Origin of the sequence: Ornithinimicrobium sp. F0845, from assembly GCF_023015765.1 — a bacterium.
GTDB lineage: Bacteria > Actinomycetota > Actinomycetes > Actinomycetales > Dermatophilaceae > Ornithinicoccus.
In genome coordinates this window covers 243,351-301,021 of sequence record NZ_JALKAL010000003.1, presented here as the reverse complement: position 1 = coordinate 301,021, position 57,671 = coordinate 243,351, and the positions used below count along the sequence as shown (strand labels likewise).

Here is a 57,671-nt window from a genome sequence, read left to right as displayed (position 1 = left end):
AACCGGGGCCACGACGGTCGACTTCGGCGCACCCACACTCTCGATGCACTCCACCCGGGAGGCGTGCGGGGTCGCCGACCAGGCGATGTATGCCGGCGCCCTGGCCGCCTTCCTGTCGCCCGCCTGAGGGGAGTACCAAACCTCCCCAAGAATGGTCAGGCTGTGCGGTGCCGGCGGTGCGGGTCGGTCTGTGACGTCCCGGTGATGCGGTAGGCGTCCAGCACGGCGCTGACCCTGCGCACGGACCGGATCACGGACTCCAGGTGGCTGGGGTCGGCCATCTCGAAGGTGAACCGGGACAGCGCCACCCGGTCGCGACCGGTCTGCACGGAGGCCGACAGGATGTTGACGTGCTGCTCGGTGAGCGCCCGGGTGATCTCCGCGAGCAGGCCGGGCCGGTCCAGCGCCTCAACCTGCAGCTGCACCAGGAAGACACTGGTCTCGGTGGGCGACCAGGCGACGTTGATGAGCCGCTCGGGATGCTGCTTGAGGGACTCGGCGTTGGTGCAGTCGGTCCGGTGGACCGAGACGCCCTTGCCGGTCGTCACGAAGCCCATGATCGGGTCGCCCGGCACCGGGGTGCAGCAGCGGGCGAGCTTCACCCAGACGTCGTCGGTGCCGACCACCGTGACGCCCGAGTCCAGGCTGCGCGGCCGACCCTTGGTGGGGACGGTGGCCTCGGCCAGGTCCTCGGTGGCGCTGTCCTCCCCGCCCAGCGTGGCGACCAGCTGCTTCACGACGTGGTCGGCGGAGACGTGACCCTCCCCGACCGCAGCGTACACGCCGTCCACGGTGTTGTAGCGCAGGTCGTTGGCGACGGCGGTGAGGGTGTCGTGCGACATGAGCCTCTGCAGCGGCTGGTTCTGCTTGCGCAGCACCTTGGCGATCTGGTCCTTGCCGGACTCGATCATCTCCTCGCGGCGTTCCTTGGAGAACCACTGGCGGATCTTGTTGCGCGCGCGAGGGCTCTTGACGAAGTTGAGCCAGTCGCGGCTCGGTGCAGCGTCGGCAGCCTTGCTGGTCAGGATCTCGACGACGTCACCGTTGGCGAGGGAGCTGTCCAGCGGCACCAGCTTGCCGTTCACCCGGCCACCCACGCAGTGGTGCCCGACCTCCGTGTGCACCGCGTAGGCGAAGTCGACCGGGGTAGCTCCCGAGGGCAGGGCCATGACGTCGCCGCCCGGGGTGAAGACGTAGACCTCCGCGCCGCTGATCTCAAAGCGCAGCGACTCCAGGAACTCTCCTGGGTCGGCGGTCTCCTTCTGCCAGTCGAGGAGCTGGCGCAGCCACTGCATCCCCTCCATCTGACCGGGGCCGCCATCCGCCCCGACGGTGCCCTTGGTGCCGTCCTCCTTGTACTTCCAGTGCGCGGCCACGCCGTACTCGGCACGGCGGTGCATCTGGTGGGTGCGGATCTGCACCTCCACCGGCTTGCCGTCCGGACCGATCACCGTGGTGTGCAGCGACTGGTACATGTTGAACTTCGGCATCGCGATGTAGTCCTTGAACCGGCCGGGGACCGGGTTCCACCGCGCGTGCAGCGCGCCGAGCACCGCGTAGCAGTCCTGCACCGTCTCCACCAGGACCCGCACCGCCACCAGGTCATAGATCTGCTCGAAGTCGCGCCCGCGCACGATCATCTTCTGGTAGACCGAGTAGTAGTGCTTGGGCCGCCCGGTGACCACGGCCTTGATCTTGGCCTCCTTCAGGTCCTTGCCGATGTCGGCCCGCACCGTGGCGAGGTACTCCTCGCGCGCGGGGGCCCGCTGCGCCACCATCCGCACGATCTCGTCGTAGATCTTCGGGTAGAGCTGGGCGAAGGACAGGTCCTCCAGCTCCCACTTGATGGTGTTCATGCCCAGCCGGTGCGCGAGCGGGGCGTAGATCTCCAGGGTCTCGTTGGCCTTGCGGGCGGCGGACGCGGCCGACACGTAGCGCCAGGTGCGCGCGTTGTGCAGCCGGTCGGCGAGCTTGATGACCAGCACCCGGATGTCGCGCGCCATGGCGACCACCATCTTGCGCACGGTCTCCGCCTGGGCGGCCTCGCCATACTGCACCTTGTCCAGCTTGGTGACGCCGTCGACCATCATCGCGATCTCGTCGCCGAAGTCCTTGCGGAGCTGGTCCAGGGAGTATGTCGTGTCCTCGACCGTGTCGTGCAGCAGCGCCGCCGCGAGGGTCGAGGGGGTCATGCCCAGCTCAGCCAGGATGGTGGCGACCGCGAGCGGGTGGGTGATGTAGGCGTCACCGCTCTTGCGGACCTGGCCCCGGTGGGCCCTGTCGGCAACGTCATAGGCCCGCTCGATCAGCTCGAGGTCTGCCTTGGGGTGGGTGGCCTTGACGGCGCGCAGCAACGGCTCCAGGACCGGGTTCGACCCGGACCTGGTGCCTCCCAGGCGGGCCAGCCGGGCTCGGACGCCGTGGCTGGCGTGGGAGGAGGCCGCAGCGACGTCCTCACTCATGGCCCGATTGTAGGCCGCTCACCCCCGTGGTCGTGCCTCGGCGCCCGCCACGGGGTCAGGTCGTCAGGAGCGCGTGGACCTTCGTCCCGTCCAGGCGGGTGCGCCCCGCCAGGAAGCCCAGCTCCAGGACGACCTCCACGGCGACGACCTCACCGCCGCACCGCCGCACGAGCTCCACCGCGGCCGCAGCCGTCCCGCCCGTGGCCAGCACGTCGTCCACGACCAGCACGCGCTGCCCGGGACGGACGGCATCGGTGTGGATCTCGACGGTGGCCGTGCCGTACTCCAGGGAGTAGGACACCGCGTGAGTCGCCGCCGGCAGCTTGCCCTGCTTGCGCACCGGGATGAACCCGACGCCCAGCTCCTGCGCGATCGCCGCACCCAGGATGAATCCCCGGGCCTCGATGCCCAGCACGGCCTCGACGGCGCCAGCGTGACGGTCGACCACGTCCCGCACCACCCGGTCCCGCAGCGGCACGTCCAGCAGCAACGGGGTGAAGTCCTTGAACAGGACCCCCGCCTCCGGGAAGTCGGGGACGTCACGCAGGCTGGCCGCGACGTCCCCGGCCAGGGCCGGGTCGCGGACGTCAGGCGGCTCCTGGGCGCGCGGCATGTCGTCGGTCATGACCCGAGTATGCCGATCGCCCGGTCAGCGCTTCGACTTCGGGGGCCGCTTGGGCTGGTTGCGCGGGCCACGTGCCCTCGGGTGCACCTCGCGTGCCCGTGGGTGCACCGTCCGCGCCGTCTCGTCCGCGTCGCCGGCACCAGCCCCGTTGGTCCCGCCAAGGTGCTCGGGGTCGGGCAGCTGGTCGGGCTCGGACCCGTCGGCGTCCTCGGTCAGCAGGGCCACCCCGCTGCCGTCGGCACCGATGGTCTTTATCCCGGGAGGCGCGGCGTGGTCGATGGTCTCCATCCCCGGGGGTGCCGACGCGTCCAGCTTGCCGCTGGCCCGACCCGCCCGCTTGGCCACCTTCTTCTCCAGCGCCTTGATCTCCGGCTCGTTCTCCCGCAGGTGCACCAGCAGCGGCGTCGCGATGAAGATCGAGGAGTAGGTGCCGACCGCCATACCGATGAACAGCGCGACGGACAGGTCGAGGAGGGTGCCCGGCCCGATGAACGCGATCCCGAAGAACAGGATCGAGGCGACGGGCAGCAGGGCCACCACGGAGGTGTTGATCGACCTGACCAGCGTCTGGTTCACCGCCAGGTTTGCCGCGTGGGCGTAGGTGGTGCGCTTGGACTCCAGGGCGTACTCGGTGTTCTCGCGCACCTTGTCGAAGACGACGATGGTGTCGTAGATCGAGTAGCCGAGGATGGTCAGGAAGCCGATCATCGAGGCCGGGGAGATCTCGATGCCCAGCAGGCCGTAGATGCCGACGGTGAAGACCACGTCGTGCAGCAGGGCGACGATGGCTGCCAGGGCCATCTTCCAGGTGCGGAAGTAGAGGGCCAGCACCACGCTGACCAGCACCAGGAAGGCGACCAGCGCCTGGATGGCCTTGTTGGTGACGGTCTCCCCCCACGACGGGCCGACGAAGGAGCTGGTGACGTCCTGGTCCGCGACGTCGAACTCCTCGGCCAGCGCGGCGATCGCGCCGTTCGACTCCTCGACGCTCAGCTCACCGGTCTGGATCCGGATCGTGTTGGTGCCGATCTGGGTGACCGAGACCTCCGCCGCTTCCGGTGCCTCGGCGCGGAGCGTGTCCGCGGCGCGGCTCTCATAGCTGTCCATGTTGGACACACCGGGGACGCGCAGCTCGGTCCCGCCCCGGAACTCGATGCCGAAGTTGAGTCCCTTGACGAAGATCCCGAGCAGCGACACGACGATGAACACGGCCGCGATTGCGTACCAGAGCCTGCGCCGGCCGACGATGTTAAAGGACCGCTTGCCGGTGAACAGGTCGTTGCCGAACTGGGCGAAACTGGCCATCAGACGATGCCTCCCTCGAGCTGCTCCCGGGTGGGTCCGGTCTTCTTCACCGCTGGTCGGGCGAACTGGCCCCGTCCCAGGTAGGTGGACCGGCGCGCGCCCAGTCGTTCTGGGTCCATACCGGACCACTTGTGGCCCTCACCGAAGAACTTGGTGTTGGCCAGGATGCTCACGACGGGGTGGGTGAACATGACCACGACGAGCAGGTCGATGACCGTGCTCAGACCGAGCGCGAAGGCGAAGGCCTTGACGCCGGACTCGGAGAGGAAGTACAGCACTCCCGCGGCGATCAGGTTCACGACGTCGGAGATGATGATCGTCCGGCGCGCCCGCGTCCAGCCGGTGTCCACGGCATACCGCAGCGGCCGACCGGTCCGGACCTCGTCGCGGATGCGTTCGAAGTAGACGATGAAGCTGTCCGCCGTGACACCGATCGCGACGATCAGACCGGTGACGCCGGCCATGGTGAGCCGGAAGTTGTTCGTCCAGCCCAGTAACGTCACCGACAGGTAGGCCAGGATCCCGGCGATGAGCAACGACGCGACCGTGACCAGACCCAGGGCGCGGTACTGGATGAGCGAGTAGATGAACACCAGGATCATGCCGACCAGGCCGGCGATGATGCCCAGCCGCAGCTGCTCCCCGCCGAGCTGCGGGCTCAGCTGCTCGGAGGTCTGCACCTCGAAGCTCATCGGGAGAGCACCGAACTTCAGCTGGTTGGCCAGCTCCTTGGCGCTCTCGTTGGTGAAGCCGCCGGAGATGGTCGCCGTGCCGGTGGTGATGGGGTCACGCACACCCGGGGCGGAGATGACCTGACCGTCCAGGACGATCGCGAAGCGGTTCTGGTTGGAGTTCTGGCCGAAGCCGAACAGTCGCGTGGTGATCGCGCTGAACGCGTCGGTGCCCTCCTGGTTGAACTGGAGACGGACCTCGACGACACCGGTCGTCTGACCGCCGGCCCCGACCTGGAGACCGGAGCTGGCGTCGGTCAGCTCGGCGCCGCTGAGCTCGGAGGGCCCGAGGATGTACTTCTCGGTGCCGCCCACCGAGCAGGCGATGATCGGCTCGTCGGCCGGAGCCTGGGACGCGGCCCGCTGCTGCGTCTCGTCCCCGCAGTCGTAGGCGAGGAACTCCTCCTGCAGCTCCGGCGTGATCCAGGCGAGGTCGCTGGCGCTGGTGGGCTCCGGGCTGTCGGTGGTCGTGCTGTCGTCGGGTGCCTCGGTCTCCTGGTCGTCACCGGGAGCCTCGGTCTCCTGGGCGTCGCCGGGAGCCTCCGTGCTCTGCGCACCGTCCGCCCCGTTGGACGCCGGGAGCGGTCCGGCCGCCTGCAGGACCGGCTGGGCGTCCGCGAGCAGACCCTCGGGATAGGCCGCGCTGGTGGTCTCGGCCTGGTCGGCGTCGGGGTCGGTCGGCTCCTCGGCCGGGTCGGTCGGTTCGACGGCCGGCTCCTCGGACGGGCCGACGGGCATCGGCAGCTCGCGCGGCGGCTCGGTCGGCTGGTCCGGCACGACCGGCGCGGACACCAGCACGGCACGGAACTGCAGCTGCGAGGACTGGCTGAGCGCCTCCAGCTGCTCCGGCGTCGGGGTTCCGGGGATGGCGACCTGCACGTTCGAGCCCAGTCGCGAGACCTCCGCCTCGGCGACGCCCTGCCCGTCGACCCGGCGGCGGATGATGTCGATGGCCTGGTTGAGCTGCTCTGGCTGCACGGACTGCTCGCCGTCGACGATCGGCGCCAGGACCACCTGGCGGCCACCGGCCAGGTCAAGGCCCAGCAACGGCGTCAGCTGGGCCTTGGGATTGCCCCACAGGTGGGCCGCCCCCAGCGTGCCGCCCAGCACGACGATCACGGCCAGCAGCGCCAACAGGGTGTTGCGCGCACTCCTGTTGCGAGCCTTCCCCGCCATCACTGCTCCCCTACAGTGTCGTCGGGTGCCTCGTCCGTGCCGGGCCGGGTGTCCTGGGCGGGCACGACGGCGCGCCGGTCCCACTGCAGCACGACGCCCGGTGCGGCCTCGATGTAGACCGTCGACTCGTCCAGGTGCGAGACGGTGCCGTAGAGCCCGGTCGTGGTCATCACGCGGGCACCGATCTGGAGCCCGGCCTGCATCTCCTTGAGCTTCTTCTGCCGGCGACGCTGGGAGAAGAGAAGGTAGGCGATCAGGAGGAGCGGGAGCAACAACAGCAGAGTGCTGAACCCGTCACCCCCACCGGAGGTGGCCGAGGCCATTGGCGACATGAAGAATCCTTACAACGTCAGTCTGAGAGTGTCCCGGCCTCCTGGCCGCTGGCGAGTCCCGCTAGCGCGTCCCACAGCCGGTGGACACTCGCGGCAGTCTAGGTGACGCGACTGTGTCCACCCAACACCCCATCCCGTGCACAAGGTAAAGATCGGGTACAGATACCGGGCCGCAGGTCACAGATGGATCACGACGAGAGGGTTTTGTATGTCGTGTTGTTCAGTGGTCGAGGCGGCCGGGCTGGTCGATCGGGAGCTGGTCCTGGGCGCCGGTCGTCCTCGGGGGCACCAGGCCGAGGTGCTGCCAGGCGGTCCGTGAGGCGGCACGACCGCGCGGCGTGCGCACGATGTAGCCCTCCCGGACCAGGTAGGGCTCGGCGACCGTCTCGACGGTGTCCGGCTCCTCCCCCACGGCGACGGCGAGCGTGCTCAGCCCGACCGGCCCGCCGCCGAACCGCTTGCAGAGTGCCTCCAGCACAGCGCGGTCGAGGCGGTCCAGGCCCTGCTTGTCGACGTCGAAGAGGTCGAGCGCCGCCAGCGCGGCCTCCTCGTCCACCAGATGCTGACCGTGGACCTGGGCCCAGTCCCGCACCCGGCGCAGGAGACGGTTGGCGATCCGCGGCGTCCCACGGGACCGGGAGGCGATCTCGTGGATCCCCTCACGGGTCGACTCGATCTCCAGCAGGCCTGCGCTGCGGGTGAGGATCCGCTGCAGGTCCTCGGTCGTGTAGTAGTCGAGGTGTCCGGTGAAGCCGAACCGGTCCCGCAGGGGGGCCGGGAGCAGACCGGAGCGGGTGGTGGCACCCACCACCGTGAACGGCGGGAGCTCGAGGGGGATGGCCGTCGCTCCCGGGCCCTTGCCCACGATCACGTCGACCCGGAAGTCCTCCATGGCCAGGTAGAGCATCTCCTCGGCGGGTCGGGCCATCCGGTGGATCTCGTCCAGGAACAGGACCTCGCCCTCGGCCAGGGACGACAGGACGGCCGCCAGGTCACCCGCGTGCTGGATCGCGGGACCACTCGTGATGCGCATGGGTTGCTCGAGCTCGTGGGCGATGATCATCGCGAGTGTGGTCTTGCCCAGCCCCGGCGGGCCGGACAGCAGCACGTGATCGGGTGGGCTCTGACGGCGCCGGGCAGCCTCCAGCACCAGGGCAAGCTGTTCGCGGACCCGCTGCTGACCGGGGAAGTCCGCCAGGCGGCGCGGTCGCAGCGCCGCCTCGATGCGTCGTTCCTCGTCGGTGGACCCGACGTCGACCACCCGGGACGTGGCGTCGATCGAGCCGTCGTCCGCGCGCCCCTGGTCGAGCTCGTCGGGCAGGCTCACCGGCCGAGCTCCCGGAGTGCTGCGCGCAGGAACTCCGCGACGCTGGTGGGCGCACTGCCGGCGGACCGCACCCGGTCGATCGCCTGCTCAGCCTGCTTGGCGTTCCAGCCCAGTCCCACCAGGGCCTCGTGGACCTGGCGTCCGGTCCCGTCACCCCCGGCTGCGGTCTCAGCGGGACCCGCCAGGGACGGCTCGACACCGCTGGCCAGGATCTTGTCCTTGAGCTCGAGCACGATCCGCTCGGCGCCCTTCTTGCCGATGCCGGGGACCTTGGTGAGGGCGACGAGGTCGCCGCCGGCGATCGCCTGCCGCACGCCGTCCGGGCTGTGCACCGACAGCATGGCCAGCGCGAGGCGGGGCCCCACGCCGGAGACCGTCTGGACCTGCTCGAACAGGGCGCGGGCCTCGGTCCCGTCAAACCCGTACAGGGTCAGCGACTCCTCCCGGACGACCAGCGTCGTGGCCAGGGTCACCTCCCGGCCGGTGCTGCTCGCGGCGGCCGTGGACGGCGTGGTGTGCACGTGCAGCCCGACGCCACCCACCTCGACCACGACGTGGTCCAGGCCGACGTGGAGCACGGTGCCCCGGACTGACGCGATCACCGGGCGCTCCCTCTGACGATCACTGGGCGCTCCTTCTGACGGTGGCGATCTGTGGGCGCGGGCTCCCGCCGGCCGCGGCCCCCCGGGATGCGTGCGCGGCATGCAGCTCCTCGAGCCTGTTGCGCGGGCCGCCGGCTCGCGTGGCCGCCGCGGTCGCGCGCTGCAGGGCGTTGCCGTGCGCAGCGTCCGTCAGGCGCGCATCGGCCAGCCCGCGCCACAGGTGGCACACGGCCAGGGCGAGAGCATCCGCCGCGTCGGCGGGTCGGGGCGCGGCGTCCAGCCCCAGGATGCGGGTGATCATCGAGGTGACCTGGGCCTTGTCGGCGCGCCCGTTGCCGGTGACGGCAGCCTTCACCTCGGTAGGCGTGTGTAGGGCCAGCGGCAGCCCGAGCCGGGCTGCGGCCAGCATGGGCACCGCCGAGGCCTGGGCGGTGCCCATGATCCCCTTGATGTTGGCCTTGGCGAAGACCCGCTCGACGGCCACGGCGTCCGGGCGGTGCTCGGCCAGCCACTGGTCGATCTCGGTCTGCAGCGTCAGCAGCCGCTCCTGCGGGTCGTCGCCCGGCGGGGTGCGCACGACCCCGACGGCGACCATGCGCACTGTGCGTCCGGCGCCGGACTCCACGACACCCAGCCCGCACCGGGTGAGGCCGGGGTCCACTCCGAGGACACGCACGCGGGCCACCTCCTCCGGGCTGATCGCGCGGCACGATGATGCACCGCTGGGTCCGAACACCTGTTCGCGAACCACGCTACGTCACGGCACCGTCAGCACGGCGGAGGACTCGCCGGACGTGCCGCGCCGCGTCAGTCGTCGGCGTCGAGCTCGGCCCCGCGTCAGTCGTCGGCGTCGAGCTCGGCCCCGCGTCAGTCGTCGGCGTCGAGCTCGGCCAGGACCTCGTCGGAGACGTCGGCGTTGGAGTAGACGTTCTGCACGTCGTCGCAGTCCTCGAGCGCGTCCACGACCCGCATGACCTTGCGTGCGCCGTCGGCATCGAGTTCCACCTCCATGCTGGGCACGAAGGTCACCTCGGCGGAGTCGTAGTCCAGACCTGCCTCCTGCAGCGCGGTGCGCACCGCCACCACGTCGGTGGCCTCGGAGATGATCTCGAAGGACTCACCGAGGTCCTCGACCTCCTCCGCGCCGGCCTCGAGCACGATCTCCAGCAGGTCGTCCTCCCCCGTCTCCCCGGACTCCTGCTCCTTGGGCACCACGACCTGACCCTTGCGGTTGAACAGGTAGGCGACCGAGCCGCTGTCGGCCATGGTCCCGCCGTTGCGGGTCAGCGCGGTGCGGACCTCCATGACGGCACGGTTCTTGTTGTCGGTGAGGCACTCGATGTAGAGCGCGACGCCACCGGGGGCATAGCCCTCGTAGACCAACGCCTCGTAGGCCGCGCCGCCGGCCTCCGCGCCGGAGCCACGCTTGACCGCACGGTCGATGTTGTCGTTGGGGACCGAGGTCTTCTTGGCCTTCTGGATGGCGTCGTAGAGCGTCGGGTTGCCGGCCGGGTCACCGCCGCCGGTGCGCGCCGCGACCTCGATGTTCTTGATCAGCTTGGCGAAGAGCTTGCCCCGCTTGGCGTCGATCACCGCCTTCTTGTGCTTGGTCGTCGCCCACTTGGAGTGCCCACTCATCAGTCATCCCTGTTCGTTGTGCTGGAGTTTCCGTCGGCTGCTGCCCGGCCCTCGATGCTACCTGGCGGGGAGAGTATGCCGGGTGGCCCGCTCAGGCGTGCTCCTTCACCATCCGCACGAACAGGTCGTGGATCCGGTGGTCACCGGTGACCTCGGGGTGGAAGGAGGTCGCCAGCAGGGCGCCCTGCCGCACCGCGACCGGGTGGCCCTCCACGCGGGCGAGCACCTCGACATCGTCACCGAGCCGTTCGACCCACGGCGCGCGGATGAAGACCGTGCGGAAGGGCTCCTCGGGCCGGACGATCCCCTCCACACGCAGATCGGCCTCGAAGGAGTCGACCTGCCGCCCGAAGGCGTTGCGCCGCACGGTCATGTCGATGCCGCCGAAGGTCTGCTGGTCCTGGTGGCCGTCGAGGATCTCGTCGGCGAGCTGGATCATGCCGGCGCAGGAGCCGTACACCGGCAGCCCGGAGGCGATGAGGTCCCGGACCGGGTCGTGCAGCCCGAAGATGCGGCTCAACCGGTCGATCGTGGTCGACTCACCACCCGGGATCACGAGGCCGCCGATCCCCACCAGCTCGCTGTCGCGCCGGACCGGGTGTGGGTCGGCGCCGGAGGCCTCCAGGGCCCGCAGGTGCTCCACGACATCGCCCTGGACCGCCAGGACGCCGATGCGGGGGGCAGACGTGTGCCCGGTGGTCACCAGCCGCGCTCGGCCAGCCGGTGCGGCTGCGGGATGTCGTCCACGTTGATCCCGACCATCGCCTCACCCAGACCCCGCGACACCTTGGCGATGACATCGGGGTCGTCGTGGAAGGTCGTGGCCTTCACGATCGCCTCGGCACGCGCCGAGGGGTTGCCGGACTTGAAGATGCCCGAGCCCACGAACACCCCCTCGGCGCCGAGCTGCATCATCATCGCGGCATCGGCCGGGGTCGCGATGCCGCCCGCGGTGAAGAGGACGACGGGCAGCTTGCCGTTGCGCGCCACCTCGGCCACCAGGTCGTAGGGGGCCTGCAGCTCCTTGGCCGCCACGAAGAGCTCGTCCTCGGGCAGGTTCTGCAGGCGTCGGATCTCCTGCCGGATCTGACGCATGTGGGTGGTCGCGTTGGACACGTCACCGGTGCCGGCCTCGCCCTTGGAGCGGATCATCGCCGCGCCCTCGGTGATGCGGCGCAGCGCCTCGCCGAGGTTGGTCGCCCCGCAGACGAAGGGGACGGTGAAGGCCCACTTGTCAATGTGGTTGGCGTAGTCGGCGGGCGTCAGCACCTCGGACTCGTCGATGTAGTCCACGCCCAGGCTCTGCAGCACCTGCGCCTCGACGAAGTGCCCGATGCGGGCCTTGGCCATCACCGGGATCGAGACGGCCTCGATGATGCCGTCGATCATGTCCGGGTCGCTCATCCGGGAGACCCCACCCTGGGCCCTGATGTCTGCGGGCACCCGCTCGAGAGCCATGACGGCCACCGCGCCGGCGTCCTCGGCGATCTTGGCCTGGTCGGGGGTGACGACGTCCATGATCACGCCGCCCTTGAGCATGTCGGCCATGCCGCGCTTGACGCGCGTGGTGCCGGCCTGCTGGGCCGGTGCGGCGGTCGTCGCTGCGGCGGTCACGTCAGGGGTGCTCATCTGGGCTGCCTCCGGTGCTGTGGTGCTCGGCATACTGCCTGGTCACGGTTGGTGGGCGGGTCGCGTCGTCGCAGACGTCCCGTCCTCGGGTCTGATCGGCTCTCCAGTCTACGGCCCGCCGCGTCCACCTCGTGCAGCGGCAGGCACCGGGACGGGTGCTACCCCGCGTTAGGCCAGTCGTCGTCGAAGTTGATGGGCAGCGGCACCTTGGCGCGCCCCGCCAGGTGCAGGAAGCGCACGAGCCGCTGACCCCGGACGTCACGGGCCTCGTGGACCGACTCGTTGTGGAAGCGCCGCGCGAGCTGCACCCGCTCCCCCGTCCCCCGGAGCCGCTCGATCAGCTCCTCGACCTCCGCGGACTGCGCCGCCTCCGGCTCCTGCGTGGCACGCAGCACCTCGGTGAGCTCGCTCTCGGCGTCCAGGCGCTCCTGAGACCATGCTTCCTCATGGTCCAGCACCCGCCCGGCGGAGGTGGCCAGCAGGGTCGCCGACGCGGGGTCGATGCCGGCCAGGTAGGCCACCTCCAGGGCAGCCTCGGCCCGGCGCACGAGCTGGGCGTCGAGCGCCGCCGCGGTGCCCTTGACCCGGTGGTGCAGCCGGTCCAGCCGGACTGCCGTGTAGGAGAGGTACCAGCCCAGGGCGAGGAGCACTGCCAGGATGACCGCGATCACGACGACGATCTCGCCGACGCGCCAGGTGCCGTTCATCGGGAGAACCACCTCCTCAGCCTGCCCCTGACACGCTCGGCGCCGCTGGAGGCGACCGGCACGACGCTTGCCGCCACCGACGACGCGGCCCAGGTCGCCCGGTCCTCCTCGGTCCGGTGCCGTCCGGATCCCCCTGCGCGCCTGCCGTGCCGACCTCGACCGGAGGACTGGGCCGCAGCCTCCGTCTTACGGGAGGGACGCGACCCGGCGCGGGCGCCCTCCGGGCCGGCGACCGGGGAGCCGGTCCCCCGCGGCCCGGGTCCGCCCCGGGTGATCGCGACCGAGTCGTAGACCGCCTCGATCCGGGCACCGACCCGGGACCAGTCGAACTGTCGGGCGCGCTCCTGCCCCGCGCTGCGGAGCCGCTGCTGCTCGGCCGGATCCTCCAGCAGCCGGACGATCTCCGCGGCCAGTGCCCGGTGGTCGCCGACGGGGAACAGCACACCGGCCCCGGAGGTGCCGATCACCGCCTCGAAGGCGTCCAGGGAGCTGGCCACCACCGGTGCCCCGGCACTCATCGCCTCGACCAGGATGATCCCGAAGCTCTCACCGCCGGTGTTCGGCGCGACGTAGGCGTTGGCGCCGGCCAGCAGGGCGACCTTCTCCTCCTCCCCCACGGTGCCGATGAACCGGACGGCTCCGGCGACCTGGTCCGAGAGCGTGCCCTTGACCTCGGCGCGGTCACCGGGACCGGCCACGACCAGCTCGGCGTCCGGGACCTGCGCCAGCACCAGGGGCAGCGCTGCCAGCAGCACCGGCAGGCCCTTGCGCGGCTCGGCGAACCGGCCCAGGAACACGATGCGGGGTGGTGGTGTGGCCGGGTCCGGCCCACGGTCTGCAGCGGCACAGAACCGGTCGACATACACCCCGTTGGGGATGACCAGCGTGGTGCCGCCCACCGACGAGGCCATGGTCCGGTGGGCAGCCTCGGACACCGCGATCCTCGCGGAGATCTTGTCCAGACCGGGCTGGAGCAGCGGTTGGGCCGCCCGCAGCGCCCCCAGCTTGGCCTGGGAGCTGTGGAAGGTGGCCACCACCGGCACCTCGGCGGCCCACAGCGTGAGCAGCGACAGGCTGGGAGCGGCGGGCTCGTGCAGGTGGAGCACGTCGAAGTCACCCTGGTCCAGCCACGCCTGCACCCGGTTGGCCACGATCGGCCCGAACGAGAGGCGGGCGACCGACCCGTTGAAGCGGATGGGGACCGCCCGACCGGCGCTCACGACATACTCCGGCAGCTCGGTGTCCTCGTCCGCGGGGGCGAGGACGGAGACGTGGTGGCCCCGGCCGATGAGGAACTCGGCCAGGTCACGGATGTGCAGCTGCACCCCGCCGGGCACGTCGAAGGAGTAGGGGCAGACCAGGCCGATGCGCATCAACGGATCCCGTCCGCGACGAACACCTTCTGCATCATGTGCCAGTCCTCGGTGTGCGTGCGCAGGGTCTCCCCCAGCACGTCTGCGCACGCCTGGGTCATGGCCTGGATCCTCTCGGCCCGGGTCCCCGCCTCCGGCACGGTGACGGCGGGGGCGAAGGTCAGCACGACCCGGTATGCCGCCGGGTCGGGCCGGGTGGAGCGGTCCGGCTCCGACGTCGGGCCGGGCTCGTAGGTGACCGTGACCGGGTGGAGCGGGGCGCCGGTGGCCAGGGCCAGGGCCGCCGGTCCGCCCGCCATCCGTGCCGCGTGACCGCACAGTGTCACCTCCACCCCGGAGTCGGTGAGGTCACGGTCCGCCAGCAGCGGGACCAGGCCTCCCTCGTGTACGGTGCGGACCAGGGTCGGGAAGGGGGGTTGACCGCCGGTGAGCGGCAGGATCGTCATCCCCAGGGACTGACGATAGGCGAGGAAGCGGTTGAACAGCTGCTCGGGCTTGAGCCGCTCGGCCACCGTGGTCACCGGCGCCAGGTGGTGGGTGGCCCAGGCGCCCACCGTGTCCCAGTTGCCGAGGTGGCCCAGGAAGCAGACCACGCCACGGCCGCCCTCCAGCTCGGCCCGCGGTGCCCCGTCCCCCACGACCCGCACCGTGGCGGAGAGCTCCTCGGCCGTGCGGTCGGGCAGGCGGAAGGAGTCGCACCAGTAGCGCAGGTAGGAGCGTAGGCCGACCCGCACCAAGTCCTCGAGCTCGTCGGCCGACAGTTCTGGCCGGATGCGGGCGTAATTGGCGCGCAGCCGGTCCACCCCGTGACCACCGCGTCGGTGCATGCCGTCGGCGACCCGGTCGAACAACCGGTAGGCGGCCGCCGCCGGCAGCGTGCGGGTCGCGCGCCATCCCAACCGGTAGGCCAGGAGCGAGATGTTCTCCGAGAACGCCAGCTGCGTGTCGGCCATGCTCACGACCCCACCGGACGGGCCAGCGCCTGGGACCGGACCGTCAGGATGCGCTGCAGCACCGTGATGAGGCTCGCCACGGCCAGCAGGGCGAGCACCGTGGTGAGCACCCACATCGGCAGGAACAACCCGACGAAGCCGGTGGTGACCAGGGTGGCGACGAGACGGTCGGCCCGCTCGGCGATGCCGACGTTGCAGGTGAAGCCCAGGGACTCCGCGCGCGCCTTGGCATAGCTGACGACGAAGCCGAGGATGAGGCAGGTCAGCGCCAGGGCGGCGTTGAGGTCGTGGTCCCCCAGCCCGGTGAAGTAGAGGATGAGCCCGCCGAACACGGCGGCGTCACCGACGCGGTCCAGGGTCGAGTCCAGGAAAGCACCCCAGGAGCTGGTGCGGCCGGACATCCGGGCCATGGTCCCGTCCAGCAGGTCGGTGAAGACGAACGCCGTGATGAAGAGCGTGCCCCACCAGAGCTCCCCGCGCGGGTAGAAGTAGAGCGCTCCGAAGGCCACGCCTGCCGTCCCGACGACCGTGACGGCATCGGGACTCACCCGAAGGCGCAGCAGGAGCCGAGCGATCGGGGTGAAGATGGCGGTGAAGAACGCCCGGGCGTACTTGTTGAGCATCGTGGGACAGGGTACTTAGTGCCGCGCGGGTCGGGCAGACCGGCGTGCCGCGGCGTGCCTCTTCCCCCCGATCCCGGACCGCGCTGCTAGGGCGTCCACGCGGCGAGGAGTGCCTGACGGGTGTCCTCCAGGAGCGTCGGCAGGGCCTTGGTCTGGCCGATCACGGGGAGGAAGTTCATGTCGCCGGCCCACCGGGGCACCACGTGCTGGTGCAGGTGCGCGGCCACCCCGGCTCCGGCGACCTCGCCCTGGTTCATCCCGATGTTGAAGCCGCCCGGCTCCGTCGCGCGCCGGAGCGCCCCGATCGCGTGCTGCGTCAGCTCGGCGAACTCGGCGGTCTCCTCGGGCGTGAGGTCGGTGTAGAGGGGGACGTGGCGGTAGGGGCAGACCAGCAGGTGCCCCGGGTTGTAGGGGAACAGGTTGAGCACCACGTAGCAGGTGGTCCCGCGGTGGACGATGAGGCCCTCGCCGTCGTCCTTGTCCGGCGCCGCACAGAACGGACAGTCCGTCCCCGCGCCGGCGTCCTCCGACGGCCGGTCTCCGAGGATGTAGGCCATGCGGTGTGGCGTCCACAGCCGTTGGAACCCATCCGGCACGCCCGCAAAGTCCCCCGCGTCCTCGACCTCGGCCATGACCGCGATCCTCCCACACAAAAGTTCAGGGGTTTTGCTGGTCCACCCCGCATTTTCGTAGTGGTTTTGCTGATCCGCCCCGCATTCTCGTAGTGGTCTTGCTGATGCGCCTCATCCGGCGACTGACCGCCTTGACCTTGTGTCGGGCTTACCGCCGCGCGGAAAGCGGAACAGACCCGCGGCCGCGGCGGTTGCCGCTTCCATGACCGAGGCCACAGACCGACCGACCGACTACATCCCGCCTGCCGTGGACTGGGTCCGCAAGCAGCTGGACGCGATCGACGCCGCCGGGGGTGACACGTCGGTGGCCACGGTCCAGGGCCGCCCGGTCGTGGTGGTGACGATGCTCGGCGCGAAGTCGGGACGGCCACGTCGCGTCCCCCTGATGCGCGTGGAGCACGAGGGGTCCTATCTGGCCGTGGCCAGCAAGGGCGGTGCCCCGGAGCATCCGCAGTGGGTGGCGAACCTCCGCAAGCACCCGGACGCCGTCAGTGTCCTGGACGGCACCACCGAGACTCCCATGACCAGCCGGGAGCTGACCGGCGCGGAGCGGGCGACCTGGTGGGACCGGGGCGTCGAGGCGTTCCCGTCCTACGCCGACTACCAGACCAAGACGGACCGCCTCATCCCGGTCTTCCTCCTCGAACCCCGTTGAGCCGTATGCCGTCACGCACCGGCCGCTAGCGACCTCGCCCCGGTCTGTGGTCCGATCAGCGGGTGATGTTCTCCAACTCCGACCTTGAGCGCATCGTCGCCGGTGAGATCGACCTGGCCTTCCGGGTGTGGCGACGGCCCATGCACACCGTCGGCGGACGGCAGCGCACCCGGGCCGGCGTGGTGGGGTTCACCTCTGTTGAACCGGTCGAGGCCGCTGACCTCAGCGAGGTGGACGCGGCCCGCGCGGGTTGCACCCTGGACGAGCTGGAGCAGTTCCTCGCCCGCAAGGAGGGCACGATCTACCGGATCGGCCTGCAGTTCCTCGGAGCCGACGAACGTGTCGCCCTCCGGGAGCAGGACCGGCTGGCCCCGGATGAGCTGGACGAGATCGCCGGACGACTGGCGGGGATGGATGCCCGCAGCTCCCGCGGCCCGTGGACCCGACAGTTTCTGGAGCTCATCGAGGCGCGGCCCGCGGAACTCGCCGAGACGATCGGCGCCTCGATCGGGTGGGACCGGGCACCGTTCAAGGTGCCCGTTCGCAGGCTCAAGGAGCTGGGCCTCACCGAGAGCCTGCCGACGGGCTACCGGCTCTCGCCGCGTGGACGGGCTGTGCTTGCCCACCTACGTCGCCAGACCTGACGTGTCGCCAGACCTGACGTCTCGAGTGGCATGCTGCTCTTTGGCTAGCGAGTCCGAGATCGCTGCTCCGGCCAGACAGACCAGCAAAACCCCTGCGAAAATCCGGGCCGGCCCAGCAAAACCCCTGCAAAAAGACGGGGGAGACCAGCAAAACCCCTGAACTCTTGGGGTCAGACCTGGGCGCGGCTGCGGACGGCCGCCACGATCTCCTCGACGGCCTCGGCGATCGGGACGCCGTTCTTCTGGGAGCCGTCGCGGTAGCGGAACGACACCGCACCGGCGTCACGGTCCTCACCGCCGGCGATGAGGATGAACGGCACCTTCGACTTGCTGGCGTTGCGGATCTTCTTCGGGAACCTGTCATCGGACAGGTCGAGCTCGACCCGCACCCCGGCCGCGAGCAGCTGCGCCTCGACCTCGCGCAGGTAGTCGTCGAACTCCTCGGCGACCGGCACGCCCAGCACCTGCACGGGCGCCAGCCACGGCGGGAACATCCCCGCATAGTGCTCCACGAGCACCCCGATGAAGCGCTCGATCGAGCCGAACTTGGCCGAGTGGATCATCACCGGCTGCTGGCGGGTGCCGTCGGCGGCCGAGAACTCCAGCTCGAAGCGCTCGGGCTGGTTGAAGTCGTACTGGATCGTCGACATCTGCCAGGTCCGTCCGATGGCATCTCGGGCCTGGACCGAGATCTTCGGGCCGTAGTAGGCCGCACCGCCGGGGTCGGGCACCAGGTCGAGCCCGGACTCCCGGCCAACCTGCTCCAGGATCGCGGTCGCCTCGGCCCACTGCTCGTCCGAGCCGATGAACTTGTCCTTCTTGTCACCGTCGTCGTCGCGCGTGGACAGCTCCAGGTAGTAGTCGTCCAGGCCGAAGTCGCTCAGCAGCTTGGTCACGAAGTCCAGCAGGTGCTTGATCTCCCCCGGCGCCTGCTCCCGGGTGACGTAGGAGTGGCTGTCGTCCTGGGTGATCATCCGCACGCGGGTCAGCCCCTGCAGGACGCCGGACTTCTCGTTGCGATAGACCGTGCCGAACTCGAAGAAGCGCAGCGGCAGCTCACGGTAGGACCGCCCCCGGCTGCGGAAGATCAGGTTGTGCATCGGGCAGTTCATCGCCTTGAGGCGGTAGGGCTGCCCGTCGTCGTCGATCGGCGGGAACATCCCCTCGGCGTAGTACGGCAGGTGGCCGGAAGTGTGGAACAGCCCCTCCTTGGAGATGTGGGGCGTGCCGACATACTGGAAACCGGCGTCGATGTGCGCCTGCCGGACGTAGTCCTCCATGACCCGCTTGAGCACGCCGCCGCGCGGGTGGAAGACCGGCAGGCCCGGGCCGATCTCCTCGGGGAAGGAGTAGAGGTCCATCTCCGCCCCCAGCTTGCGGTGGTCCCGCCGCTCGGCCTCGGCGAGCCGGTCCAGGTAGGCCTTCAGCTCGTCCTTGGACGGCCAGGCGGTGCCGTAGATCCGCTGCAGCTGCGGGTTCTTCTCCGATCCACGCCAGTATGCCGCGGCGCTGCGGCTGAGCTTGAAGGCGTTGCCGATGATCTTGGTGCTGGGCAGGTGCGGGCCCCGGCACAGGTCGCCCCAGACGACCTGACCGGTGCGGTCGCAGTTGTCGTAGATGGTCAGCTGGGAGCCACCGACCTCGACGGACGCGCCCTCGGCAGCGTCCTCGGCGGAGCCGCCCTTGAGCCCGATCAGCTCCAGCTTGTAGGGCTCCTGGGAGAGCTCCCGGCGCGCCTCGTCGTCGGACACCGCGCGGCGACGGAAGGTCTGGCCCTGGTTGATGATGCGCTGCATCACCTTCTCGAGCTTCTTGAGGTCCTCGGGGGTGAACGGCTCCGCGACGTCGAAGTCGTAGTAGAAGCCGTCCCGGACCGGCGGACCGATGCCGAGCCTGGCGTCGGGGTTCACCTCCTGCACGGCCTGGGCCAGCACGTGGGCGCAGGAGTGGCGTAGCACGTCCAGGCCGTCCGGCTCGCTGATCAGCACCGGCTCGACGACGTCACCGTCGACCAGCTCGTGCGCCAGGTCCCGCAGCTCGCCACCGACCCGCGCCACGACGACCGCCCGGTCGTCGCCGAACAGGTCGGCCCCGGTCGTGCCCTGATCGACCGATCGCTCGCTCCCGGCGATGGTGATGGTGATCTGGGCGGACACGTGGGCTCCTCGGGGTGGGACGGCGTCATTTCTCCGCAGGTCGCGGCTATGAAAGCCTAACTGTGTGAGCAACCCCAACAGACCACCGCGGCCCCAGGCCGTCCTGACGGTCCAGTCCAGCGAGTGGATCTCCCCCAGCACAGTCCGCCTGGTCGCCGGCGGCGAGGGCTTCTCGGTCCTGAATCTCAACGAGTTCACCGACGCCTACGTCAAGCTGGTCTTCGTCAAGCCTGAGCTGGGGCTGACCCCGCCGTATGACGAGGCAGCCCTCCGCGAGCAGCTCGCCCCCGAGGACTGGCCGGTGCGGCGCACCTACACCCTGCGCTGGGTGAACCGGGAGAAGGAGCAGGTGGCGATCGACTTCGTGGTGCACGGCGACGAGGGGCTCGCCGCACCGTGGGCACGCTCGGCGCAGCCGGGCGACCGGTTCGTGGCCTCCGGCGCCGGGGGCGCCTTCGCCCCCGACCTCACCGCCGACTGGCACGTCTTCATCGGCGACGAGTCCGCCCTGCCCGCGATCGCCGCGGCACTGGAGGCGCTTCCCGCCGACGCCCGGGGGCTGGCCTACCTGCAGGTCGCCGAGGAGTCCGGACGCTACGAGATCACCGGGCCTCACGGCATACTGCAGCACTGGGTGACCGGTGGCGGTGAGCAGTCCTCCCTGCTGGCCGACGCCGTCGCCGCCGCGCCCTGGCCGGACGGCCGGGTGCAGGTCTTCGCCCACGGCGAGCGGGAGGCCATGAAGGCCGTGCGCGCGGTGGTCAAGGAGCGCGACGTGGCGCGTGAGGACCTCTCCCTGTCCGGCTACTGGGCCTACGGCCGCACGGAGGACAGGTTCCAGGCCGAGAAGCGCGAGCCGATCGGCCAGATCCTGGTCTGATCAGCACCTCTCAGGAGGGCACTAGCACGACGCGCGAACGATCCCTCGGCGCGAGCCACGAGGGGATGGCCGCGTCGAATGTGGCGAGCACTCCACCGTGCCGCGCCACCAGGTTGACCAGGTGCAGGTCCGTGACCTGGCGATGCCCCATGAGGACGGCGGTGTCAACCAAGGGATCGGCCAAGGAGGTCGAGTCATCAAGGAAGGTCCACCGCGGATCCGCGCGCATGCCACGCAGGATCTCGGTCACTTCGGCCGCCAACCGCTGGGAGCCGGTGATTCGTGGGTTCAGCAGCAGCTTGAAGAGGCCAGCCTCGGTGAGACCCGTCGTAGCCCAGGAACCATCCAAACCTGCCAGGAATCGATGTGCAGCGTGGTGGTGCTGGTGGGTGGTCAGGGCCAGCGCCACAAGGGCGTTGACGTCGAACAGAGTCGTCGAGGCCTCAGTCGTCGCGCAGTTCCGCGACGAGTTCGTCGGTGACCAGGATCTCCTCGTCACCGACCATCAGAGGGAATGGGCTGTAGTGAGCATTGACCCGAGGCGTTGTCGGCGGCATCAGCCCACGACGGGCGAGTTCCGAGACAGCAGCCCCGACAGAAATCCCGCGACTGCGCGCCAGGGACCGGGCCGCGGCCAGGACCTGGTCGTCGATCTCCAACGTGGTTCGCATGCACGCATCATTAGCATCATGATGCGCTGATGCGGCGCATCATCCTGTGTCGCCGTGGGACCATCGTGTGTCATGAAGCCAGCGCCCGTCCGCGGACACGTGGAGGTCATCTGTGGGCCCATGTTCGCCGGGAAGACCGAGGAGCTCCTGCGCCGCGTGCGCCGGGCTCGGCTGGCCGGACTCGACGTCGAGGTCGTCAACCACGCGCTGGACGACCGCCGCGGCCCGGGGATGGTGTCCTCGCACGACGGGATCAGCGAGGCGTCCCGCACCGCTCCTGACGCCACCGGGATCGGGCGACTGCTCGAAGGCCGCTCCCCCGACATCGTGGCCATCGACGAGGCGCAGTTCTTCGGGCCCGACCTGGTGCCGGTGGTGGACGCGCTGGCCGGCAACGGCATGACCGTCGTGGTGGCGGGGCTGTCGGTGACCTTCGACGGGCGGCCGTTCGAGCCGCTGCCGTCACTCATGGCGACCGCGGAGAAGGTCACCCGGCTCACGGCCGTGTGCGCTGTGTGCGGCGGCGAGGCGGCCTTCCACCAGCGCGTGGACCCAGGGGCACCAGCCGACGCACTCACCCCCGTGGCCGAGCACGTCGGGGGCGTCGAGACCTACCAGGCACGCTGCCGTCACCACCGCGGATAATCCGCGATCCCTTCCGCGGACGAACTCCCCCTGCCCTTTCAAAGGTATACCCCACAGGGGGCCTTGCCGCAAGCCCTTTTCGCGCTTCACAATGATGGTCTCCCTTCGCCAAACCGGCAGGTCAAAGGGGGTCTCCGACCTGCCGGCGGATTCCGGACAACCCGACGCCACCCCCTTCCCGAAGTCACCGCCTCTGGAGTTGATGCCTGGTATGACCGACCTGACCACCTCCCCGTTCGCCCTCCCCGACAGCCGTGCCGCCAAGGCCGACCCTGCCCTCATCGCCGACGACGAGCGCCACCTCGCGGCGATCGCCGCCGCCCTCGAGCACCAGATCCGCGTGACCACCGAGCGCCTGGCGGAGCAGCGCAGGGCGCCGGGCAGCACGGGACAGGCCGCCCTTGACCGTGACCTGGAGATCCACCGGCTCACCGCCCAGCTGCGCGTCCTACAGCGTTACGGACTCGACCTGTGCCTGGGGCGGGTCGTGCGCGCTGATGACCCTGAGCCGGTCTACATCGGCCGGACCGGGCTCACGGACTCCGACGGTGACCGCCTGCTGATCGACTGGCGCGCACCCGCGGCCGAGCCCTACTTTGCGGCCACCCACGCCGACCCGATGGGCCTGGTGAGCCGACGTCGCTACCGCTGGACCCGCGACGGACAGGTCAGTGACTACTGGGACGAGGTCTTCGACACCCGCGGACTCCCCGACCACGTGGCGCTGGACGACCAGTCGGCCTTCATCGCGAGCCTGGGCAGCAGCCGCTCGCCCCGCATGCAGGACGTGCTGAGCACGATCCAGGCCGACCAGGACGCCATCATCCGGACCGGGTCCCGCGGTGCGCTCGTCGTCGACGGTGGGCCGGGCACCGGCAAGACGGTCGTTGCATTGCACCGCACCGCCTACCTGCTGTATGCCGATCCTCGCCTCGGCCACAAGCGCGGCGGAGTGCTCTTCGTGGGTCCGCACGAGCCCTACCTCGACTACGTCGGTGACGTGCTGCCCAGCCTGGGCGAGGAGGGCGTGCAGACGGTGACCTTGCGCGACCTGCTGCCCGAGGGCGCGGATGCGCTGCCCGAGCCCGACCCAGTCGTCGCGCAGCTGAAGTCCTCGGTGGACATGGTGCAGGCCATCGAGCCGGCTGTCCGCTTCTCTGAGGAGCCGCCCGCCAGCCCGCTGCGGTTCGAGGTCGACGGCGTGGACCTGCGGTTGTCCGCCAGGGACTGGACCGAGGCCTTTGCCGCACCGGAGGCGGGCACCACGCACAACGACGCCCGCGAGCAGGTGTGGGAAGCGCTCGTCCAGATCCTGCTCGACCAGGTCGAGGTCGGGGATGACGAGGACTTCTCGGAGTCGGACCTGCGCCGGGCCCTGGCCGCGCACGATGAGCTCACCGAGACCTTCAACCGCGCGTGGCCCCTGCTGGAGCCCGATGAGGTCGTGGCCGACCTGTGGTCCGTGCCGGCCTTCCTCAGGCTGGCCGCGCCGTGGCTCTCCACCGACGACGTCCGCCGCCTGCAGCGGGAGGACCCCACCGCGTGGACCGTCCCGGACCTCCCCCTGCTCGACGCCGCGCGACAGCGCGTCGGCGACCCGCGTGGGGCTCACCTGCGGCGGCGACGTCAGTCGGCGGTGGCCGTCGAGCGAGAGCGCCTGGCCGAGGTGATCGACCGGATGATCGAGGCCGACGACGGCGAGGGGCTGGCGCAGCAGCTGCGGCACGAGGATCTGCAGGAGGCGCTCGTCGACGACAGCGCGCTGCCCATGGCCACCCGGGACCAGCTGGCCGGACCCTTCGCGCACATCATCGTGGACGAGGCGCAGGAGCTCACCGACGCCGAGTGGCAGATGCTCCTGGTGCGCTGCCCCTCGCGCAGCCTCACGATCGTCGGCGACCGCGCCCAGGCCCGCCACGGCTTCACCGAGTCCTGGCAGGAGCGCCTCGAGCGGATCGGCGTGGACCGGGTGGAGATCGCCTCCCTCACCATCAACTACCGCACGCCCCAGGAGGTGATGGCTGAGGCCGAGCCGGTCATCAAGGCGGCCATCCCGGACGCCAACGTGCCCACCTCCGTCCGGGAGAGCGGCCTGCCAGTGCGCCACGCCTCCGCCGCCGAACTCGACGGGATCCTGCAGACATGGCTGGCCGAGCACGACGAAGGCACGGCCTGCGTCATTGCCACCACACCGGTCGAGGTGCCCGCCCGCGTGCGGTGCCTGACGCCGGTGCTGGCCAAGGGGCTGGAGTTCGACCTGGTGATCCTCGTTGATCCGGAGAGCTTCGGGGCAGGCGTCGAGGGTGCCGTCGACCGCTACGTGGCCATGACCCGCGCGACCCAGCAACTCGTCATACTCACGAGCTGACCGGGGCGACAACCGCTGCACCCGGTGGATCCCGCGATGACGGAGCGGCCGGCGGGCTGGGCCACTAACCTGGAATTGTCCCGCCGCAGAGGAGCACTCCATGGGCACAGTGGTCATGTACAGCGCGGTGTCCGTCGACGGCTTCATCGCCGATCTGAACGACCAGCCCGGACCGCTGTTCGACTGGTTGTCAGGCGGTGACGTCCCACTGGACGAGAGCGGCCAGCTGAGAGTCTCGCAACCGTCGTATGACTACACCCGGGACTACTGGGACCAGATCGGGGTGACCGTTGTGGGCCGCCACGTCTTCGACATGACGGACGGCTGGGGTGGGACGCCTCCGAGCGGGGTCGGCCACGTGGTCGTCGTGACGCACCGGCCGGCGCCCGAGCCCTGGCCCGCCGACGCGCCCTTCCACTTCGTCGAGGGCGTCGAGGCGGCCGTGACGAGGGCGCAAGAGCTGGCGGGCGACCGTCTGGTCGAGGTCGCCGCCGGCGAGGTCGGTGGTCAGGTGCTAGCCGCAGGTCTGGTCGACGTGGTGCGCATGGACGTCGTGCCCGTCGTGTTCGGGTCCGGCAAGCGCTACTTCGGGTCGGTCGACGCACAGCACCTGCTGGAGGATCCGGAGGTGGTGATTCAGGGCAGTCGGGTGCTTCACCTGCGCTACCGGGTGCGTCGCTGACCTAACCTGCAACGAACGTGGGTGGACGTGAAGGGACTCGAACCCCTGACCTCTCGCGTGTGAAGCCTGCGGTCACTTTCCGGCAGCCAAAGCTACTCAGGGATGTGACCTGCATGTTTGTCTCCTATGCGGGTGCTGGAGATGGTTGTGGATACCAGAGACAGTACCCCTGAGTTCCCGCTATTTCCGCACGTTCCTGGCGTGGTGGTATGCACGATTGGTATGCACGACTGCCGCCCGCAGGACCAAAGCACTTGGTGTTGGCGCCTCCGTCGCGATGGCAGCGCACGCCGACAACGGAAGCGTGACTGCGACCCGCAAACGTCACGCCAGACGCATGAGGCAAGGATGAGGTTGACTGTCCGTCGTCCTCTTCTCGGACAGCGAGACCGCCCAGGGACGGTGCTGTGGACCCACGCTGGCCACCGAGTCGGCTTCGACTAACGTGCTGCTCATAGATCTCGGTGCGAGCGCCGCCCATGGGCGGCGAAGCTTGAGACCGTCGGCGAGGATGCACGGGTGTTCGCGCGGGCGCGGGCTGAGTACGGGCCGGCGCGGGATGCACGTTACCTGGCCATCCGCGCGGCAGTGCGCGCTAGGGTCGCGACCGGAGAGGTTGCCACTGTGGCCGGGTTGACTCCCGGAAGGGTGTCACGCCTGACATCAGCGCCCGCCCGTAGTGTCCCGGGCAGCCCATCGCTACGGTATGCAGCGTGGAAGTCGGGGACCCGGACGGGTACGGCCAGTACGGCATGCTGATGGAAACGGCAGAGGGTCTTGTCTGCCACGAATGCGGTCAGACCTTCACCCACCTCGGCCTCCACACGTACAAAGCACACGGCTTGGCGGCCGCCGCCTACAAGAAAGCCCACGGGCTCGGTCGCGTGGGACTCGTCGCCGCAGACACCCGCCAGGTCATCGTCGAGAACGCACGCCGCCGCTACGCAGGAACGCCGGCGTTCATCGCTGCCAGGGATCCGCGGGCAGCTCACGAAGCCTTCCTGGCAAAGAAGGAGCCTCATTCGCCTGCTGGCCGAGCGGCTATCCGACGGGCGACATCGGCCCGACGCGGTTCTGCACGGAAGGGCACCGTCGTCGTCTGCAACGAGTGCGGGGTGTCCTTCTGCCCGCTCATGGCCGCAACGAAGCGCCGATTCTGCACACGCTCGTGCGCGTCGAAATGGAACCGCCGAGCCCGCTAGGCCAGGCACCCTGTCCTCGATCGTGTCGCCAGAGTTGGGGTTCACCGCGCACGGTTGCCTAACCTTCAACAAGGACCAACGACGCTAACTTCCGGCAACTGGTGAGGAACCTGCGCTGCAGAGTGGACGAGCGACGGTCCTGCCGCCTGTGACTGTGGGGTGTGTCGTACCCGTCTGCAAGAGTCCTGGCATGCACACAGCTTTTGTTGACTGCGACTCAAACGCCGATGTCGAAGAAGCCATCGTCCGTGGCCTGCGTGCCGTTGACGCTCCAGAGGACACCGAGGTCCGGGTTTGCGGTGACATCGCGAGGGAGATCTCCCAATTTCAGGGTCTGCCCTACTCCGCCGACAGACCAGGGGGGATCGTTGGGGGACGCACGTTCCTCTCACCGGACGGAGGTCCGGTGATCTTCCTCAACAACGCCTCGCTCGCGGATGAGGACGTCAACGGCAGCTCGACCCCGCTGGAGGCCGTTGAGCGCCTCGCCGCCCACGAGGGGTGTCACGCTTCCATGGATGCACGGGGGGAGAGCCTCAATGAGGCGGATCTGGTCGGCTTGACCGTCCCCGCTAGTCTGATGCGTCAGATGACCGACATTTCCATAGCCGAGTTCCGCGCGGAGAGCGCGGTGCGGACCGCTGGCTACTCTGGGCCGCGCCACAATGATGATCGCCTCGCAGGCGTAGTAGCCGCGATGTTCGAGGTCCTCACAGACCCAGCAAGTGCTGATCCGGAGACCTTCGCCCGGGCCGCGGCGCCAATTTGCCAGAGCTACATCGTCGACCTGTCCATCGCAGCCGCGTGGGGAGAGGCCCTGGGTCCGCCAGAACTCAGCCCACTGTTCGACCGTGGCAATTCCTCCCGCCTGTACCAAGCCTTGCAAGACTTGCCGCCCGCGGACGTCAACATGGACCAGTTCAACAAGGTGCTCGACAGTCTTACCCCGCTCGTCGTCGGGGCCGTCCTCGACGTAGGCTTCGAGTGGACGGACGGACCCTACGGCGGGTGGGGCGCCTACCGCAGGGCGAGCGACGAACTCCTCGACCGGCGTGTGGCGATTACGTCGCGGTGGTACCAGACGCAAATGTCGGACTAGTCGCGCAGGTTCGCAAACGGGCGCCTTCCGTGTGCGTCACGGAAGGCTCGGATGAGGTTGGCCTCGGCTGATCTGCCAGTCGTGCCGACCGGAGCCTGAGCCCAGGCGACGAGTAAACCTTCGCAGTCGGCGAGCTGCCAGATGCTGCGGCCACCCTTGTGGTTGACCCCCTTGCCAGCCCGTAAGCCTGGTACTGGATGAGCCGTAAACGCAGGGACGTATCAGCCTTCCCGATGTTGAGGATCGTGGCGCCTTGCACCCATCTGCGGGTCAACGATTCCAGGGCGCACGGGACGTGATCGCCCGACCTCCGGTTCGGGCCGGTCAACCACGAAACTGGGTGGCTCGTCGCCGCTCGCCCGGTTGCGCAGGGACACCCGCGGGCTTCAGGGAGACGATGAGCAATGATCAGATAGAAGCCTGGCGCAGTGCTGCGCGGGTCGATTGGGTTGTGTAATCACCTCGACACCAGGGATGACCTCGCCGAGGCGGTGAGGTCATCCGAGTGCCGGGTTGTCGGAGCCTGACGGCGCGGTCGAGGGTGTAGTCGTCGGTGAAGTGGTAGGTCAGGTGGTCCGCGTAGACCGTAGCGAGACCAGCGTCGATGAGGCCGAGGTCGCCCACCGCTTCACGAGCCCGCTCTGCTGACCTGATCGCCCACCAGGTCAAGAGTGCCACGGTCAGCAGCGCCGAGCCGGCGTAGTAGGCCGGGTGGTCGCTGTAGCCGAGCCACAGCCCTACCCCCCAGTTGGTCACGAGTGAGATCTGCATGAGTCGCAGAGGGATGAGCGCGCGGGCGCTTCCCCACATGAGCGCCATGAACGACAACCAGACGTGCCAGGGTGCCAGCAGGACGTGCAGTGCGGGTTCCGTGCGGGTGAGGCCGGCCCGCATCACAGAGAGCTCGTGGGCGATCGCGGCTGCGGCGAGCCGGGGTGGCAGCTCTCCGCAGCGGATCAAGTCGACGAAATCTCGCGTGACTACGAGGGTCCGGCGGCCGAGTCCGTTGACTGAGGCTCCCCAGCGGCCGACCAGTAGTTGCAGCCCGGCCGGCGCCATATGGTGCTGCAACAGCACGTCTGCGACGGGCGCCAAGGTGTATCGCTGGTGGGTCAGGGGCCGCTGGGCGGCGTAGAAGAGCCGGCTCGCCCACCACTCCCCCAGCGGCGTCTGGGCCAACGCCGCGGCGGCGAGCCACACGAGCACGAGCAGGAAGCCGTGCTGGCGTAGGAGCAGCTCCCCGAGGACGAGCATCAGCAGGGTGCTCATCAGCAAGGGCACCGCCAGAGCTCGCCGGCGAGCACGTCGAGCTTTCGTGACGACTGACACCGGTCCCACCTCCTCACGGTGGTACATCACCGTTATCTCCATCTGACCGAGTTCGCGGTGACTGACTCCCCCGAACAAGGGCCCCCTGCCTTTGGGGGTATGGCCACTCTTCACCCAGGCACCGACATACCGCAGGAGTCATCCACAGGGCCTCTCCCCACTGCCGGCCATCCACTGTTCTTCGCGCAGTCCTGCTCACGGGCACCTTGGCCCGGTGCGCTGGCAACCAACACGAAGAACGGACGGGATCAACCATGACCGAGCAGCTGATCAACCCCCAGGCAGTCAGGGACCTCGTGCGGGCACATCGCCTGCTGGGCCAGGCCGAGGCAGAGTCCCGGGCCGCGCAGGCGACCCTGGAGCGGTCCCGCGTCCGGCCAGAGCACAGCGGGGCGGTCCATGCACCACTGCCGCCCGACGTCGCGCGGCTCATGGGCATGGCCAGCGCCTTCGCCGACCTGGCCGAGGAAGTGCATCTGCTCTTCCCTGCCGACGTCGGGCCAGAGTTCGCCGCGTGGCCGCTGGAGCCCACGGGAGCGGATCCACTGTACCTCGCGCGCGAGGCAGAGCAGCTGACCAGGCGCCACCCGCTCGCCGAGTTCCCCACCGGCACGGGCACCCTGGTTGTCCGTCTCATGGACGCGATCAGGGTCTTCTCGTGAGGAGGGGGAACCGGTCATACCCTGCAAGCCCGGGTGAGCTCATGGACCAGGCGAACATCCTGGCTCGAGGCCTGCTGTATGAGGCTCCCGACGCGAACGGCCGGACGATGCTGCGGACGTGGGGCGAGGTTGTGGAGGCGGCCAGCGAGGTGTGGCGGCAGTTGCCCGCCCGTTCCGAATTCGTCGGTGGGATGGACGTCATGGCGCAGCTGGAAGTGAACGCCAGGTCCCTGCACCGTTCGATCAGCGGCTCGTCGCTGAATCAGGTTGACCCGACCCTGCAGGAGATCGGCCAGCTCCTCACCAGGGCGGCGGAGATCATCGAGCGCAGCGACCTCAACATCGAGCGGGTCAGGAACTGGAACTGGCCGCAGCTGCAGGACGCCTTCGCGGCGCGGGTGAGTCTGGTCCACACGGTCTACGTCTCTGCTCACGCGGTCTCGGTCAGTCTGGCCGCTACGGCGTGGGACGAGAGTTGGGATCGACGCATCAGGGTCCATGCCGTGCCCACCGATCAGCTCCGTCAGAACGTGGCTGCAGTGGAGGAGTTGGCCTCCTCCTACCTTGACGGTCATTACCCGGGTGCCTACGACCGCCGGCATCGCCCACCGGTGGACAACGACCGGCTCGGCGCGGCCGTCAGCGCATGGGGCGTCCAGACGCAACGGTTCCTGAGCAGGGAACCGAGGACCGCCGGCCTGGTCACCGTCGCCGGCGCCCTCCGCGAATCGGCGGTGGCGGCGCGGCACCTGTGGGCTGCTGCGGCAGAGACGGGGCACGTCGACGCACGCCGGTTCCAATACGAGCTCTCCCCCGCGCTCGAGTCGATGACCGAGCGGTGGGGTGAGGCCCAGACGATGTGGCAAACGTTGCGCCACCCGCTCGAGCGGGTCGACCCCAACATGTACGAAGCCACCCGCGAGTTGAAAGCCGCGATGAACGAACTGGCGCGAGAGGGCTCCGCGATGGCGGCGACCGGCGTCATCGCACGCCGCGTCAACCTGACCGGCGCGGTGCGAGCCCTGCACCGTCTCCAGGCGTCCTCGGCCGGCGTCAGCCAGTCGTTCGAGGAAGCCGTTGAAACAGGACAGCTGAGCGTGAACCCCAGGACGGCCAACAAGCTCGTGAAGGAGTCCTTCGTCCCGGGCCACGAGGGCGCTGTCATCTCTCCGCGCGCGGTCGCGCTGGGCCGTGCCGTACCCATCCCCGAGGCCCTTAGGGCGCGCGCCGGCGTCGTGGTCGGTCGAGCTGCCAATGCCTCTCGCAGCGCCATGCGAGCCTCCATGTCAATCGGCGACGAACGTGACCGCCCGGCCGCCGTGCTCCGCCCACAGAAGGAGACCGGCCGCCCGGCCAGACCAAGCCGGGACCGGGAACACAGCCCCATCTCGACGGAAGCGGTGGAAGGTCCTCGCAGGTGAACCCCGGACCCAGCCGCGAGAGGCAAGCGCAACGAGAGGAAGGCCAGTGATGAGTACAGAAGTGGCACAGGGCTTGCGGGAGTGGGCCAAGGGTTCTTACGCGGCCGAGGCCGCTATTGAGATGCTGATTCGCGCCTTCGGCGGCCGGTTCGCGGCTGCGGAGTGGCCGTGGGTCGTGGCGCGCGAAGAGGTCCCCAGGGGGAGTCTTCGCACCGACCACTGGTTGGACGCCGATGAGCTAGTGAACACTGGCAGCACCGGTGCGCTCTCCGGCGGCGAGCAGCTGTATCTGCGGTTCGTTGGAGGCATGTTCGGCCCGACCGACCTTGACCTGTCCGACATCGCTCGCCTGGATCGAAACTTGCAGGCACTGGTGCTCGCCGGCCTGTCCCACGCAGGCGGTTCGCACCAGCACCCCAAGATGGTGACGGGCGAGCAGACCGACGCGGTCACCGGGGAGACGTTCGAGGCGACCCTGCCGCTGCGAGGGCGCGCAGGCCCTCCGTTGTTCCCGTGGCCGGGGGGAGACACCGGCCGGTGACAGACCAGCCCGAAGGACTCGAGGCGGGTGGCACGAGTTTCAGCGGGGAACGATTTTGAGACTTGCTGGCGAGTGAGCCCGGCGAGACCGATCAGCCCCTTCAGCGGCGCTCGACCAGCGGCAGATGAGTGCATCCCGAGCAGCCCGCAAGCGCTCCGGCGGTGGGCCCGGTGGCGACGTATGGCTAACGGGCGGGAGTTGAACCGTGACTGCTATGTGGCGAGGTCTGCTGGGCCAGAACAATGAGGGGTGCCGGAACCGACCCCGCAAGGTGCGCTATTATCGCCGGATGACGATGACATCGGACGGCATGAGCGTGCCGGCGGCGCCTGCAGGGAGTGACGGGCTGGTGGTGGCGGCGGCGCTGTTCCACGGCCTGTCGGACCCTTCCCGGCTGGCGATCCTGCAGCACCTGACCCTGGGCGAGCACCGCGTCCGGGACCTCACAGAGCATCTGGGGCTGGCGCAGTCGACGGTGAGCGCGCACCTGGCGTGCCTGCGCGACTGCGGCCTGGTCGTGTCCCGGCCAGAAGGCCGCGCCTCGATGTTCTCGCTGACCAGTGCGCCCGAGTTGCTGGGCGTCCTCGACGCCGCGGAGCGGCTGCTCGCCTCCTCGGGGTACGCGGTGGCCCTGTGCCCGAACTACGGCGTCGGGACCGAAGGCAATCCCGCCCCGGACCAGCTGCGAACCCACGCCGGGCAGGAGGAGGGGGTGTGAGCGGCCAGGAGACCCCGCAGCGGGAGGTCCTCGTGGACGCGTGCGGGTGCGAGATCGCCCCGCCGCCTCCCACCGGCGGTGGTGAGGTCGAGGAGCCGGTCACCCGGCTCTGGCAGGTGCGCGAGGTACAGCTGGGTCTGCTCTCCGGTGCATTCCTGGGGGCCGGGTTACTCGCCGGGCTCGCGGGTTGGGCGATCGCGGAGCTGGTGCTGGCTGCCGCGGCGCTGCTGGTGGGCGGGTCCACGTTCGTCCCGGGTGCGCTGCGACGACTGGCGCGCGGCAAGCTGGGTGTCGGCCTGCTGATGACGATCGGCGCCGTCGGGGCGACCCTGCTGGGGCAGGTGGAGGAGGCCGCCGCGCTGGCGTTCCTGTTCTCCCTCAGCGAGGGCCTGGAGGAGTACTCCCTGGCCCGGACCCGGCACGGCCTGCGGGCCCTGCTGGACCTGGTGCCCAAGGAGGCGACCGTGCTGCGCGGCGGCCGCGAGCTCCTGGTCGACCCCGGACAGCTGGTGATCGGGGACGTCATGGTGGTCCGGCCGGGGGAGCGGCTGGCGACCGACGGGAGGGTGCGGACCGGCCGCAGCAGCCTGGACACCTCGGCGATCACCGGCGAGTCCATGCCGGTGGAGACCGGACCTGGTCAGGACGTCTTCGCCGGGTCGATCAACGGCACCGGCGCCCTCGAGGTCGAGGTCACCTCCACCGCGCAGGACAACTCCCTGGCCCGCATCGTGCACGTGGTGGAGGCCGAGCAGTCCCGCCGCGGCGCCACCCAGCGGCTGGCCGACCGGGTCGCCGGCCCGCTGGTGCCCGGCATCCTGGTCGCCGCAGTCTTGACGGTCCTGCTCGGGGCCCTGCTGGGTGACCCCTCGGTCTGGGTGCACCGCGCCCTGGTCATGGTCGTGGCGGCCTCTCCCTGCGCCCTGGCGATCTCCGTGCCGGTCACCGCGGTCGCCTCGATCGGCGCGGCCAGCCGCCGCGGGATCCTGGTCAAGGGCGGCGCCGCGATGGAGGCCCTAGGCAGGGTGAGCACCGTCGCCCTGGACAAGACCGGCACGCTGACCCGCAACCGGCCGGCCGTGATCGACGTCGCCACCGCACCGGGCCACGACCAAGGCCAGGTGCTGGCGTGGGCGGCCGCGCTGGAGGCCCGCAGCGAGCACCCGCTCGCCGCCGCCATCCTGGCCGCCACCGACCAGGTCCCCGCCGCGCAGGACGTGGAGGCGGTCGTCGGCGCCGGGCTGGTCGGCACCGTCGACGGCGCGCGGGTCCGGTTGGGCCGGCCCACCTGGATCGAGCCCGGTCACCTCTCCTCGGCCGTGACCGGTATGCAACAGGCCGGCGCGACCGCGGTCGTGGTCGAGGTCGACGGCCACCCGGTTGGCGCCATCGCCGTCCGGGACGAGCTGCGGCCGGAGGCGACCGAGGTCATCTCCCGGTTCCGCGACCACGGCTACACCGTGGCCATGCTCACCGGCGACAACCAGGTCACCGCCGCGGCCCTGGGCGAACAGGCCGGCATCGAGCAGGTGCACGCCGACCTGCGCCCCGAGGACAAGTCCACGGTAGTCACCGGGCTGCGCGCCCACGGACCCACCGCCATGGTCGGCGACGGCGTCAACGACGCTCCCGCGCTGGCCACCGCAGACGTCGGCGTCGCGATGGGCGCCATGGGCACCGACGTCGCGATCGAGACCGCCGACGTCGCCCTCATGGGTGATGACCTGCGCCTGCTGCCGTTCGCGTTCGACCACGCCCGCCGCACCCGGGCCATCATGCTGCAGAACGTCGTGCTGTCCCTGGCCCTGATCGCGGTCCTGATCCCGCTGGCCCTCTTCGGCGTCCTCGGCCTGGCAGCCGTCGTACTCATCCACGAGCTGGCCGAGGTCCTCGTCATCGCCAACGGGGTTCGGGCCGGACGCGCCAGGCACTTGCCCCACCTTGACAAGGTCCACGACCACGCCCGCCCACTGAAGGCCCGGGTGTAAGAACAGCACGCGGCCACCCCACCAACCGCCGCGGAAACCTGGACCTTCGAGACACCGACCGGAGCGGCAATGTCGGACGCGCCGCAGGCTAGCGTCCTCAGTGCGGCAGAGTCGGACGCTAGTCCTCCCTGCGGCAGATGAGTGCGTCCCGCCTGGGTGCGCGGTCACTGCCCCGAGGCCGCTGTACGGTTGGCCCGTGCCCAGTCCCCGCTCGACGCTCAGCGTCGATGGCTCGGCGGCAGGGCTGCCTGATCGCAGGGGCGGCACAGCGGCCGCCATCGCGGTCTCCGTTGCCGCGGGACTGGGGGCCGCCGTGCTCTCGGTTCCAGGAGCCTTCGCGCTGTGGATCGGGATCAGCGTTGCGATCGGTCGTGGGGACCCGACGTGGAACGACGGCGAAGAGATCTGGGCCACTGCCCTCGGCCTGCTCCTGACCGGCATCGTGAGTCTCGCGATCTACCAAGGCGTCCGCGCTGTCAGGGTTCGGGTCGGTCCGGGCGTTCGCACGGTGGTTGCATGCTTTTGGGTCGTGCCCATCGTTGCCATCCACGTCCTCTTCGCGGCGAGTGCCTTGAGCTGATCGGTCGACGACGGTTGCGCCTCGCGGCATGACCGGATGCTTGTCGCTGGGCTACGCGCCGGTGATTTCGACGGGTGCGTCGTTGTGGGCCTGTGGACCGAGCTCTGGTCATGGTCGCGCCCCGCGGGGGTCAGTGGTCCCTGCTTCGGGATGCTGGAGCGGCATTAACCAATTCGCCTCTCGGGCTGCGCGCGAGATGGAAAGGCCGTTCGGCCGCGTACGCAGAACGTGACCTGGGCGTGACCCACGGGGTGGCTCCGCGCAGCACACTGGACTCCACAGGGAGGTGCCGGGTGCGACGGACATGGTCAGCACGACGTGGGTGGCGAACACCTGGTCAGGTGGGGGCTGGGGCGCTTCTGTCGGGGATGCTGCTGGTGAGCGCCTGCGGGTCGCAGATGGGGGCAGGGCCAGGGGTGTCAGACGGAACCCCCGCCGCCACGACGGAGGGCATTGCCGGCTTCCCGGCGTGCGCCGACGTGCCCCAGTTTCGGGCCGACGAGTCGCTCTACCGGGACGAACCGGTCTACGGCAACGCAGACGAGCTGGTCCAGGACGTTCACGAGTGGGCGGCCGCGCAACCTGGATTTGTCGAGGTCGGGCTGGACCGGGAACGGAACGGGTGGGTGACGGTCTGGGTCAAGGACGCCGGCGTCGAGGCCATGTCTGAGCAGATCGCCGAGCGCTGGCCCGGTGAGGGGATCGTGGTCGTGGAGGTGCCCTGGACGGTGGGCGAGCTGCAGTCGCTGGTCACCGAGGTCACTGCGGCCCTGGACCAGGCCGGGGTGCGCTCGGGCGGGAGCGCGCTGATGCCGCACCATGGCGTGGCCGAGATCGGCCTCGGCGTGATCACGCCAGAAGCCGAGGAGGTCCTGGCCCAGTTCGCCGGACGCCCCCTCTGCATCGAGGGCATCCCCGCCGAGGAGGCACCGCAGGAGAAGGATCAGCCGCGCGCTGGTGAGGGCTGGCGTCTGCTCGGGGAGGACGAGACGGGCGAGGCCTACCGCTCGGGGGTGGCTACGACGGATGCTCAGCTGGACCAGTTGTGGGCGCAGGCCGGTCTCCAGGGCGAGCCCTCGACCGTCGAGTGGGACAGCGAGATCGCCGTGTGGTTCGGTGCGGTCTACGGGAGCGGGTGCCCGGTACGGATGGATGGCGTGATTGTCGAGGGCGATCTGTTGCACGCGGATCTGGTGGTCCCGAACGTGGTGTTCGGCTGCCCGGCTGACGCCAACCCGCACGCCTTCGTCGTGGCGGTGCAGCGGCAGCTGCTGCCCGAAGGGCCTTTCCGAGTGCAGCTCGAGGCTCGCGATCCCTATCCCGGCACCGCGGAGGAGCGCACCGCCGTCGACGTCGACCTGTCCGCGCCCGGAAGCACCGCCACCGACGAGCAGCTGCACCTAGACCCGACGCTGGTCATACCTGCCCAGCCCCCGCTCGTCACGGACGGCGATGCGCTGCACAGTGACGAAGCGGTGCGGTACGTCTACCGCGACGACCCAGGGTGCGAAATTCCCACCCTCGGCCCACTCGGCGGAGCCGTCTGGCGGCTGGCCGACCGGGAGGCGCCCTGGGACGTGGAGAACGGTGAAGAGCTCACCCTCTATCCACTTGGCGGCGAGGATGACCAGATCATCGCCTCCACCCAGCAGATGGACTGGATCTTCGCGCGGCTCCCCCAGGGCAACACCTGCCCCTGAGTCCGCCGCAGTATTCAACTCCGAACGCAGCCTTAAGCGCCTTCGTGTCCCTGCGAAGCTGGTTCACGCTGTGAGTGGCACGACAGGACGCAATCTCCATGCGGCAGAAGCGCGCACATTCCGTCCCCTAGCAGGTACAGTCCACGCCATGCGCCACTCCGTCCCAAGTCGATACGGGGCCGTGACACTTCTCGCAGCTACTGTTCTCTTCGCAGTGGAGTCCTGCAGAGTGGTGTACGAGCACCGGGTGAGCGTGTCCTGCTGAGGTAGGCGCGGCCACCGGTGTGATCCTTCGAGTGATCTCTCACAACCGACTCGAGAAGGAAGCACCACGATGGCCGCTGGCCCCATTATCGACCCTGAGCAGTTCCTGCACGAGCAGCTGGCCCAGGCCAGTCCTGACTTGATGCGCGGGCTGCTGCAGACGTTCATCAACAGCCTGCTCTCGGCGCAGGCCGACGCGGTGTGCGGCGCCGACTACGGCACCCGCACCACCGAGCGCACGAACCGGCGCAACGGGTACCGGCACCGGGACCTGGACACCCGGGTCGGCACCCTGGACGTGGCGATCCCCAAGCTGCGCGAGGGCAGCTTCTTCCCGGACTGGCTGCTGGAGCGGCGCCGTCGCGCCGAGGCGGCGCTGACCACGGTGGTGGCGACCTGCTACCTGCTCGGGGTGTCCACGCGGCGGATGGACAAGCTGGTCACCGCGCTGGGCATCACCGGCCTGTCCAAGTCCCAGGTGTCGGCGATGGCGGCCGAGCTGGACGAGCAGGTCGAGTCGTTCAGGACCCGACCCCTGGACAACGGGCCCTACACGTTCGTCGCGGCCGACGCGCTGGTGCTGAAGGTCCGCGAGGGCGGCCGCGTGGTCAAGGTGTCCGCGCTCGTGGCGACCGGGATCAACGCCGAGGGGTACCGGGAGATCCTGGGCATCCAGGTCGCCACCGGCGAGAGCACCGCTTCCTGGCTCGGCTTCTTCCGCGACCTGGTCGCTCGCGGCCTGACCGCGGCCGGCCCGGTCGGGCTGGTCACCTCCGACGCCCACGCCGGCCTGGTCGAGGCGATCGGTGCGACCCTGCCGGGGACGGCGTGGCAGCGGTGCCGCACCCACTACGCCGCCAACCTCATGGCCGCCACGCCCAAGAGCAGCTGGCCGTGGGTCAAGGCGCTGCTGCACAGCGTGTATGACCAGCCCGACGCCGCCAGCGTGCACGCCCAGTTCGACCGCGTCCTTGACGCACTGACCGGCAAGCTGCCCGCCGTCGCGAACCACCTGGAAGAGGCCCGGGCGGACATCCTGGCCTTCACCGCCTTCCCCAAGGAGGTGTGGCGCCAGATCTGGTCGAAGAACCCCAACGAGCGGCTCAACCGCGAGATCCGCCGACGCACCGACGTCGTTGGCATCTTCCCCAACCGCGAGTCCATCATCCGCCTCGTCGGCGCCGTGCTGGCCGAGCAGCACGATGCCTGGGCCGAGCAACGCCGCTACATCGGTCTCGACGTCCTGGCCCGGTGCCGGGCCGCCCTCGCCGAGCAGTCCGAGCCGACCGACCCCACCCAGGAGGTGAACACCGCCCTCGTCCCCGCCCTGACCGCCTAACCCCTCATCGAGGGATCACACTCGTACACCACTCCACCGGACTTGACCCTCTTCGCTGGCTGCTCAAGTGACCAGGAGGACGGCTCCACTCTCAAGGCAGACCCGGACCTTCCGTTCGCGTCATTCGAGAGGCCCGCCGATGGCAGCACCCTGAAGTACCGCGGTGAGTTCATGGCGCCGGACTGGGATCTTTTGGGGACCGTAGCTCTTCGGGGCGAGTGCCTAGGGGTCGTTTACACCGATGACTCGGGGGACGACAGGTTCGTCACGTTCGCGCTACCCATGCCCGTCTCCTGGGACGCAGAATCTCAGACCGTGAGCGGGACTGGTTACGGGTTCGCCGTAGGGGATGCCCTCAAAGTGTCCGGAATGCTCATTGAGGATGACACCGCGCTGCCCACAACCTGCCAGGACGAAACTCGCCGGATCCTGGTCAGCAACGACGCCTGGATCAGCTTGGCCAGATGACTCGAAGGCCCGACAACCTTCTAGTCTCGTGGGCACCCCGGCAAGAATTGGTCCAGACACTCGACGGCATACCCGCACAGCGGCATGGTCGGACGCTACGCGTCCGCAGTGCGGCAAATCCGGTAGACGCAGCGTACTTAGTCTGCGGCGGGACGGGTACGTACGTCTCTGTAAACCATGATGAAGACAGACGATGGGTCGCGCATCATCACTCCGCAGCGGACATCGGTGGCTAGTCACTCCACGTGCAGACAAACTGTGTCGCGCTGCCCTCCGGTGCCGGGGCGATGTCAACCAGTCCGAGGTTTCGTTTGCAGGATTCAATTGCGGTGGCGAACACTCCGGCGTTGCCCGGTGCCTCCCAGCGCACGGGGTGGTTGTCGTCGTTCGACGGCACTGACAGGTCGCTGCTGGTGAGGACGAGCGGAAGCCGAGGCAGTTGGGCCCCGATGGCGGTGCTGGTCCAGGTCGCGCGTTCAACGAGTGCCCGAAGTACGTCCCGCTCCTCAGGTGCTAGAGCCGCTTTGAGGGAGCTGAACACCAGGACGGAACGGACCTTTGCCCGGTCGAACCGTTTCTGAAGATCCTCGAGGTTCTGGACGTCGTTCCCGTCGATCCAATTGCCGTTCTTGACCTCGGCGACAGCGGCCGTGAAGTTGGGGTAGGGCAACCAGGTGACGATGTCGGCTTCCATGCGCCCGCGGCCGGGGAACTTGAACTCGACCCCGAAGGCGTGTGGGCCGGCTGCGCTAAACCGGACCGAGAGGTGGTTGAGAACCGACGAAGTCGCCAGGGCTGGGAGAAGGGCCTTGACCTTTTCGGACCCGAGATGGCCGGCAAGCCTGAAACGCCAGTGAGACTTTGAAAGCGCGAGCGACAGTGCGAGACGGAAGGTCTCGCCACAGAATTCACATTGGATTGTGGCGTCTAGGTCTCGCGGCGAGATTTGCATGTCCACTCGGCATTGGCTGCAGTGGACGTCAAGCATGGGCACAAATAGACCGCTGTACAGGAGATGGTTGACGAGGTTGTCGGCGTATTCGGCGGGACTGGTTCTGAACGCGGTCAGTTTGTCCGGCCAAGCTCCGCGATTGTTCAAGATTTCTGCCCGCAGTTGCTGAAGTGGCAACCCAGTTGCCGAACGGCCGGCCTTCTCGATGAGCGCTCTAATTCCCGGTTGGGTTAGGAGGTCGCCTGCGGGGCCGCCTAGCATCTGTGCGGCCCGCGTCTGAAAACGCCCGTCCTCCGATTGGGCGACCTTGACGCTGTCGTCGTCGAGGAGGGTTGCGATCGCGTCCAACTGAAACACGAATGCGACAGGCACCTCGTCGTTTCGCGCCGACACGCCCAGGACCACACCTTCGCCGTCGGCGTTGACGCGAACATCGTGGGTATGGCTGAATGCGACCCGCTCCTGCAGGCGACCGAATCGTCGCAAAGGTGGCAAGCACGCTACAGATCGGGGATCCAGGCCGACGACGGTATTCACATCGACCTCGACGGCCACCGTTCCTGGCATCACCTGGTGCGCTTCTGCTGTGACGGGAACGCTCGGCACGCGAACCATGGCGTGCGCCGCGGTCGGTGGGAACTCGGCACGAACCGAGGACTTGAAGCGACTGTCGATGCCGGGGAATCGGTAGTGACGAGGCTCCAAGAGCCGGTGCTCACGCACGACCATGCCGAGCCTTCCCGCCATGGCTTCGATCGCCGCTCGGGTAGCGGGTGAGGCGTTCGGCAGCTGCCACACACCCAGGTACCTCTCGGTGCGTCGTTCAGAACCTCCGTGCACCGACGTGGCGCCTGGGACGCTGCCGCGGGTGAGGAGCGGCAACAGCTCCTCGCCGCCTTCAGCAGGCACGGGGACCACGGGTCGGCCGAAGGACCGCATGTTCCAGAAGGCCACCAGGTCTCGAGGGTCGTTGGGTCGAACGACGAACACCCCGTTCATCCAAGCCACGTCATAGTGCGGCTCAGGGCTCAGCCCGACTCTGGATGCCTGGATGACACCGACGTCGTCCACTGTCAGGCCCGGCCTGGACAAGAGTGCACCGATCCCGACCATTTGTGAGCCGGTGGGTGCCCACGCATCCTCGCCAGCTTGTAGGGCTCCGAACAGCGCGGCGTAGAAGTCCGCCATAGGATCGGTGTCGCTCCAGGTCGGGATGTACAGGGGCGGCTGTTCGATCGCGACCGCGCTCGTCGGAAGAACTCCGGTCCGGAAGCCGTCTTCAGCTTCGCCGGTGAACGGCCCGTACTTGCCGAGGCTGCGCCAGAGCCACCCGCTGCGCAGGAGCTCATCGAACAACTCACTGCTGCTGCCGCTGCCCTCGTCGTCTTCGTCGTGTTCGAGGTATAGGGAGTCGAGGTCAAAGACGCGTGCCTGGAACTCGATCGCGTCGAACGGTTGGTTCACGTCGAGGATCGGGGTGTAGTAGCCGCCCCAGACCTGGCTCAGGTTGACGATCGCCGCACGGACGGCTGCCGAGTCGGCAAGGTCGACCAGCTGACCTACCCGAAACGGCCGCACCTTGGCGCGGCCACGAAGCTCTGCTGACTCTCGTGCCATGCGCAGAGACTATGGTGCCTCTAGTCAGGCCGAGGGTTCTAACGCCGGTCGGCCCTGACTGTACGCACAGGCCTGGTCTTACTGACGGCTGCGGGCGGCGATACAAGCATGCGACCCGGCGTCGGTCGTCGCAAGTACGCTCACCGCATGAAGTTGCCGCGCCCGACGGAGCACACAGGTCCGCTACAAGGACACGTACGCCGGGGACGAACCTACTCCACTCCCTTGGCAGCCAGCGGGATCCTGCAGATCGGCAACTGGATCCGTGACGACCTGCCGGACCTCCTGTGGCCGGCCCTCTTCCTCGCGGAAAAGGGCAGTTCGAGGGTGGCAGTGCAGTTTGTGCGTTTTCAGAAGGACGTGCTCGACGACCTACGTGACTTAATCGAGCGCGACGCACAACTGACTGACTGCCTCGATGGAAGTCTCACGGGCTTGGACAGGCTGGTTGAGCGAGAGCCTTCGGCCATAGATGTGGTCGTACAACGCGCCGACGAGCACGGGTTGCGCACTCACACCGTCGCCAGGGCGCTGGGTGTCTACCCACAGCGGCCAGCTCAATGGCTCTTCGACAATACCCACGGCAGACCCACCAGCGACGACGCCGCACTCCTCGCGACTGCCGTGCGGGAAGCGATCACCGACGGGCATCGCGAGGCGATCCTCAAGTGCCTGCGCTTCTGGGCGGCCATTCAGGGCGGGACGTTGTCCGCTGACCGAGCCTTCATCGAACTGCTACGCAACTACCCCGTTGATGAGGCCACGCGGTCCTTGGCGGACACGAACATTCGTGCCGCATGGGGAGCACGCAAGGCCGCAGACTCGATAGCCCACCCCGAGTACGCGCACGCGCGGGCTGATTGGGCGCGGGCCTTTTGGCAGGTCAACTCGCTGTTCACCCAATGCGTGCGGGCGCGCGAACTGCGGGGTGCAACCGGTAGAGTCCGTGGGGGCCCGGAGGGCGACCCTTCCGCCTGCGATCCACCGTCTTGGTCAACCGGTAAGCCTGGACCCAGAGACAAGGGAGATACCTCCCCTCTTGACCTCGCCGATGTCATGGAGCCTGAGCAAGACCACGATTGGACGTACGATCAGCCCGAAACCGTCGGTTTGCAGCCTGGGGACTTCAGGCAACGAGCCATGGACCTGTTCACCAGCTATGTCGAGGCAATCGAGACAGGTGCTCAACGGATCTACGATCCGGAGGCCCAGGAGGTGCATACGGGAATCGTGTCGCGTGCTGCGCGAGAGGTGATTACGGGCCTCGGCACACCTGACCTTTGGTGCACCGAGCACGGGTCGCACATCGGAAGAACTCTCGTGGAAAGTCGCATCGTCCTTGCGTGGATGTCGACCCAGGACGAGGAGATCTATCGCAAGTACAAGGCCTACGGCGCTGGTAAGGCGAAGCTGAACTCCCTCATCGCCCGAGATATCCCCCCGGAGTGGCTACTCAACGGAGCCTCCGACGCCATCGCCGAGATGGCTGGTTTGAGCCACAACGATGACCTTCTCGATTACGTCTCGGTCGACTTGGGCAGCACTTTCTCAGGCAAGACCCTCAGGACGATGGCTGACGAAGCTGGTCTGCTGGACCTCTACCGCCATGCGTTCCAGTTGCAGAGCGGATTCACGCACTCAGAGTGGTGGGCCGTGGAGATGGAGTGCATGGAGCGCTGTCGCAACGTGCTGCACCGAGGCCACCTGATCCCTAGCCTGGACCTCGCCTATGGCGGCGTGGTTACGGTCGGTCGGGCATGGGTGATCGCTCTACACGGACTCATCCGCGCCAGCCTCCAAATCCTTAACACAGACGAAGAGGTCGTCCGCGAGGCCTTCGCATGGCTACTTCCCTCGCATACAACGCCGGATGCTTCACCGGATATGCCAACGAGCGTGGGAGACCAACGCTGAGGCGTGACAGGGAGGAGACCATCCCAAAGGCGCCAGCCGGGCGAAATGACGCTTGAAGCGACCTCCAGGGGACGACCGCTCTTCGGCGGTTGAGTGCTGTCACGACCATGCGCGGCCTGCACCCCACGGCCCCCGGGACCGGGACCCACCACCACCATCTAGCGGCTGATCGACAACGCTCTTTCTCAAAGTCCGCTGCGGAGCACGTCGCAGAATCAGCCCCTGCAATGGGCACAGTCTCACAGTCGGCCTCGGCTGACAACAAGGCTCGCCGCCTCACGAGTTCACCGCGGCAGATCGCCCAAGGGCGCTCCCGAGCCCGGTGCCTCTCGCTTCTCGTGCTCCACACCACCCCTGCGAAGAGGCGACGGCGCCCGGTCTGAGTCCTGGTTGGTCGACCGCCCGGCATGCTCCCCCGTCGTCTCCCGGGGACGGTGGTCCTGGACCGCGTGCCAGGGAGCCTTATCCGTCCAGGAGTAGCCGGTCTCGACGGACACGGTCTTGGCGTTGGCGCGAGCGACTGTGCGCCAGGACCCGCGGATCTTCACCAAGTCACCCACCGCCACTGTGTCGCGGCTGTAGTCCGTCGCCTCGCCGCTGGCGATCTGGTCGGCCCGGACCTGCTTCCAGTGCTCGAGGTCGGCCCGGTCGATCGCCAGCCGATCCTCCACACTCTGCCGGTGGCCGTTCTCCTCAGGCACGCCGTGGGCGTTCATGCCGGCCAGAGTCCGCTCCAGCCGCCGAACGTCCGCGCCGAGGCGTTCGATCCTGTTCGCCACTGTGACCGGGGCGCGCCGGTGCCGCTGGTTGGCCTGCGCGCTGTTGGCTGCCGCCCGAGCCTCGTTGGCCTGCCGTTGATGTTCCACGCTGGCGTCCATGTGAGAGCCCATACGGCGGTGGTCGCGCTCGGCCCGCGCCTGCGAGTGGTGCCCGAGGAGGATCGGCTGGCCCAGTGGGATGTGGTCAGAGATCTGCCGATAGGCGGCATACCGCTGCTCTGACAGGTCCTCTTCCTGATCCGCCCGGGACTCCAACCGGTCCACCCGGTTCTGGGAGAGTTGCGTGATCCGCTGCTCCCGCTCACCCCGATCCTGCAGCGTAGTGTCGATCGACACCTCGACCTCGTGGCCTGCCTCCCGCAGCCGCTGCGCGGTGGTTTCGATCAACGGACGTCTCGGCGGCACATCCCTGCTCCGGGGCAGGTACCAGGAGCCGATGCTGCGGCCCCATCGCCACCCCAGACCCTTGACCACCTCGGCTGATCCGTCTCCGCGCGCCGTCCCGTGCAGCAGAGTGCCCTCGGCCTCTGTGTGCTCGATGCTCAACGCCACGGTCGCATCTCCTGCTCCAGTGCGCGCCGACGGTCCTCGGCCAACTCGCCAGCCAGCGCCTCGCGGTCCTGCTGCAACTGGGCTTCGTGCAACCTCACAGAAGCACGAGCCTCCCAGGCCCAGACGGCGCGCTGCTGGGCTGCACGCTCCTGCCTCTCACGTCCCGAATCTCGGGTCATCCTCAACCACCCTCTCTCTCAGCATCTGGGTTGTTCCGTTGCCGATCAGGCGCAGATGAGACATCGCGTGGCCCATGCCCACCCCTGCGACGAGCTTCGGTGTGGGCACCGAACCCACCAGGTCCTCGAGGGCCCGGTCGGCCGAGCTGAGGAACCGTCTGGTCGCCCGGCAGGAGGCCTGGGCGAGGTGAGGGAGCAGTATGTCGCCGCGCAGCCCCGTGGAGATGGGGCGGATCGCGCACGTCGCCGCATCCAGGGATGCCGTGGCGGCCGCGACGGCGAAGGTCGCAGGAGGCACCGCCTCGACCGCCGGTGCGGTCGGCGTGGCCTGACGCACCTTCGCCAGGAGACGCCAAGCGCACCCGGCCGCGGTCTGGACCTGGCGCCGTAACTCCTCCGCCTCGTCGATCACCACCGCGACAGCCGTCGACCACGCCGGCTGGTCCACCAACTCTGCCCACTCTTCGAGCCGTCCCACGGCATCTGCGACGAGGCCCCGCAACTGGGTCAGGTCCAGGTCCTGCTCTGAGACGGCGGCCGCTGCACTCATAACCCGATCCCAGGCGTGGTCCTGCCCTCACGGGCAGCCGGGGAGTGGTCGCGGTCGCGATGAGAGTCCATCCGGACACTGGCCGCCCCGCAGATCGCGTCCGCCAGCCCCCGGGCACGATCAATGTCATCACGCGCCTGCGTCAGGTGCTGGCGCAGCTTCACGCTGACCTCGGCGACACCGGTCAGGCGGCTTTCGACCTGGTCGACGACAAGAAGCTGGGCGTCAGGACCCGGCCCACCAACGGCTTGGCGGGCGTAGTCGGACGCCCACCCCAGACGAACGACAGCCTGCTCGATGAAGGGTCGCGTGGCCACCAGATCCGCCTGGACGGCGGCCAGTCGCGCCCTGAGCGCGACATTGTCCACCTGGTCCTGCTGCGTCGTCGCCGGCAGTACAGACGCCTTCCCATCGACCTTCCGGACCTCCTCGATCACGAGGCGCAGATGCCGGTCGACGACGCGACCGATCTGGGCAGCGGTCTCGCAGGCCTCAGCCAGCTCATGCAGCGCCGTGCCGACCTCTTGGCCCACCTGCTCGCGACGTCTCAGGACCTCGACCTGCGAGAGTGCCCATCGAGCATCAGAGGTGTAGCCGTCCATCTGGCGGACCCCCTCGCGCGCGGCCGCTAGGGTCGCCCTGGTTTGGGTCAACATCCCGCGAGCCACTGAGGACCGGCGTGGCGCCACCGGTCGTCCCGGCTGGGCCTGCTCACCCCGGACCACCACCATCGAGTTCCTCAAGCTCTCGGTCGACCTGCTCCAGGATCCTGTCCGCCTTCGCCGCGGCCTCGCTGGCCTCACGCAGGTCAGCACCGGCACGGGCCAGGGGACCGACATCGGGGTTCTGCGTCATCTCGTCTCTCCTAGTTCCTTGGGAATGTGTGCGCTTGCTCTAACGGTCGATTCCTGACGGTGGAGAGTGCGTGCCACCAGGGGCGTCACGGTGTGCTCGCATCCGCTCGCGCGCGGCCCGGGAAGTGTCGTCGCCGGTGAGAACTGCGGTCCGTGTCTGGCTACTCACCCTGGACACCGCCTCATCGACCCGGTGGCCTTCGGTCCCAGCCGCCCGTAATGCCTGCTGCAGCAGGTCGACGTGAACCGCCTCGACCGTGGTCCGGTCGGCAGGAAGTGCCTCTCGAGCAGCCGCGGCAGACCGGCCCAGTGCAGCCCCGGTGCGCTCCAGCTCCATGCGCGCCTCGTCGAGCATCCGGTGCATGCGCATCGCGGTATGGTGCAGCCGTGCCTGCTCCTCACGGTCGGCGCCGGTCCGCGGTTCCCATTCCTCCACTGCGTGCCGCGCCGAGCGCAACCCGTTCTGCGCACCGGCCAGCCGCGCCTCCACGCCCACCCCGACTCTCGCCGCGGCCTCGCACATGTCCGCGAACTCAGCCAACAACAGCCGCCGGTCCTCAACCGGTGGCCAGTCACCGCCACGCTGTGCCCAATCCACGTCCTCCAGCCGGCGGACCGCTCGGGTTATGCCGTCATGCAACTCCTGGATCCCGTCACGAGCACCGGCCAGCAGCGCACGAGAGCTCGTCATCGCCGCCACCGCCTCCTCACGGAACCAGCCCGGCGACCTGTCCACCTGCGGCCCCGGTTCCCGGTCAGCCATCGGCCCGAGCCTCTTGTGGCACGCCGCCAGGGCAGGGGAGCTCGACCGCGCGAGCAGGCCGGGGTGCGTGCTGACAGACGCAGTGCCGGTACGGGTACTCCCGCCCCGCCTTCGCGTCGACGCAGTCGGCAGCCGTGTGCGCCTGTCTGCAACCCGCGCAGATCAATCGCCCGACCCGATCCATCTGCCTCATACCAATCAGAGGCGCCGCAGCAGCTCGCCACGGTGTCACACAGCCCTCCACTTGGCCACGACGATCGGGCCCCGCTCGACCAGGTGACTCACGCCAACGCGCAGACCGCCGCTGCGCAGGGGGTCTCAACGAAGCCGCTCGGTACGGTGGCCTGGGTGTGGCAGTGCCCGCGCTCGAGAATGAGGGGCTGGTAGTACGCGGCCAACTGGGGGGCGACCCTGCGGGCGTGGTTGGCGGCCTGGTAGAACGCGAGCCGCAGGACCGCGGGTCCTTCCTTGGTGATCGCCCGGGAGGGTTGGGTCACGGTCCCCGAGGACCACGTCGAGGGGGTGAGCCCGACGTAGGACGCCGCGGCCTTGGCGGTGGTGAACCGGGTGCCGTCGCCGAGGAACGCGCGGATCGTGGGCGCGGTCATCCCGCAGATGGTTCAGATCATGGGCATGCCACAAGGGCCCGTTCAGCGTCTAAGTCGCAGTGCCTCGATTGGTCAGCAGCAGGGATCAGTCCTCGTCCAGTTCTGCGTCTTCGGTAACCAGGGCCGCCGTCGAGATGAAAATGTGGTGCTTGTCGTCGGTCTGCAAGTAGGTCACGAGTTCGTCCCGCAGGCGGTCCATGCCTTGGTAGAAGTCACGGAAGGGTGCCGATGAAGCCAGGGCCTGCGCCTCATTGGCCGGGACCGGGATGATGATCTCGCGGTAGCGCGTGCCAACGTCTTCCCTGTTCGTCTGCATGAAGACGATGCGCTCCCACTGGCGACGCACGGCCTTGAGCGTCATGGCCCACAGCAGGTAGAACGTGTCGAACGGAGCGTCCTCTGTGGCGCGGAGGACCAGCATTTCCTTGGTGAGGACAATGCGCTCCTGGCCTGGCATGAGCACGGCGAACTCGCCAATGTTCTTGCTGGTGCGGATTGGAGTGATCAAATCCCAGGCCTGCAAACCCGAGTCTTCGCCCCGCCAGAAGCGCTCGGCGACGACCTGGCTGACACGGTTGGTGGGGTTGATGTTGATCTGACCAGCTCGGATGTCAGAGACCTTGATGTACGGGATGTCGCCACGACGCAGGTCTGCCGATGGGCTGCCGTGCCCTGCAAGCGCGTTGACCCATCCCTTGTCGATGAGCTCTTCGATGGTCATCGAGTTGAAGCCGCTCATTTCCGGCCGTCGCATGAGCTCGTCGAATGCAGCCAGCGGGCGCGCGTCGAAGTAGGCCGGAACGGCCATCAGGCGATCAGTCAGGGCGTCCTTGTCGACCCAGCGGCCAGTCTCGGTGGCGACGCCCGTCTCCAGGCTCCTGACGTCATCGAGCAACTTGTCGTCGATCACGTCGGTGCGCTGGCCGGTGGCCTCATCGACGACGAAGAGCTCTTCGCCATCCTTGTTGATCCCGACTGTCGGCGCGTAGGAGACGAACACCTGGTCGTCGGTGAACCATGCAGGCTTATGCACCATCTGCGATCACTTCTTCTCGAACACGTAGAAATTGGTCTTGGCTCGGCAGAAGCCTTGGAAGGCTTCCATCGGGATGTTGAAGACACCCCGGAGGGTGAAGCGGGACTCGAGCCACCCTGGGAGCCACTTGTACGTCGAGGAGAAGAAGTAGGTCTCGGGCAAGATGATGCCCAAGCGTCCGCCCTTCGCCAGCAGGCGATAGGAGCGTTCAAGGAAGATCAAGCCGATCTCAAGGTCGACATAGCGGCCCTTGGCTTCCTTGGCGATCGTGTACTGGTTCGACCGCGAGTCCGCGGCACTGACCTTGAGGTTCTTGCCAAATGGCGGGTTGGTCACCACCACCGTGAAAGAGCCGTCGCTGAGGGGTGTCTCGAGATACGGGTAGTCCGTCTTCCAGCGATGCTCGCGGATCGAGTCGCCGGCGTGGATATTTACGGACCCGTCGCCGAGGCTGACCATCAACGCGCGGGCAAGCTTTACGTTGATGGAGTCCTTGTCAACACCGAAGACCTGCCGGTGCGCCCACGTGCGAGCCTGCGCCTCGGCACGGGGACCGGTGCCTTTCGATGCGATCGCCAAGAAGGCCTCGACGAGGAACCCGCCCGTGCCACAGGCAGGATCAATGATCTTGTCGGTCGGGTGGATGTCGAGAGCTTCAATGCCGGCTTCGATGACTCGTGCCGGGGTGAAGTACTGTCCCTCGCCCGCCTTCAAGTTGGCACGCCGGAACACCTGGAAGGCAGAAGAGATCGCCTCGGGGCGGACTTCAAGGAGGTTGAGGGCTGAGAGCTCGAAGACGACCTCCGAGATCGTGTCGTCGTCGAGAATGAGGTCCGTGTTGTCGTCCTCAGCGAAGATCTCGGGCCGCAGCGTTTTGAGCGCCTTGAAGTCTTCCCGCATCTTCCGCGCGGTGTAGGCCTCGCCAGCATCGCTGAGCTGGAACGCCAGCTTCTTGGACTGGTCGTATTCGCCGTTGGTGTCGGACTCCAGCTTCATGAGCAGCAGGTTGCACAGCTGGTCCAGTTGCATGTCCGAGCGCGTGGCCTTGCTGTCGCGCGCGACGACGACGTCGAGCAGGCGCTTGAACACTGACCGCAGCTCGCCGTTCTTGGGGACCTTCAGGTCAGCGAAAGTCAACGGCTCCTTGGAGGCCTTGGTCAGGTCTTCGCCGGGCTGCGGGATACCGCGCCCGCGCTGGTGCAGGAAGCCGCCGTCGGGAAGCTTGTAGACCCGAACGTCGTCTGCCCCATTGGTCCAGAAGCCCATGCGGGCTCTGGGTTCACGGGCCAGATACGTCTCCAGCTGCGAGACTCCGGCGTCAACGTTCGGAGCCTTGAACTCGCAAATGATGAGCACGTGCTCCCAAGAGCCCACTGTGCTCGAGTCCTCGAAGATGGCCAGGTCCACTGGCCACGAAGCAAACGAGCGTCCCAGCTCCCGGCTTGATGCGTCGTGAGGCGACTTGGGCACGCGCCATTCGGGATCCCACTGGAGCTGGGCTCGATCCCAACCTGCCTTGACCAGCTCTTCGATCACCGGAAGGCGAACTTGCTGGTGCTCAGGTCCGTCAACGTTTGCAGGGCTCACTTCTTGCCACTCCCAGAGGTTACTCCGTGCCGGAACTCCACCACGTCGCCATTGCGCATGACGAACTCCTGCGCGCGCACCTTGCTGCTCATCTGCTTCATCTTGACGGTGGAGCCATCAGGCACTAGTTCCTCGAATGCCACGACCTCGGGCATCGCCGCGAGTGGGCGAGCTTCGACCGCTCCAGAACGTGGGCGGCCACCGTGAACGGCAGGACGGCTGACCCCGCACTCAGCGTCGTGGTATGGGCTGCGCAGGGTGTCGGCGACACCCCAAACGAAGATGGACAGGGCTGACACGGCGGCTGGTTCTCCTGGTTTACAAGCGGATGCGGTGTATCGCTGACCCTATCTGCGGTGGGCGGCTACGCTTCGCAGGCGAGGCCGAGACCGGCCAGTCACCCCCGAGCCGGGCGACCTCAGTTTCGGGCTCCTGGACCTTGGCCTCCAGGTCCGTCTTCGTCGGATGCGGGCCTTGGTTGGTTTCGGTGGCCACCCTCCAGCCGCACCTGCGGCGGGCGGTTCCCGGCGAGGCCGGTCGCCTCGCCGGGCCGGACGGTCGCCGGGTCGAGGCCGCGCGTGCGAATCATCCCTGCCTGCTCCTCCTTGCGGGATAGGTCCGCTGCCTGGCCTCCGACAACCGCCGAGCACTCACCTGGCATGCTCTCAGTTGCCCCCAACGCCGGATCAGCATCGCGCGGTTCCTCCCCCTTGGCCTTGGTCCTCGTCCCCGCTGCCGCCTTCGTCCTCGCCGACCACTCCCCGGATGAGCCGGTAGGCCTCTCGCCCGCTCAGCGTGTCAGTCCCGCACCACCCCAATGCCTCCTGTGTGCTCAGTCCCTCCTGCTCGATCAAAGACCGCAGCGCCCGTCCCGCTCGCTGTTCGTAGTCGACCACTGCCGCGTCCCGCTCGGCCAGCGCCACCGCCACCTGCTCACCCCACTTCGCCAACCGCCGATCCCGCTTCGCCTGCTCCTGGCGCACCTTCGCCCGAGCCTGCCGAGCGCGCACCCGAGCCTGCTGCCGCACCGTCTGCTTCGCCATTCCCAATCACCGTTCCTTGATCTACGGCAAACTCCTGACACCACCCCAGGCAAGGCGGGCACGCGCCAGGGACTCACCGGCCCGCGCCCCCACGCCCTGAGCCGAACACCAGCCGCGCAAGTTCTACCGACCCTGAGGCTCGCCGAAACCGCACCGCTCATGTCCTACACACCTCTGGCATTCCAGGATCCCGCCCCCGAAACGTGGCGAGGAAACTCGCCACCGTGGACCCCTGAGAGGGGTCCGCGGTGCCTTCTTATAGGCATGGCGATGACGATTCACCGGCTGACCGCCGGGTCGGGGTATGACTACCTGACCCGTCAGGTCGCTCGTCAAGACGCCACCGAAACCGGCCACTCCGGACTGGGCAGCTACTACACAGCCAAGGGCGAGGCCCCCGGGGTGTGGGTCGGTGCCGGCATGGCCGGCATCGCTGGGCTGGCGGCCGGCGATCAGGTCACCGCCGAGCACATGACCCGCCTGTTCGGCACCGGTGAGCACCCGTTGGGTGATGAGTCCGGCCACATGCTCGGTCGTCCGTTCCGCGTCTACGGGGGACGCGACGACATCACCCCGTTCCGCATCGAGGTGGCCCGCCGTTGCGAGTCCCGGAACAAGAGTCTCGGTCTGCCGGTGGACCACCCCGTCCCGGTGGAGGAGAGGGCTAAGATCCGCACCCAGGTCGGTCTGGAGATGTTCCGCCGCGAGCACGGGCGCGACCCGTTCGATGAGCGGGAGCTGGCGGGACTGATCGCCAAACAGTCTCGGCAACGGACCACCGCGGTCGCCGGTTTCGACCTGGCCTTCTCCCCCGTGAAGTCGGTCTCGACGCTGTGGGCCGTCGCCGACCGCCCCCTGGCCCTCAACATCGAGGCCGCGCACCAGGCTGCGGTCCGAGACGCACTGGCCTATCTGGAGAAGGAGGCATTGTTCACCCGCACAGGCAAGGACGGTGTGCAGCAGGTCGACGTGCGGGGCATGGTCGCCGCGGCTTTCACGCACCGCGACTCCCGCGCCGGGGACCCTGACCTGCACACCCACGTCGCGGTCGCCAACAAGGTCCAGACGGTGACGGACGGCCGGTGGCTCTCGGTCGACAGCAGGATGATGTTCAAGGCGACGGTCTCCGCCTCCGAGGTCTACAACACGGCCCTGGAGGCGCACCTGCGCCCGCTCGGGCTCACCTTCGCGGTACGGCCCGACGCTCCCGGTCAGGACGCCCGGAAGCGCCCGGTCCGCGAGGTCGTGGGCGTCGACCCGCAGCTCAACGAGCGGTGGTCGACCCGTCGCGCGAACATCCAGACACGACGCGGCCAGCTGGCCGCGCAGTTCCAGGACGAGCACGGACGGCCACCAAACCCGGTCGAGTCGATCCAGCTGGCGCAGCAGGCGACCTTGGAGACCAGGGACGCCAAGCACGAACCCCGCTCGGAAGCCGAACAACGGCAGGCCTGGCGGGCCGAAGCCCTCGACGTGCTCGGCGACCAGGCCTCGGTGCAAGCGATGGTGGACCGGGCCCTGGCAGGGACCCGCACCCACGGGGTGGGCGAGCAGGTAGACACCGAGTGGATCGAGGCGACCGCTGAACGGGTCCTGGACACGGTGCAGTCCTCCCGCTCGGCGTGGCAGGTGTGGCACGTGCGGGCCGAGGCACAACGCCGGGTCCGGGGCGCCGACGTCACCATGGAATCCACCGAGGCCCTGGTGGAGGAGCTCACCGCACGGGTCCTGCAGGGCAGCATGGCCATGCGCGGGAGCGATGAGGACCAGATCGTCGACCCGCCAGTGCTGCGGCGTGCCGACGGGTCCAGCGTCTACTCCATCGCGGGCTCGAGGTGGTTCACCTCGACCGGAGTCCTGGAGGCCGAGCAGCGCCTAGTGGATGCCGCCGGCAGCGACGACGGGCGCCGCGCAGATGCCCAGGACGTCGAGCTGGCGCTGCTGGAATCGGTCGCCAACGGGGTGCGGCTCAACGCCGGGCAGGCGACCCTGGTGCGGGCGATGGCCACCTCCGGCGCCCGCGTGCAGCTGGCGATCGCCCCGGCCGGGTCCGGCAAGACGACCGCGATGCGAGCCCTGGCCCGGGCGTGGGAGTCCTCCGGCGGCACCGTCATCGGACTCGCCCCCTCGGCCGCCGCCGCGGCCGTCCTGCGGGAGAACGCGCAAACCACGGCGGACACCCTCGCCAAGCTCGTCTGGCACCTGGAGCACTCCCCCGACGATCTCCCTGAGTGGGCCCGCGCCATCGACGAACGGGCGCTGGTCGTCATCGACGAGGCAGGGATGGTCGACACCCTGTCCCTGGACCGCGCGGTGGAGTTCATCACCGCCCGTGGTGGATCGGTTCGGCTGATCGGCGACGACCAGCAGCTCGCCTCCGTCGGCGCCGGTGGGGTGCTGCGCGACATCCGCGCCACCCATGGTGCGCTGCACCTGACCGAACTGATGCGCTTCACCGGCGCGGCCGAGGGCGCGGCCTCCCTCGAGCTGCGCGACGGAGCACCCAGCGCCCTCGGGTTCTATCTTGACTCTGGTCGTGTCCACGTCGGTGACCTGGCCACGATGTCCGAGGAGGTCTTCCAGGCCTGGCGCTCAGACCGCGGCGAGGGTAGGGACTCGATCATGCTGGCCCCCACCCGGGACCTCGTCTCCGAGCTCAACCAGCGCGCCCGTGACCACCGCCTGCAAGGCACCATGGACCCCGGCCCGCAGGCCACCCTCGCCGACGGCAACCACGCCTCGACCGGGGAGGTCGTGATCACCCGGCGCAACGACCGCCACCTGCGCATCGCCGTCACCGACTGGGTCAAGAACGGAGACCGGTGGACCGTCCAGCAGGTCCGCCCCGACGGATCCCTCGCGGTCCAGCACTACCAGAACGGCCGCCAGATCGTGCTGCCGGCCGACTACGTCGCTGCCAGCGTCGAGCTGGGCTACGCCTCCACCGTCCACACCGCACAGGGCGTCTCCGTCGACGTCACCCACAGCCTGGCCACCGGCGCGGAGTCACGCCAGCAGCTCTACACGATGATGACCCGGGGCCGGCACGCCAACCACGTCTACCTCGAGGTCGTCGGCGACGGGGACGAGCACGAGGCGATCAAGCCCGCCACCAGCCACCCACGCACCGCGACCGACGTCCTGGAGAACATCCTGGCCAGGGACGACTCCCCCACATCCGCCACCACCATGCTGTCCCAGCTCGACGACCCCGCCACACTGCTCGGCCAGGCCAGCGCCCGGTATGTCGACGCGCTCTACACCGCGGCTGGGCACACCCTGGGTCAGGCACCGCTGGAACGACTCGACCAGGCCGCCCAGACCTGGGTACCAGGGATCAGCGAGGCACCGGCATGGCCGACCCTGCGGGCACACCTGACCCTGATGGGCGCGGCAGGAGAGGATCCCGTCGACGTCCTGCGCGAGGCCGTGTTCTCCCGCGAGCTCGGCACCGCCGCCGACCCCGCCGCCGTCCTCGACTGGCGTCTGGACGACACCGGGATGCGCAACACCACTCCCGGCCCGCTCCCCTGGATCCCTGGCATCCCCACCGCCCTCGAACAGGACGCGGTATGGGGTGACTACCTCACCGCGCGGGCCGACCGGGTCAGCGCCCTGGCCCGTCAGGTCGCCGACCAGGCCACCAGCCGGCCGGCACCGGCCTGGGCCTCCCAAGGTGCAGCACGACCGCCCGACCGGGTGCTGGCCGACGTCGCGGTATGGCGTGCCGCCCACCAGGTCGACGCCGCCGACCTTCGGCCGACCGGCCCGCCCCAACCCGCCAAGGCGCCCGCCACCTACCAAGCCGCCCTGCACGCCCAGGTCCAGGGCGGGCGCACCCCGGCCGTCCTGGAATGGGACCCCCTCCTGAGCGAGGTCGCCGGCCTGCATGCAGACCCGTTCACACCGGTCCTGGCCGAACGTCTGGCCGCAGCCTCCCGTGCCGGCATCGACGCCGCCACCCTGGTTCGGCAAGCAACCAGGGACAGGCGGCTGCCGGACGACCACGCCGCGGCCGCGCTCTGGTGGCGGGTGGCCGGGCACCTGGCCCCCGCCGTCGCGACCGCCCCCGACGCGACACACCAGGTCAGCACCCAGTGGGTGCCAGCGCTGGCCGAGGCCCTCGGTCAGGATCGCGTCGAGCAGATGCAGGCAAGCAGCTGGTGGCCGGTCCTGGTCACCACCGTCGACCACGCCCTCCAGCGCGGTTGGCCGCTGACCGACCTGACCGGCACCGCACCACCAGCCGGTGCCGACGTCGACGACGCACAGGCGATGACCTGGACGATCAGCACGCTCATGGACGAGCCGACCCACTTGGTCGACCCGACCAACCAAGACCACCAGCCCGAAGACGACGAGCACGCCGATCTCCCGCCGGCCCAGCACTCCCTGCAGGCCACCGACACCGAGTACCGGCAGCACATCGATACCCTCACCGCGGACGAGTCTGCCGTGACTGCGGCGGACCTGGAGCAGGACCCGGAAAAGCCCGACGAGCTAGCCGTCAACGCCGGCCTCGCCCTCGCTACGGCATACCGGCGCCTCATGGGCCCGCTCGACCCATCCGAGCAGGAGCTGGACCGCGCCAACGACCGGGCCATGGAAGCCAGTCGGTCTCCGGTGCCGCTGCAGCGGCTGGCTGCCGTCAACGCGATGGCACTGGACTTCTACGAGCAGCAGCTGATCGTGCCGGGCGGGTGGGCACGGGCCTACCTGGCCGACCGCCTCGGCCAGGACGTCGCCGGCCACGAGCACCTGCGTCCCGGCTACGCCCCGCCCGGGTGGACCACCCTGACCGAGCACCTGCGCCGGCAGGGAGTCACCGACACCGAACTAGCCGTCTCCGGGCTGTCCTCCACCACGAGGGACGGCCGCCTCATCGACCGCTTCCGTGACCGCGCCGTCTTCGCCGTCACCGACCAGGACGGCCAGGTCCTCGGCTTCGTCGGCCGACGCAACCCGGCCCACACCGACGACACCCCGCACGCCGGACCCAAGTACCTCAACACCCCCACCACTCCCCTGTTCTCCAAGGGCGCCCAGCTCTACGGCACGAACCCTGCCCTGACCACCGATGCCACCCCCGTTCTCGTGGAAGGACCCCTGGACGCCCACGCCATCACCCTGGCCACCCAAGGCCGGTACGTCGGCCTCGCGCCGCTAGGCACCGCCCTCACGCAGGAACAGTCCGCCCAGCTGGCCCGCCTCGACAGCCCCGTCATCATCGCCACCGACGCCGACCTCGCCGGCCACATGGCTGCTGAACGCGCGCACTGGCTGCTCGTCCAGCACAACATCCCTACCTTCGCCGCCACCCTGCCCGAGGGGACCGACCCCGCGGACCTGCTCCAGGAGCACGGTGCCGGCACACTCACCAGCGCCCTGCTGGCCTCGACACCGCTGTCGGAGGTCCTGATGCAGGAACGCCTGGCCAACCTCTCGGCCGATCAGGCACTTGAGGCGATCGTGCAAGTGCTGGCGACGGCCGCCCCGTCCACCTGGGGCCGTACGTGCCAGGAAGTCAGCGACCGGCTTGACGTCGAAACCGACACCACCCGCCGTGCCCTGCACCGGGCCGTCCGCACCTGGCACGACGACCCCCGCGCCGAGGCCACCCGGCAGCTCGACAACACCCGCGCGGTCCGCGCCCGCCTCCAGGCTGCGGCCGAGCAGACCCTCGAACAGCGCTGGGCCACCACCGCCGACCGCCTCGACCCCCGCCTCACAGCCCAGGCGGACTGGCCCGCACTGGCCCGCACCATGCAGGATCTGCACCAGCAGGGCTTCGACGTCGAGGCCCTCTCACAGGCAAGCATCGCCGACGAGGCGCTGCTCTCCTCCCGTCCCGCGCAGGCGCTGCGCTACCGCCTCGCCGTCATCGCCCCACCTGTCCAGTCCGCCCCGCACGTCCAGCCCGGCAGCACCAGGACCGCCCGACGGGACGAGGACCACCACCTCATCCACCAGCCAGGGCACGACCGTCCCGGTCGTGTCCGCCGGTGAGCCCGCACGGCCCAGCGAAAGGTGTGGCCGTCTTGACTGTCCCGCACAACAGCTCCGAGCATGGGCCCAAACCGGCTACCCCACCGAAGCCGGCGTCAAACTCCTCAGCCGCGCCAAGGGAGGCCGCTTCGCCCAGACCACGTGTCCATGGATCGAACCCGTCGAACCCTCGTCCTCGCTGGACAGGGTCGCCTCACACGAAGCGCTCGGCCCCTTCTTGGGCGCCGAGCGACGCTTCCTGAACATCGCCGTGTCGATTGGTTCCCCGGATCCCCCTGTCCTCGATCAGCGCTGGCCGCGGGCGAAAAGCCGGGGCGCGGCAACCCGCCCAGAAGGACGCAGCAGCCACATGGCTGGACGTGCCCCTGCTCGTGACATCACGACTCCGCCGAATACCGGGCGTTGGCCGACGGAGGCTTCGGACAGCTTGGCACGCCGAGGAGCAGACCCACTTTCGTGGGTGATGTCGGTGATTGGCGCGTCACGCCGGCGAAGCTGGCGGGGTGGCGCAATCGACCCTGGACGACGAAACGTGGCGCCCTCGTCCATGCGGTGCTTCCTTGTGCAACCTTTCCCTGGTCCGGTGCGTAGGTGAGTCATGATCGGGTTCATGACGAGGGAGCGATCCGATGCGAAGCGGTAAGGCTCAGCAGGATGCTGAGTTCACCTCCTTCGTCAGCGCAGCCATGCCGGAGCTATCGCGCATCGCTTGGTTCCTCACCGGGGAGATTCACAGCGCGAACGAGTTGGTGCAGGCGGCCCTGGTCAAGACTTACGTCGCTTGGGGAAGAGTTCGTCGGGGAGAGGAGATTGCCTTCACGCGTCGAGTGATGGTCAATCACCGAACGGATCAGTGGCGGCGTAGACGACGCGAGGTGCTGTCCGGAGAACCACGGGAAGGACCCGCGGAACAGTCGCAAGTCGACGACACCGATGTGATCGATGGACTCGTGCGGGCACTGAAGACCCTTCCCGACAAACAGCGGCGCGTCGTCGTCCTTCGCTACTACTGCGACCTGTCCGAGAAGCAGGTAGCCGAGGAGATGGAGATGAGCCTGTCGGCAGTCAAGAGCACGGCCTCACGCGGGCTCAGTGCCCTTCGAG

General features: G+C 68.9%; 51 protein-coding genes (1 of these 51 only partly in view). 21 read left to right on the top strand and 30 right to left on the bottom strand.

What is annotated here, in order from left to right; translation table 11 throughout:
* A protein-coding gene (locus MWU75_RS07330; RefSeq protein ID WP_247089247.1) for a M18 family aminopeptidase crosses the window boundary here: on the top strand, nt 1-127 show its 3' end. The gene continues 1,175 nt to the left of window position 1, outside the view; the window shows 127 of its 1,302 coding nt (coding positions 1,176-1,302); its start codon lies off the left edge, out of view; the stop codon is at nt 125-127.
* A gap of 28 nt (nt 128-155) precedes the next feature.
* On the opposite strand, the gene MWU75_RS07325 is transcribed toward MWU75_RS07330, so the two are convergent.
* From MWU75_RS07325 to MWU75_RS07250, 16 genes are all read right to left on the bottom strand, one after another.
* The gene (locus MWU75_RS07325) at nt 156-2,462 is read right to left on the bottom strand and encodes a bifunctional (p)ppGpp synthetase/guanosine-3',5'-bis(diphosphate) 3'-pyrophosphohydrolase (protein ID WP_247089245.1); all 2,307 of its coding nucleotides are present in this window, start codon (nt 2,460-2,462) and stop codon (nt 156-158) included.
* A gap of 55 nt (nt 2,463-2,517) precedes the next feature.
* The gene (locus tag MWU75_RS07320) at nt 2,518-3,087 is read right to left on the bottom strand and encodes an adenine phosphoribosyltransferase (RefSeq protein WP_247089243.1); all 570 of its coding nucleotides are present in this window, start codon (nt 3,085-3,087) and stop codon (nt 2,518-2,520) included.
* 24 nt (nt 3,088-3,111) lie between these two features.
* A complete protein-coding gene (gene secF / locus MWU75_RS07315; RefSeq protein WP_247089241.1) occupies nt 3,112-4,392 on the bottom strand; it encodes a protein translocase subunit SecF in 1,281 nt (426 codons plus the stop codon).
* Entirely contained in the window at nt 4,392-6,299 is a 1,908-nt protein-coding gene (gene secD, locus MWU75_RS07310; protein WP_247089239.1) for a protein translocase subunit SecD, read from the bottom strand. Before secD ends, secF begins: the two co-directional genes overlap by 1 nt.
* The gene (yajC, locus tag MWU75_RS07305; RefSeq protein WP_247089237.1) at nt 6,299-6,631 is read right to left on the bottom strand and encodes a preprotein translocase subunit YajC; all 333 of its coding nucleotides are present in this window, start codon (nt 6,629-6,631) and stop codon (nt 6,299-6,301) included. Before yajC ends, secD begins: the two co-directional genes overlap by 1 nt.
* 220 nt (nt 6,632-6,851) lie before the next feature.
* Complete coding sequence (gene ruvB, locus MWU75_RS07300) at nt 6,852-7,958, bottom strand: Holliday junction branch migration DNA helicase RuvB (RefSeq protein ID WP_247089235.1); 1,107 nt, start codon at nt 7,956-7,958, stop codon at nt 6,852-6,854.
* Entirely contained in the window at nt 7,955-8,560 is a 606-nt protein-coding gene (gene ruvA, locus MWU75_RS07295) for a Holliday junction branch migration protein RuvA (protein WP_247089233.1), read from the bottom strand. The genes ruvB and ruvA overlap by 4 nt, the downstream gene beginning before the upstream one ends.
* Nucleotides 8,561-8,579: 19 nt before the next feature.
* Nucleotides 8,580-9,236 carry a crossover junction endodeoxyribonuclease RuvC gene (gene ruvC, locus MWU75_RS07290; RefSeq protein ID WP_247089231.1) on the bottom strand — a complete coding sequence of 219 codons (657 nt, stop codon included), beginning with the start codon at nt 9,234-9,236 and terminating at the stop codon, nt 8,580-8,582.
* A 191-nt stretch (nt 9,237-9,427) separates the two neighbouring features.
* Nucleotides 9,428-10,198 carry a YebC/PmpR family DNA-binding transcriptional regulator gene (locus tag MWU75_RS07285; RefSeq protein ID WP_247089229.1) on the bottom strand — a complete coding sequence of 257 codons (771 nt, stop codon included), beginning with the start codon at nt 10,196-10,198 and terminating at the stop codon, nt 9,428-9,430.
* Nucleotides 10,199-10,289: 91 nt separating this feature from the next.
* Nucleotides 10,290-10,901 (bottom strand): pyridoxal 5'-phosphate synthase glutaminase subunit PdxT, encoded by a 612-nt coding sequence (gene pdxT / locus MWU75_RS07280; protein ID WP_247089227.1) that lies wholly within the window; start codon nt 10,899-10,901, stop codon nt 10,290-10,292.
* A complete protein-coding gene (gene pdxS / locus MWU75_RS07275; protein ID WP_247089225.1) occupies nt 10,898-11,827 on the bottom strand; it encodes a pyridoxal 5'-phosphate synthase lyase subunit PdxS in 930 nt (309 codons plus the stop codon). Before pdxS ends, pdxT begins: the two co-directional genes overlap by 4 nt.
* Nucleotides 11,828-11,985: 158 nt before the next feature.
* Nucleotides 11,986-12,546 (bottom strand): hypothetical protein, encoded by a 561-nt coding sequence (locus tag MWU75_RS07270; RefSeq protein ID WP_247089298.1) that lies wholly within the window; start codon nt 12,544-12,546, stop codon nt 11,986-11,988.
* Complete coding sequence (locus MWU75_RS07265) at nt 12,531-13,907, bottom strand: glycosyltransferase family 4 protein (RefSeq protein ID WP_247089223.1); 1,377 nt, start codon at nt 13,905-13,907, stop codon at nt 12,531-12,533. The genes MWU75_RS07270 and MWU75_RS07265 overlap by 16 nt, the downstream gene beginning before the upstream one ends.
* Complete coding sequence (locus tag MWU75_RS07260; RefSeq protein ID WP_247089221.1) at nt 13,907-14,860, bottom strand: phosphatidylinositol mannoside acyltransferase; 954 nt, start codon at nt 14,858-14,860, stop codon at nt 13,907-13,909. Before MWU75_RS07260 ends, MWU75_RS07265 begins: the two co-directional genes overlap by 1 nt.
* Before the next feature lie 2 nt (nt 14,861-14,862).
* The gene (gene pgsA / locus MWU75_RS07255; RefSeq protein ID WP_247089219.1) at nt 14,863-15,483 is read right to left on the bottom strand and encodes a phosphatidylinositol phosphate synthase; all 621 of its coding nucleotides are present in this window, start codon (nt 15,481-15,483) and stop codon (nt 14,863-14,865) included.
* An 86-nt stretch (nt 15,484-15,569) separates the two neighbouring features.
* A complete protein-coding gene (locus MWU75_RS07250) occupies nt 15,570-16,115 on the bottom strand; it encodes an HIT domain-containing protein (protein WP_247089217.1) in 546 nt (181 codons plus the stop codon).
* A gap of 202 nt (nt 16,116-16,317) precedes the next feature.
* Between MWU75_RS07250 and MWU75_RS07245 the strand changes: the two genes are divergently transcribed.
* On the top strand, nt 16,318-16,770 hold the full coding sequence (locus tag MWU75_RS07245) for a nitroreductase family deazaflavin-dependent oxidoreductase (protein WP_247089215.1): 453 nt from the start codon (nt 16,318-16,320) through the stop codon (nt 16,768-16,770).
* A gap of 65 nt (nt 16,771-16,835) precedes the next feature.
* On the top strand, nt 16,836-17,414 hold the full coding sequence (locus tag MWU75_RS07240) for an ASCH domain-containing protein (RefSeq protein ID WP_247089213.1): 579 nt from the start codon (nt 16,836-16,838) through the stop codon (nt 17,412-17,414).
* Between the two features lie 170 nt (nt 17,415-17,584).
* Here the strand turns inward: MWU75_RS07240 and thrS are convergent, their stop codons facing one another.
* On the bottom strand, nt 17,585-19,570 hold the full coding sequence (gene thrS / locus MWU75_RS07235) for a threonine--tRNA ligase (RefSeq protein WP_247089211.1): 1,986 nt from the start codon (nt 19,568-19,570) through the stop codon (nt 17,585-17,587).
* 64 nt (nt 19,571-19,634) lie between these two features.
* Between thrS and MWU75_RS07230 the strand changes: the two genes are divergently transcribed.
* A complete protein-coding gene (locus MWU75_RS07230; RefSeq protein WP_247089209.1) occupies nt 19,635-20,450 on the top strand; it encodes a siderophore-interacting protein in 816 nt (271 codons plus the stop codon).
* Between the two features lie 10 nt (nt 20,451-20,460).
* Here the strand turns inward: MWU75_RS07230 and MWU75_RS07225 are convergent, their stop codons facing one another.
* Together MWU75_RS07225 and MWU75_RS07220 are read right to left on the bottom strand one after the other, a co-directional pair.
* Nucleotides 20,461-20,949 (bottom strand): TA system VapC family ribonuclease toxin, encoded by a 489-nt coding sequence (locus tag MWU75_RS07225; protein ID WP_348647748.1) that lies wholly within the window; start codon nt 20,947-20,949, stop codon nt 20,461-20,463.
* Complete coding sequence (locus MWU75_RS07220; RefSeq protein WP_247089205.1) at nt 20,894-21,121, bottom strand: hypothetical protein; 228 nt, start codon at nt 21,119-21,121, stop codon at nt 20,894-20,896. Before MWU75_RS07220 ends, MWU75_RS07225 begins: the two co-directional genes overlap by 56 nt.
* A gap of 72 nt (nt 21,122-21,193) precedes the next feature.
* On the opposite strand from MWU75_RS07220, the gene MWU75_RS07215 reads away from it, so the two are divergent.
* From MWU75_RS07215 to MWU75_RS07195, 5 genes are all read left to right on the top strand, one after another.
* The gene (locus MWU75_RS07215) at nt 21,194-21,766 is read left to right on the top strand and encodes a thymidine kinase (RefSeq protein ID WP_247089203.1); all 573 of its coding nucleotides are present in this window, start codon (nt 21,194-21,196) and stop codon (nt 21,764-21,766) included.
* Between the two features lie 211 nt (nt 21,767-21,977).
* Nucleotides 21,978-24,134 (top strand): RNA polymerase recycling motor ATPase HelR, encoded by a 2,157-nt coding sequence (gene helR / locus MWU75_RS07210; RefSeq protein ID WP_247089201.1) that lies wholly within the window; start codon nt 21,978-21,980, stop codon nt 24,132-24,134.
* Nucleotides 24,135-24,234: 100 nt separating this feature from the next.
* A complete protein-coding gene (locus MWU75_RS07205; RefSeq protein ID WP_247089199.1) occupies nt 24,235-24,816 on the top strand; it encodes a dihydrofolate reductase family protein in 582 nt (193 codons plus the stop codon).
* A gap of 713 nt (nt 24,817-25,529) precedes the next feature.
* Nucleotides 25,530-26,018 (top strand): hypothetical protein, encoded by a 489-nt coding sequence (locus MWU75_RS07200; RefSeq protein WP_247089197.1) that lies wholly within the window; start codon nt 25,530-25,532, stop codon nt 26,016-26,018.
* 190 nt (nt 26,019-26,208) lie between these two features.
* Entirely contained in the window at nt 26,209-27,117 is a 909-nt protein-coding gene (locus tag MWU75_RS07195) for a hypothetical protein (protein WP_247089195.1), read from the top strand.
* A gap of 408 nt (nt 27,118-27,525) precedes the next feature.
* On the opposite strand, the gene MWU75_RS07190 is transcribed toward MWU75_RS07195, so the two are convergent.
* A complete protein-coding gene (locus MWU75_RS07190) occupies nt 27,526-28,386 on the bottom strand; it encodes a hypothetical protein (RefSeq protein ID WP_247089193.1) in 861 nt (286 codons plus the stop codon).
* 314 nt (nt 28,387-28,700) lie between these two features.
* On the opposite strand from MWU75_RS07190, the gene MWU75_RS07185 reads away from it, so the two are divergent.
* The 9 genes from MWU75_RS07185 to MWU75_RS07145 all read left to right on the top strand — a co-directional run bounded on the left by MWU75_RS07185 (nt 28,701) and on the right by MWU75_RS07145 (nt 38,127).
* Nucleotides 28,701-29,108 (top strand): hypothetical protein, encoded by a 408-nt coding sequence (locus tag MWU75_RS07185; RefSeq protein WP_247089191.1) that lies wholly within the window; start codon nt 28,701-28,703, stop codon nt 29,106-29,108.
* A gap of 131 nt (nt 29,109-29,239) precedes the next feature.
* A complete protein-coding gene (locus tag MWU75_RS07180) occupies nt 29,240-30,529 on the top strand; it encodes a hypothetical protein (protein WP_247089189.1) in 1,290 nt (429 codons plus the stop codon).
* 49 nt (nt 30,530-30,578) lie between these two features.
* The gene (locus MWU75_RS07175; protein WP_247089187.1) at nt 30,579-31,070 is read left to right on the top strand and encodes a hypothetical protein; all 492 of its coding nucleotides are present in this window, start codon (nt 30,579-30,581) and stop codon (nt 31,068-31,070) included.
* Nucleotides 31,071-31,365: 295 nt separating this feature from the next.
* Nucleotides 31,366-31,788 carry a metalloregulator ArsR/SmtB family transcription factor gene (locus MWU75_RS07170; RefSeq protein ID WP_143785162.1) on the top strand — a complete coding sequence of 141 codons (423 nt, stop codon included), beginning with the start codon at nt 31,366-31,368 and terminating at the stop codon, nt 31,786-31,788.
* On the top strand, nt 31,785-33,776 hold the full coding sequence (locus MWU75_RS07165; RefSeq protein WP_348647747.1) for a cation-translocating P-type ATPase: 1,992 nt from the start codon (nt 31,785-31,787) through the stop codon (nt 33,774-33,776). Before MWU75_RS07170 ends, MWU75_RS07165 begins: the two co-directional genes overlap by 4 nt.
* Before the next feature lie 196 nt (nt 33,777-33,972).
* Complete coding sequence (locus tag MWU75_RS07160; protein WP_247089185.1) at nt 33,973-34,356, top strand: hypothetical protein; 384 nt, start codon at nt 33,973-33,975, stop codon at nt 34,354-34,356.
* A 416-nt stretch (nt 34,357-34,772) separates the two neighbouring features.
* Nucleotides 34,773-36,056 (top strand): hypothetical protein, encoded by a 1,284-nt coding sequence (locus MWU75_RS07155; protein ID WP_247089184.1) that lies wholly within the window; start codon nt 34,773-34,775, stop codon nt 36,054-36,056.
* A 334-nt stretch (nt 36,057-36,390) separates the two neighbouring features.
* Complete coding sequence (locus MWU75_RS07150) at nt 36,391-37,659, top strand: IS256 family transposase (protein WP_247089183.1); 1,269 nt, start codon at nt 36,391-36,393, stop codon at nt 37,657-37,659.
* A gap of 42 nt (nt 37,660-37,701) precedes the next feature.
* Complete coding sequence (locus MWU75_RS07145) at nt 37,702-38,127, top strand: hypothetical protein (protein ID WP_247089182.1); 426 nt, start codon at nt 37,702-37,704, stop codon at nt 38,125-38,127.
* A 232-nt stretch (nt 38,128-38,359) separates the two neighbouring features.
* Here the strand turns inward: MWU75_RS07145 and MWU75_RS07140 are convergent, their stop codons facing one another.
* Complete coding sequence (locus MWU75_RS07140) at nt 38,360-40,696, bottom strand: hypothetical protein (protein WP_247089181.1); 2,337 nt, start codon at nt 40,694-40,696, stop codon at nt 38,360-38,362.
* A gap of 147 nt (nt 40,697-40,843) precedes the next feature.
* On the opposite strand from MWU75_RS07140, the gene MWU75_RS07135 reads away from it, so the two are divergent.
* Nucleotides 40,844-42,610: a DUF5677 domain-containing protein gene (locus MWU75_RS07135; RefSeq protein ID WP_247089180.1), complete on the top strand. Its 1,767-nt coding sequence runs from the start codon at nt 40,844-40,846 to the stop codon at nt 42,608-42,610.
* Nucleotides 42,611-42,894: 284 nt separating this feature from the next.
* Here the strand turns inward: MWU75_RS07135 and MWU75_RS07130 are convergent, their stop codons facing one another.
* From MWU75_RS07130 to MWU75_RS07090, 9 genes are all read right to left on the bottom strand, one after another.
* Entirely contained in the window at nt 42,895-43,941 is a 1,047-nt protein-coding gene (locus MWU75_RS07130) for a DUF3560 domain-containing protein (protein ID WP_247089179.1), read from the bottom strand.
* A 156-nt stretch (nt 43,942-44,097) separates the two neighbouring features.
* Complete coding sequence (locus MWU75_RS07125; RefSeq protein ID WP_247089178.1) at nt 44,098-44,670, bottom strand: hypothetical protein; 573 nt, start codon at nt 44,668-44,670, stop codon at nt 44,098-44,100.
* Nucleotides 44,667-45,272: a hypothetical protein gene (locus MWU75_RS07120; RefSeq protein ID WP_247089177.1), complete on the bottom strand. Its 606-nt coding sequence runs from the start codon at nt 45,270-45,272 to the stop codon at nt 44,667-44,669. Before MWU75_RS07120 ends, MWU75_RS07125 begins: the two co-directional genes overlap by 4 nt.
* A gap of 109 nt (nt 45,273-45,381) precedes the next feature.
* On the bottom strand, nt 45,382-45,525 hold the full coding sequence (locus MWU75_RS07115) for a hypothetical protein (protein ID WP_247089175.1): 144 nt from the start codon (nt 45,523-45,525) through the stop codon (nt 45,382-45,384).
* 39 nt (nt 45,526-45,564) lie between these two features.
* The gene (locus tag MWU75_RS07110; RefSeq protein ID WP_247089173.1) at nt 45,565-46,287 is read right to left on the bottom strand and encodes a hypothetical protein; all 723 of its coding nucleotides are present in this window, start codon (nt 46,285-46,287) and stop codon (nt 45,565-45,567) included.
* Nucleotides 46,288-46,568: 281 nt separating this feature from the next.
* Nucleotides 46,569-46,895: an IS110 family transposase gene (locus tag MWU75_RS07105; RefSeq protein WP_247089171.1), complete on the bottom strand. Its 327-nt coding sequence runs from the start codon at nt 46,893-46,895 to the stop codon at nt 46,569-46,571.
* A gap of 85 nt (nt 46,896-46,980) precedes the next feature.
* The gene (locus MWU75_RS07100; RefSeq protein WP_247089169.1) at nt 46,981-47,931 is read right to left on the bottom strand and encodes a hypothetical protein; all 951 of its coding nucleotides are present in this window, start codon (nt 47,929-47,931) and stop codon (nt 46,981-46,983) included.
* Nucleotides 47,932-47,937: 6 nt separating this feature from the next.
* Entirely contained in the window at nt 47,938-49,467 is a 1,530-nt protein-coding gene (locus MWU75_RS20230; RefSeq protein WP_247089167.1) for an N-6 DNA methylase, read from the bottom strand.
* Nucleotides 49,468-50,204: 737 nt separating this feature from the next.
* On the bottom strand, nt 50,205-50,561 hold the full coding sequence (locus MWU75_RS07090; RefSeq protein ID WP_247089166.1) for a hypothetical protein: 357 nt from the start codon (nt 50,559-50,561) through the stop codon (nt 50,205-50,207).
* Nucleotides 50,562-50,831: 270 nt separating this feature from the next.
* Between MWU75_RS07090 and mobF the strand changes: the two genes are divergently transcribed.
* Nucleotides 50,832-56,567 (top strand): MobF family relaxase, encoded by a 5,736-nt coding sequence (gene mobF / locus MWU75_RS07085; protein WP_247089165.1) that lies wholly within the window; start codon nt 50,832-50,834, stop codon nt 56,565-56,567.
* Between the two features lie 629 nt (nt 56,568-57,196).
* Nucleotides 57,197-57,671, top strand: a 475-nt coding sequence (locus MWU75_RS07080) for a SigE family RNA polymerase sigma factor (RefSeq protein WP_247089164.1), incomplete at its 3' end; no start/stop codon positions are given.

Excerpts from the sequence above, each read along its gene's own strand:
- MWU75_RS07125 (WP_247089178.1), bottom strand. The coding sequence starts at position 44,670 with ATGAGTGCAGCGGCCGCCGTCTCAGAGCAGGACCTGGACCTGACCCAG.
- MWU75_RS07115 (WP_247089175.1), bottom strand. The coding sequence starts at position 45,525 with ATGACGCAGAACCCCGATGTCGGTCCCCTGGCCCGTGCCGGTGCTGAC.
- pgsA (WP_247089219.1), bottom strand. The coding sequence starts at position 15,483 with ATGCTCAACAAGTACGCCCGGGCGTTCTTCACCGCCATCTTCACCCCG.
- MWU75_RS07190 (WP_247089193.1), bottom strand. The coding sequence starts at position 28,386 with ATGAGCACCCTGCTGATGCTCGTCCTCGGGGAGCTGCTCCTACGCCAG.
- secF (WP_247089241.1), bottom strand. The coding sequence starts at position 4,392 with ATGGCCAGTTTCGCCCAGTTCGGCAACGACCTGTTCACCGGCAAGCGG.
- MWU75_RS07120 (WP_247089177.1), bottom strand. The coding sequence starts at position 45,272 with ATGGACGGCTACACCTCTGATGCTCGATGGGCACTCTCGCAGGTCGAG.
- MWU75_RS07250 (WP_247089217.1), bottom strand. The coding sequence starts at position 16,115 with ATGGCCGAGGTCGAGGACGCGGGGGACTTTGCGGGCGTGCCGGATGGG.
- MWU75_RS07105 (WP_247089171.1), bottom strand. The coding sequence starts at position 46,895 with ATGACCGCGCCCACGATCCGCGCGTTCCTCGGCGACGGCACCCGGTTC.
- MWU75_RS07320 (WP_247089243.1), bottom strand. The coding sequence starts at position 3,087 with ATGACCGACGACATGCCGCGCGCCCAGGAGCCGCCTGACGTCCGCGAC.
- MWU75_RS07285 (WP_247089229.1), bottom strand. The coding sequence starts at position 10,198 with ATGAGTGGGCACTCCAAGTGGGCGACGACCAAGCACAAGAAGGCGGTG.
- MWU75_RS07100 (WP_247089169.1), bottom strand. The coding sequence starts at position 47,931 with ATGGTGCATAAGCCTGCATGGTTCACCGACGACCAGGTGTTCGTCTCC.
- MWU75_RS07090 (WP_247089166.1), bottom strand. The coding sequence starts at position 50,561 with ATGGCGAAGCAGACGGTGCGGCAGCAGGCTCGGGTGCGCGCTCGGCAG.
- MWU75_RS07150 (WP_247089183.1), top strand. The coding sequence starts at position 36,391 with ATGGCCGCTGGCCCCATTATCGACCCTGAGCAGTTCCTGCACGAGCAG.
- MWU75_RS07205 (WP_247089199.1), top strand. The coding sequence starts at position 24,235 with ATGGGCACAGTGGTCATGTACAGCGCGGTGTCCGTCGACGGCTTCATC.
- MWU75_RS07175 (WP_247089187.1), top strand. The coding sequence starts at position 30,579 with ATGAGTACAGAAGTGGCACAGGGCTTGCGGGAGTGGGCCAAGGGTTCT.
- mobF (WP_247089165.1), top strand. The coding sequence starts at position 50,832 with ATGACGATTCACCGGCTGACCGCCGGGTCGGGGTATGACTACCTGACC.
- MWU75_RS07195 (WP_247089195.1), top strand. The coding sequence starts at position 26,209 with ATGCACACAGCTTTTGTTGACTGCGACTCAAACGCCGATGTCGAAGAA.
- MWU75_RS07215 (WP_247089203.1), top strand. The coding sequence starts at position 21,194 with ATGAAGCCAGCGCCCGTCCGCGGACACGTGGAGGTCATCTGTGGGCCC.
- MWU75_RS07245 (WP_247089215.1), top strand. The coding sequence starts at position 16,318 with ATGACCGAGGCCACAGACCGACCGACCGACTACATCCCGCCTGCCGTG.
- MWU75_RS07110 (WP_247089173.1), bottom strand. The coding sequence starts at position 46,287 with ATGGCTGACCGGGAACCGGGGCCGCAGGTGGACAGGTCGCCGGGCTGG.
- secD (WP_247089239.1), bottom strand. The coding sequence starts at position 6,299 with ATGGCGGGGAAGGCTCGCAACAGGAGTGCGCGCAACACCCTGTTGGCG.
- MWU75_RS07170 (WP_143785162.1), top strand. The coding sequence starts at position 31,366 with ATGACATCGGACGGCATGAGCGTGCCGGCGGCGCCTGCAGGGAGTGAC.
- helR (WP_247089201.1), top strand. The coding sequence starts at position 21,978 with ATGACCGACCTGACCACCTCCCCGTTCGCCCTCCCCGACAGCCGTGCC.
- MWU75_RS07260 (WP_247089221.1), bottom strand. The coding sequence starts at position 14,860 with ATGGCCGACACGCAGCTGGCGTTCTCGGAGAACATCTCGCTCCTGGCC.
- MWU75_RS07220 (WP_247089205.1), bottom strand. The coding sequence starts at position 21,121 with ATGCGAACCACGTTGGAGATCGACGACCAGGTCCTGGCCGCGGCCCGG.
- MWU75_RS07240 (WP_247089213.1), top strand. The coding sequence starts at position 16,836 with ATGTTCTCCAACTCCGACCTTGAGCGCATCGTCGCCGGTGAGATCGAC.
- MWU75_RS07325 (WP_247089245.1), bottom strand. The coding sequence starts at position 2,462 with ATGAGTGAGGACGTCGCTGCGGCCTCCTCCCACGCCAGCCACGGCGTC.
- MWU75_RS07140 (WP_247089181.1), bottom strand. The coding sequence starts at position 40,696 with ATGGCACGAGAGTCAGCAGAGCTTCGTGGCCGCGCCAAGGTGCGGCCG.
- MWU75_RS07185 (WP_247089191.1), top strand. The coding sequence starts at position 28,701 with ATGACCGAGCAGCTGATCAACCCCCAGGCAGTCAGGGACCTCGTGCGG.
- yajC (WP_247089237.1), bottom strand. The coding sequence starts at position 6,631 with ATGTCGCCAATGGCCTCGGCCACCTCCGGTGGGGGTGACGGGTTCAGC.
- MWU75_RS07265 (WP_247089223.1), bottom strand. The coding sequence starts at position 13,907 with ATGCGCATCGGCCTGGTCTGCCCCTACTCCTTCGACGTGCCCGGCGGG.
- pdxS (WP_247089225.1), bottom strand. The coding sequence starts at position 11,827 with ATGAGCACCCCTGACGTGACCGCCGCAGCGACGACCGCCGCACCGGCC.
- MWU75_RS07135 (WP_247089180.1), top strand. The coding sequence starts at position 40,844 with ATGAAGTTGCCGCGCCCGACGGAGCACACAGGTCCGCTACAAGGACAC.